This window comes from Amycolatopsis sp. NPDC006131 (genome assembly GCF_040614175.1).
GTDB classification, from domain to species: Bacteria; Actinomycetota; Actinomycetes; order Mycobacteriales; family Pseudonocardiaceae; genus Amycolatopsis_E; species Amycolatopsis_E tucumanensis.
Genome location: NZ_JBEXTX010000002.1, coordinates 1 through 57275 on the forward strand (window position 1 = coordinate 1; position 57275 = coordinate 57275).

Below are 57275 nucleotides of genomic sequence, written 5' to 3' on the forward strand. Positions count from 1 at the left end.
GCCCCCGATGCCTGATTGTGTTTCAGTCGCCGAGCAGCCGTGTCAAGGCGGGAAAGCGTGCCTTGACACGCCTGATCGGCGACTAAAGATCGGCTCTGGATCGGGGGCGGGGGAGGTCTGGTTGGGGTAGTCGGTCTTCTTGCGTTGCCGGCCGGCGGTTTTCTTGTGTTGGCTAGTTCTTTCCGGCGATTGCTTCTGCCAGTGCCAGGATTCGCTGTGCGTTCTCCACGTGCAGGTTCTCGATCATCCGCCCGTCCACGGTCACCACGCCGCGTCCCTCGGCCTTGGCCTCCTCGAACGCGACGATGATCTTCCGCGCCTGGGCGACCTCGTCCTCCGACGGCGCGAACACCCGGTTGCACGGCTCGATCTGTCCCGGGTGGATCAGTGTCTTGCCGTCGAACCCGAACTGCCGTCCCTGCAGGCACTCCGCCTCGAAACCGGCCAGGTCCTTCACGTCGTTGTAGACGCCGTCCAGGATGACCTTGCCCGTCGCACGTGCGGCGAGCAGGCACAGCGACAAGCCACCGAGCAGCGGGGCGCGGCCGGGGACGAACTCCGCGTGCAGCTCCTTGGCCAGGTCGTTGGTGCCCATCACGAGCACCGTCAAGCGCTCGCTCGCCGCCGCGATCTCCTCCGCGTGCAGCATCGCGACCGGGGTTTCGACCATCGCCCAGATCTTTGTCGCATCGGGGGCGCCGCCGAGCTCCAGCGCGCGCTCGATGTTGTGCACCTCGGCCGCCGAGTTGACCTTCGGCACGACCACCGCGGCCGGGCCCGCCTGGGCCGCCGCCCGCAGGTCCGCGTCGTGCCACTCGGTGTCCAGTCCGTTGACCCGGATGGTCACCTCGCGGCTGCCGTAGTCGCCGGACGCCGCCGCCGCGCACACCCGTTCCCGCGCCGCCTCCTTCGCGTCCGGGGCGACCGCGTCCTCCAGGTCCAGGATCAGCGCGTCCGCGGGCAGCGTCTTCGCCTTCTCCAGCGCCCGCTCGTTCGCGCCCGGCATGTACAGCACCGAACGCCGCGGCTTCACTCCACTCATGCCAGCGCTTCCTTCGTCGCCTCGTCGTACGCCTGCTTCAGCTCCGGGTCGCGCTCGGCCAGCTTGTCCGCCAGCTCCGCGACCACCCGGCACTGCTTGACCGAGGCGTCGTCCTGCATCTTCCCGTCGATCATGACCGCGCCGGTGCCGTCGCCCATCGCCGCGATCACCTTCCGCGCCCAGGCGACGTCCTTCGGCTCCGGCGAGAACACCCGCTTCGCGATGTCCACCTGCACCGGGTGCAGCGTCCAGGTGCCGACGCAGCCGAGCAGGAACGCGTTGCGGAACTGGTCCTCGCAGGCCACCACGTCCCGGATGTCCCCGAACGGCCCGTAGTACGGCAGGATCCCGTGCATCGCGCACGCGTCGACCATCCGCGCGACCGTGTAGTGCCACAGGTCCTGCTGGTAGGTCGTGCGGCCTTCGTGCAGGTCCTCGCCGACCGGGTCGGTCCGCACCAGGTAGCCGGGGTGCCCGCCGCCGACGCGCGTCGTCTTCATGCGGCGGCTCGCGGCGAGGTCCGCCGGGCCGAGCGAGATGCCCTGCATGCGCGGGCTCGCGCCGGCGATCTCCTCGACGTTCGCGACCCCGCTCGCGGTCTCCAGGATCGCGTGCACCAGCAGCGGCCTGCGCAGACCCGCCCGCGCTTCCAGCTGGGCCAGCAGCCGGTCGACGTAGTGGATGTCCTGCGCGCCCTCGACCTTCGGCACCATGATCACGTCGAGCTTGTCGCCGATCTCGGTGACCAGCGTGATCAGGTCGTCCAGCACCCACGGCGAGTCGAGGCTGTTGATCCGCGTCCACAGCTGCGTCGAGCCGAAGTCGGTTGCCTTCGCGATCTCCACCAGGCCCTGGCGCGCGGCCTCCTTGCGGTCCGCGCGCACCGCGTCCTCGAGGTTGCCGAGCAGCACGTCGACCTTCTTGGCAAGGTCGGGGACCTTCGCCGCCATCTTCGCGTTGCTGGGGTCGAAGAAGTGGATCATCCGCGACGGCAGCGCGGGGATCTCGCGGACGGGGTCGGGCGCCCCCACGGCGAGGGGCGCGAAGAAGTCCTTCGGCGAGCGCATCCGTCCTCCCTTGGCACGGCCGTTGTAACCGACGAGTAACCCTAACCACGAAACCAGGGGAACCGCTGCGGCGAAGCTCACCTCGGAGTGAGGTGCGGATGCGGAACTGGGCGGTGCCGGGGTTCACCGAGGTCGGGTTGCTGGGCGAGGGCGGGTTCGGCGAGGTGGTGCTGGCCAGGCACGACACCTCCGGAACCCCGGTGGCGATCAAGTACCTGTTCGGGAAGCACCTCGGCGACCCGGCGCGGCTGACCGCGTTCCGGCACGAGGCGCAGTTGCTGAGCCGAATCCAGTCGCCGCACGTCGCCCGGCTCTACGAGTTCCACGAGAGCCCACACGGCGCGGCGATCGTGATGGAGGCCATCCACGGCGTCTCCCTGCGCGAGGTCCTCGGCCACGACGGTGCGCTGCCGCCCGAGTCGGCGCTCGCGGTGCTGAAGGGCTCGCTGCTCGGGCTGGCCGACGCGCACCAGGCGGGTGTCGTGCACCGCGACTACAAACCGGCGAACGTGCTGGTCGGGCCAGGCCGGGAGAGCAAGCTGGTCGACTTCGGCATCGCCGTGCTGGCCGGGCGGCCCGGGGTGCCGGCGGGCACCCCGGCGTACATGGCGCCGGAGCAGTGGCGCGGCGGGCCCGCCACCCCGGCGACCGACGTGTACGCCGCGACCTGCGTGTTCTTCCAGAGCATCGCCGGGCGGCAGCCGTACGAGGGCACGACCACCGACGAGCTCCGCGACCAGCACGAGAACGCGCCGGTGCCGCTCGACGCGGTGCCGGGGCCGGTGCGCGAGCTGATCGCGCGGGGCATGGCGAAGGAGGCGGACCGGCGGCCGTCCGCGGCGGCCGAGTTCGTCGCCGAACTGGAGACCGCCGCGGTCGCCGGGTACGGCCCGGACTGGGAGCAGCGCGGCTTGGGCAGGCTGGCGCAGCGAGCGGGGGCGTTGCTGGCGTTGTCGCCGCTGGCGCTGCTCGGCGCCGGGACCGCGGCCGCGCCGGGAGCAGCGGCGGGCGGGCTGGCGGCGGTCGGCACCGGCATCGGTCTCGGCGCGAAGATCGGCGCCACGCTGGTGGCCGTCGCGGTCGGCGTCGGCGCGGTGATCGGCACGATCGCGGTGATCGGCAACGGCGAAACCCTCCCGCCGGTCGCCGCCGCGCCACCCGCCGAGCAGCAGGCGGCGGTGCAGGTGAACCTGCTGACCCGCACCGAACCGGGCGCCGGTTTCCACGTCGACGCGCAGTACGCCGCGGTGAGCGGGATGCGGGACCCCGCGCTGCAGGACCGGGTCAACGCCGCGCTCGCGAAACCGCTCGACGACTTCACCGGTTACGTCCAGTCCGGGATCCTCGACCCGACGGAGGACCCGGTGATCGAGAACAAGGTCACCATCGGGCGGCAGGACCAGCGGATCGTGTCCGTGCGTTACGACCTGGCGGTGCAGTCGAGCCAGTTCGGCAACCACGGGGGTTACGCCGTCCTGTGGCTCAACGTCGACCTGTCGACCGGGCAGGTGATCACCGCGGGGGACGTCTTCGACGGCATCGCGACCGACCAGAACGCGATGAGCGCACTGGAGGCGCAGATCCTCGCCCGCTCACCCGGCGGCTACTGCGACGGGAGCGAGCCGTTCGGCGAGCGCACCCCGCTCGCGCCGGGGGACCTGCGGCCGTGGGGGATCCTCGACGCGCCCGCGCTCCAGCTGGGATTCCGGCCCGACGGAGTGGTGTTCTGGCTCGCCACGGACGCGCGGAACTACCCGATGGCATGCGGGTACCACGAGGTCGTGGTTCCCTACTCGGAGGTCGCCGACCTGATGACCCCGCTGGGCCGGGAACTCCTGCCCTGATCCGTTCGTTGTCCACAGTGGAACGCGAATGGAATTGCTCCGTTCGGCGGTACGGAGACGCTGGGCGTCGGGTCGTTCAGCGGTCCGTCACCCATTCGGAAGCAGTGTCGGGCTGAAGTCCCGATACCGCTCATCGACCGGTCACCGACCGTTGAGCGCCGCCGATCGCAGGCGCTCCCGTTGTCCACAGATCAACCGGCCCACCCCTGGTACCTCTTTCCATGTGCCTCTTTTCACGAGGTGCGGGTAGGGAATCAGCGGTAAGAGGAGGCGGATCGTGGCGGTTACACCAGGGCACACCGGAAACTCGGTGGTGGCCGGCGGACGATCGTTCCCCACCCGCGTGGTGCCGCCCGTCGAGTTGCCCGCCAGCGTCAGCGTGCTGGCCCGCGACGCCGCCGCCCAGCTGGGCTGGCACGGCGTCGTCCTCCCCGAGGTCACGATGCTCGGCCGCCGCGTGTGCGTCGTGGCCAAGCTGCGCACGGACACCCACGCCGAGCGGATCGCGATGGGCGTCGCCCCGGTGACCGACCGCGCGACCGTCGCCACCTGGACGTGGCCGGAGTTCGCGCCGACCGCCCCGGCCCCGGCGGCCGAGATCGTCGGCGTCCTCGCCGTCGCCCGCCACTGGCGCACCGCGATGGCCTCCGCCGTGCCGTTCAGCCGCTACGGCGAGGCGGCCGTGGTGCTGCCCACGTCGGCCGTGCTGAGCCGCGATTACCTGGACAACTGCCTGCCGCGCGCCCGTTCCTACGGCGTGGGCGTGGTCACCGCCGACGAGGACGCCCGGGTCGACCTGGACATCGACGTGCGCCGCGAGCGCATCCTCCTCCCCGAGGACGCGGTGTCCCGCTGGATCAACGAGATGGTCTACGAGCAGCTGCTCGCCTCCTACGACCTGCCGGTGGCCTGACCCCGGCCTAGAGTCGGTCCCATGCGAGTCGTCATCGCCGGAGGGCACGGGAAGATCGCGCGTCACCTGGAGCGGCTGCTGGCCGGCACCGGGGACGAGGCCGTTGGCATCATCCGCAACGTCGAGCAGGCCCCCGCCCTGCGCGACCTCAGCGCCGAGCCGGTCGTGCTCGACCTGGAGTCCGCCGCGGTCGACGAGGTCGCCGACGTGCTGAAGGGCGCGGACGTCGCGGTGTTCGCCGCGGGCGCGGGCTCCGGCAGCGGCGCGGCGCGCAAGGAGACGGTGGACCTCGGCGCCGCGCGGCTGTTCGCCGACGCCGCCGAGCGCGCCGGCGTCCGGCGGCACATCCAGATCGGCTCGATCGGCGTCGACCGCCCGGCCCGCCCCGGCACCGACGAAGTGTTCGCGGCGTACCTGCGCGCGAAGAAGGCCGCCGAGGACGACCTGCGTGCCCGTGACCTGGACTGGACCATCCTGCGCCCCGGACGCCTCACCGACGAGCCCGCGATCGGCGAGGTCCACCTGGCCGAAAAGGTCGACTACGGCGAGATCCCACGCGAGGACGTCGCCGCGGTGCTGATCGCGCTCTTCGAGGAGCCCCGCTCGTTCCGCCGCACGCTGGAACTGGTGACCGGCAACACACCCGTCGACGAGGCGATCACCCGCTTGTAGACGGTGGATTCGCCCAACTCGCCCGAACGGCCGAACGTGATGCGTTACCGTGCTGTCCGGGAGGTGGTTGCGGATGTCCCAGGGCTACACGGTCGACACAGACGCGGTGCGGGGGGTCGTCAGCAAGTTCGGCGAACCGGCGGACAAGCTCGAGGACGCCAAGAAGGCGCTCGAGGCCGCGCTGCAGAGCGCCGGTGAGTGCTGGGGCAACGACGAGGCCGGTCAGGCGTTCGCCAAGGACTACCTGCCGTGCGTGCCGGACACGGTGAAGTTCTTCACCGAGCTCGCCAAGGGGATCCGCGACCTCAAGAAGAGCGTCGAAACGGCCATGGACAGCTATGACAAGTACGAGGCCGACATGCGTGACAACATGCCGGGCACGGAGCTGACCTAGTGGCGATCGAGATCCCCGACTGGCTCAAGCCGCTGGCCTCGATCGTGGCCGGGCAGGAGTGGCCGGAGGGCGACGAGGACCTGCTGCGCGTGATGCGCGACGGCTGGGCCGCGGCGGCGCAGGGCTCCGCCGACGTGCAGAGCCTCTTCACCACGTTGATGCAGCAGACGCCCAACCCGCCGACCGCGAAAGTCCTGTGGACCGGCGACGGCGCCACCGCGTTCATGGAGAACGCCAAGAAGTTCGTCGAGGGCGACAAGGCCTACTTCCCCTCGCTGCAGAAGGTGTGCCAGGCGCTCAGCGACGCCTGCGGCAACGCGGCCAACGAGGTCGAGTACGGCAAGTTGATGATCATCGCGACGCTGATCATCACCGCTGCCTTCATCGCGTACGCCCTCGCGATGGCCGCGGTCACCTTGGGCGGCTCGACGGCCGCCATCCCCGTCGCGCAGGCCGGCGCGCGCGTCGCGATCCAGCAGATCTTCCGGATGCTGATCCAGAAGCTGCTGGCGATGGGCGTCAAGGGCGTCGCGATGGCGGTGCTCAAGCAGATCGCCATCAGCCTGGGCATCTCGCTGGCGCTCGACGCGGGCATCCAGGGCTACCAGATGGCGGCGGGCAACCGGAAGGACTGGGACCTCAGCAAGACCAAGGACGCGGCCATCGGCGGTGTGGTCGACGGTGTGGTGAGCGCCGCCAGCCTCGGCATCGCGAAGGGCGCCACCAGGGGAGTGACCAGCACCGCGGGGCAGCTGCTCGACGCGTCCGTCCGCGGTGGGGTCCGCGGCGCCCTCGAAGGTGTGGCGAGCACGGTCGGGCAGGCAGCGGTCACCGGCGACCTCGACAAACTGTCCGCAAAGGACATCGCATACGGCGCGTCCGGCGGTGTGTTCGGTGGCGCCTCCGACCTGGAGACCGGCGGTGTCCAGGGTGGCATCCGAGCGCGGGTCGACGACATGCGCACGCTGGGCGTCGACGCGCCGGACGGCATCCCGGACAGCAGCCCGCGCGTGGACGGTTCCGACGGCGGTGGCACACCCTCCACACCGGAACCCACCGGTCCGCGTGGGGGAGGTGATCCCGGCGGCTCCGGTGGTCCGAGCACGGGTTCTCCCGGTGCGAGCGGCAACTTCGGTGGCGACGGCGGTTCGTCCCAGCCGCGGCAGCCCGCGCCCAACGACTCGGTGTCCCGCCAGTCGACCTCGACGATCGACGACCTGGCCGCGCGGACCGCGCAGGCCCCGCCAGAGCCGAGCCGGGTGCAGGGCCCGCCGGCGCAGGCCGCGCCGCAGTCCTTCGGCCCGATCGGCAGTGGTGGCCCGGTGAACTCGCCGCCTCCGCCCGCCGCTTCGGCCGGTGCCCCGGCTCCCGCCGCACAGCCAAGGGCGCCGCTCGGCGCGACCGGTCCGGTGGCCGGTCCGCCCCCCGGTGGGGTCGCGAACCCGGCGTCCCCCGCGCCAGGCCGCGGTCCGTCGATGCCGGAGGGTGGCGCACCTGCCCGGACGCCGGATGGTGGCGTCCGCGCCCCAGAGGTGCCGGGGCGCACTCCGTCCACACCGGACGCGGGCCCGAACCGGGCCACCGGTGCGGCGGCGGACACCGGCGCACCGCGTCAGGCCGGCGCTCCGGACCCGGGCCGCACACCGGGCACGAACACCCCGCCGCCGCAACACCCGGTCGCCGCGGCCGGAGGCACCCACGCGCCGCCGCGGACGGACGCGGGTCCGGTGCCGCCACGTCCGCACGGCGCCCCGCCGTCGCGCCCCGACGCTCCGCCGGCTCAGCGCCCGGACGGTGCGCCGCCCCGCCAGCAGGGCGCTCCGCCGCTGCGAGCTGACGGCCCGGCGGCACCGCGGCCCGATGCCCCGCCCCGCCAGCCCGGCGCTTCGCCGTCGCGTCCGGATGCTCCACCGGCTCAGCGCCCGGACGGTGCGCCGTCGCGTGCCGACGCACCGCCGCAGCGCCCGAACCAGCTGCCGCCGCACACGGATGTCCCAGCGGACGCTCGTCCGGACGGGTCCCCGAACCGCGCGCCCGAGAACGCGGCGCCGCCCCGGGTGGACGCGACTCCGGACCTCGCGGCCCCACGGCCGGACGCCGCACCGCCCGCACATCGTCCGGCGGACCGCGCGACGGTCATCGCCGATCACGGCCCCGCCGCCGTGCCGCACGCCGGCACGCCGGTCACGCCGACCCAGCGGCGGCACGCGGGCTGGGGGCTCGGCGGCCCGTCGCAGCCGCCCGCACCACCCCGGACGGGCGACTCCGGTCCACATCGGACACCCGATCGCGAGGTTTCGTACAAGCGGGGCGCCTGGCACTCCATCCAGCTGCCCGCCGAGCTCAAGGCGCGACTGGCCAACGATCCGCGGACCGTCATGGGCCGCAACATCCACGCCGACGACCGGCCGCACATCCGGCCGACGGACGCCGGGCTGTCGCTGATCCGCACCGGTCCGCTGCCCGACCGCACCGTCGGAGTCGCGGTGCCGGACCCGGACCGGTTCACCGTGGAGGTGCACGGCGACCGGAACGGTGTCTGGATCGGGGACACCCCGTTGTCCCCGAAGGACCTGGCCGACATCCTTCGCGGCGCGCCCGGCTACGTGCCTGGCACGCCGGTGCGTCTGCTGGGTTGCGACGGCAGCGCCCTGCCCAACGACGGCACCAGCTTCGCCAGCCGGCTCGCCCAAGAGCTGGGCGTACCGGTGCTGGCTCCGACCACGAGGGTGTGGGTCGACAACTTCGGCAACATCTATGCGGCCGGCGACCGGGCCCGGCTCGAGGGCGACCCGAGCGCGCCGCGTCCCAGCTTCGACGACCCGGGGCAGTGGGTCACCAACAACCCCGACGGCTCCACGGTGGTGCACGACAGCCCGTTCCCACCCGGTCACCAGCCCGAGTGGGTGCGCACCGACCCCCAGACCGGGCACCAGTACAACCCGGAGGTGGCCACGTCCCGCGGGGCCTGGACCCCTTGGGACAGCGGCGCGCCACCCGAGTTCCGCAACCCCGGCGGGCCCGGACAGAACAACTGGCACGTCCGCTACGACGCCTACGGCGATCCGGTGTACGGCCACATGGCGAACGGCCAGTTCGTCCCGCACACCTTCCGCGACGCCTACAACAACCTCATCCGGCTGGGCGAGGTCGACCAGCTCGGCCGGTGGATCCCGAACCACGTCGACCCGGACGGCTGGCGCCGCCCCAACGGACATTACGACGACCAGGGCCGCTGGATCCCGCACGGCCGGGCGGACCACGCGGGCCGCTGGATCCCGGTCGTCTCCGACGGGCACCGGTTCTTCGACACCGGCCGCTGGGTCGACCAGCCAGGACGCCCGCCGCGCTGGGAGCCGTTCTTCCCGCCGGCGCAGCCGACGCACACCCCAGGCCCGCCGCACACCCAGCAGCACACCCCGCCGCGGCCGACGGCGACGCCGCCTCCACCGCACAACCCGCCACCGCCGCCGCACAACCCGGCGCCGCCACGCAACACCGCACAACCACCGGCGCCATGGCGCCAGCCACCGCCGGCCACCCCGCCGCGCACGCCGGAGCCGCCGCGTCAGCCCGCCGCGCCGTGGACCGCGCCGGCGACCCGGCCGGACCCCGCGCCGCGCGCCGACGCGCCCGTGACGCGCACCGATCAGCCGGCGGCGCCGTGGACCGCCCCGGCGACGCGCCCGGACACCACGCCCCGGGTCGACCAGGCCGCGGACCCGCGCACCCAGCCGGACCCGGCCACGAACCGGCCGGCCGATCCGCCGGACGTGCCGCGGCACTACTTCCCGGACAACTCGGCGACGCCCGACCCGGAGCCCGAGGCGCCGGTCACCAACGAGCACGGCGAGGCGCGGGAACCCGATTCCCCGCCGGACTACGACAACATGCCGCGGCTCGAGGAGATCTTCCCGGACGAGGGCGTCCCGCTGGACGAGGACGCGGCTCGCGCTGCCTTCGGCGAGGTCTACAACCGGCAGTACGGTGACTACCGGATCGAGGTCACGGAGGTCAGCGGCGGCGCCGCGCACCTCACCGTTCAGGGCGCCATCTTCGACGTCAACGGCAGGGAGGTGGGCGGGTTCCGCCGTACCTTCAGCCGCCTCGGCGACGACGGGTTCGCGGTCGAGCACTCCTCGCTGCACCTCCGGCGCGCCATCCAGGGTCAAGGGCTCGCGGCGATGTTCAACCGGGACATGGAGGGCTACTACCGGCACAACGGCGTCGAGTTCATCTACCTCAAGGCGAACAGCGACGTCGGCAGTTACACCTGGGCCCGCGCGGACTACGAGTTCTCCCACCACCGGGACGTCCAGCAGACGATCATGCCGCGTCTCCGCGCCGGCATCGCGGAGGCGAAGGCCGTGCTCGCGCAGATGGAGGCGGAGCACCAGCGGCTGAAGGAGAGCCAGGACATCGCCGACCAGCGGCGAGCGGGTGAGCTGGAGCGCCAGATCCGGTGGCACAACGGCGAACTCCTCCAGGCGCAGGAGATCATGAGGACACTCGACGAGGCCAACGACCCCAGCCACCCCGGCTACCCCCGGCCCCGTGAGATCGCCGACCTCTTCCGCCCCCGGGATCTCGACCCGGCGCAGAGCAGGAACGTCTTCTGGATGGGCAAGATCGTGCTGATGGAGCCCGGTGCCGGGATCAAGAACCCGGTCGAATGGCACGGCAGGAAGTACCTGAAATGACGCAGGAGAGCATCGAGATCGCGGGCTGGCCCGCGGACGAGGCCCGCCGCCGGTCGCGCAAGATGTCGGACTGGCACTACGAGTGGACGATGCGGCACGTGGACCGCGCCCCGTTCGGCATGGAGCAGCGGCCGGAGGGGTCCGACTACAACCTGCACCACCTCGAGGTCGACCCGCCCGCGGACGCGGAGGCGGAGTACCTGCAGCGCCAGCGGGAGATCATGCTGGCCGACCACGGGACGGGCCAGCGGCTCCGCGGGCAGCTGGGCATCGAGAGCCGGTTCCTCGGCGCGGTCTTCTCGGCCGCGCTCGGGGACGCCATGGGGTACCGGGTCGCGGCGGTGGGCGCCGAAGCGTTGCGGCGCCAGAACGAGCGGTGGTTCACCGAGCCCGCGTTCCCCAACGGCGTCGCGCCGGTCTCGCCGAACACCCAGCTCATGCTGTTCAGCGCCGAGTCGATGATCGGACCGCACGCGGCGGACCGGGCCATCCCCGGACCACCGTTGACGACCAACCCGGCGATGCACGTGACGTTCGGGTACCGGCGCTGGGCGGTCACGCAGGGATTCCCGCCCGACGACGTGTTCGGCCCGCTGCCGCAGGAGTACCGCAACACCGGCTGGCTCGTGCGGCACCGGGACATGTTCGACCGGCGCTCCGCCGACGACACCCTCGCCACGTTGCTCATCCGGCACGCGCGCGAGGAGCGGGACTTCGGGCGCTGCGAGGGGCCCGGATGCGTCGCGCGCGCCGTGCCGCTGGCACTGTGGACGGACGACCCCGCGCTCGGCTTCAAGATCGGCGTCGACAGCGCCCGCCTCACCCACCCCCGGCCGGAGGACCACTTGGCCGCGGGCGCGTTCGTCGTTCTGCTGCAACAACTCCTGCGCGGGCAACCGCTGCCGGCGGCGATCGCCGCGGCCCGGCTGCTGAACCAGCCGGAAGCCGCCCCTGTGGTCCAGGCCATCGACGCCGCGGTCGAACTCGCCCGCACAGTCGAGGCGCCGGCTTCACCGCAGCAGCTGACCGCCACCTTCGGCGGCATCACCACCGGTGCGCAGGCGCTGGGAGCCGCCGTCTACGCGGTCGTCGTCACCGACTACGTGCGGGAAACCCTGTCCCTCGCGACGAACCACGACGGCGACACCGCAGCGACCGGCATGCTGGCCGGCGCGCTCGCCGGTGCCCGGTGGGGCATCGAGACCGTGCCGCGCGGTCTGCTCGCGCCGCTGGACCTGTACCAGGTCATCGAGGTGCTCACCCGCGACCTGCTCGCCGAGTTCGGGCCGCAACCGCCGACTGATCCACTGTGGATCCGCCGTTACTGGCACGACTGAGGAATCGAAGCGATGTACATCGGAAACCTGCTGGCCGACCCCCGCCACCGCACGTTGTGCTGGATCGACGGGCAACTGTGCCGCGTGTTCGCCGACCACGGTGACGGCACGGTGCGCGTCGAGTGGCTCGCTGACCACGACGGCGCCGACCGCGATCGTGCTCTGGCAAGCGGCTTGGTCCAGGAGAACCCGAACGTGCTCGGGGTGACGGTTCCGGCCGACCGCGTCGAAGCGCCGTTCGTGCACGCCGACGAGCTGCCCGGTCCGGTGTGGACGGCCTTCCCCGCGCCGGCCGCGTTCGGCGAGCCGTCAGCCCCCGCGGTGGCGCCGGACGCCGTCGCCGGCCTCACGGCGGCCCTCCGCGACGCGATGCCCGAAGGCTGGCAGGAGGTCCTGCTCGATTGCCAGGCCTTGGGGCGGCGGCTCGAGGTGCACGTCAACGTCACCACCGCGGACGGGGAACTGCCGTTCCTGCCGCCGGCCGACGTCGTCGAGTGGCTCCGCCGGGCGCGGGTCACCGCCTACGAACCCGGCCGCGGCGCCTGGACCACCGCCCGGTTGCGGCTGGCCGTCTCGGGTGAGGCCGGGGTCGATCTCGGCTACGAGGAACCGGACTGGGCCTACTTGCGCACCCGGGAGGACGACCGGTTCCGCGAGTACTACGAGGAACTGCGCTTCCTGCCGCGTGACCGCGACGTGCCCGCCTGGCTGCTGGAGCCCGCGCTCGACTTCCACCGCACGCAGGTGGAGCTCAACCGCGCCCACCCGGAGCGGTTGCGGCTGCTCGAGATCGAGGGCGGCCTGAAGGTGGCCGAACCGTTCGACGCCACCGGTCCGGACGGGCGGCCGGTCGCGTACCGGCCCGCCCTGCCGTCGGCGGAGAAGGCCCAGGTCCTCGACTACCTCACGGCCGGGCACACGTTCCTCTCCTCCTACGGCACCGGGCCGGACGTGCTGGACCCGGAGCGGCCCGCCGGCGTGCCGGAGGCGTGGCTCACCGACGGAGTGTGGGTGTGGCCGGGTTCGATGGCGTACTACCTGGAGCACCACGACATAACCCCGCCGCTGCGGTTCCTGGACCACATGCGCGGGCATGGGCACCACGTGCCGGAGGTCGTCGCCGACGACGTGCTCGACCGGGCACGTGCATTGGTGATGGGCACGAACGCGCAGGACCAGGCTGCGTCCGAGGTGATCGAGATGGTCCTCGGGGTCGTCGCCGGGCTCCGCATCAGCCGGAACCACTACAGCTTCCACTCGCCCATCGAGGACGGCTGGACCATGATGCTCGACGCGGACGGCTGGTGGTCGGTCTTTTGCACGGTGGACCAGCAGCGCAAGAACGAGGCGCGCTTCCCGACGGCGATGGACGCGGCGGCGCACATGATCGGGTGCCTGACCCTGTCGCAGGAGCGGATCCGGCGCGATCCGGACGACGTGCTCGACGACTACGAGTGCACGATCCAGCCGTTGCCGGTGGACCCGCCGCTGAGCGCCTACGACAAGAAGCGCCACGTCGTCCTCAACCCCGGCCGCGAACTCGACCGCTACGGCGGGCCCGACGGCAACACCCTGTTCGACCTGGGCACACCGCCGAACTGGCGGGCCCAGCCGGAGGACCTGGACACGGCGCCGATGCACCGGTACCGGGTGCAGGCGGCCTTCCAGGCGCTGGAGGGCGAGGCGAAACCGGCCAACGGCAGGGACGGCGGTGGGCTCGCCTACATCCTCCCGCAGTCGATCGACGAGATGCTCGCGAACGGCTGGCTCGTGGAGTTCACCGGACAGCGGTCCCAGCGCGCGGAAAGCGCGGCGGGCACGTCCTAGTGTCCTGAGTGGTCGGTTCGTCGGCAGTAGGCGGCAAGGGAGTCGAGGATCTGGTCGGCGGTGCGGGTCCAGACGCAGGGCCTGGGGTTGGTGTTCCATTGCTGGATGCAGCCGCGGATGTCGCGTTCGAGTCACCGTGTGACGGTCCAGGCTCAATCGCCCGGCCACTTCGGTGTTCGATCCACTCTCGGCGTAGGCCGGCACGATCCAGGCCCGCGACGCCAGGACCCTAGGGCAACGGGCCAAGCACACGGTCCACATAGGAGTTCCGGAACACCCCATCCGGGTCGCAGCGTCGTGCCACCTTCACGAAGTCGTCGAAGTGCGGGTAGCGCTCGCGCAGCGCGGTGGCGTCCAGGGTGTGCATCTTGCCCCAGTGCGGGCGTCCGCCGACGGCTCCGAGGATCGACTCGAAGCCGGCGAAGTACTCGCGGTAGGGCATGCCCACGAACTGGTGGATGGCGATGTAGGCGGAGTCGCGGCCGTGCGCCGTGGACAGCCAGATGTCGTCCGCCGCCGCCACGCGGACCTCCACCGGGAACGCCACCGGGTTCTCCAGCCGCGGCACCAGCGCCCGCAACTCGCGCAGGACCTCGTGCAGTGATTCACGTGGAACGGCGTACTCCGACTCCACGAACCGCACCCCGCGGTGGGTCACGAAGACCCGGTGCGAGGTGTCCGAGTACGCCCGCGCCGACAGCGCCGCCGACGCGAACCGGCCGAGCGGCTGGACCAGTCGTGGCACCGCGCGGCCGATGCGGCACAACGTGCCGAACGCGACGTTCTCCATGATCTCGTAGTCGAGGAACTCACGGGCCCGGCTCAACGGGCGCGGCACCTCACCCGCAGGCAGCCGGTTGTTGCGCTTGACCAGCGCGTTCTTCCCGTACGGGAACCAGTAGAACTCGAAGTGGTCGTTCTCGGCGGCGAAGGTGTCGAACCCCTCCAGCACCTGCTCGAGCGGCTCCGGCCGTTCCTGCGCGGCGAGCGCGAACGCCGGCTCGCACTGCAGCGTCACGTGCGTGATCACGCCGAGCGCGCCGAGCCCGACGCGGGCGGCGGCGAACAGGTCCGGCTGCCGGTCGGCCGAGCACGTGACCACCGAACCGTCGGCGAGGACCAGTTCCAGCTGCACGATCTGCGTGGCCAGCCCGCCGAGCCGCGCGCCGGTGCCGTGCGTGCCGGTCGACACCGCGCCCGCGATCGTCTGCGCGTCGATGTCCCCGAGGTTGGTCAGCGCCAGGCCGAGCCTGTCCAGCTCGGCGTTGAGCTGCCGGATCGTGGTGCCCGACCGCACGGTGACGCGGTGGTCCCCGGCGTCGACCGCGGCGATCCCGGTCCAGCCGCGCAGGTCGATCGCGTCGGAGTCGGCCACCGCGATCGGCGTGAACGAGTGCCCGCTGCCCCACGCGCGGACGCGGCGGCCGTTCACCGCGACGCCGGTGACGACCTCGGCGATCTCGGCCGCGCTGCGCGGGGTGTGGATGCGCTGCGGGTCCGCGCTCGCGGTTCCCGCCCAGTTCTGCCACCGGCTCATGAAGTGCTCACCCGTCCGTGTCGAGTGACGAAACCGTAAGTGAAAGGTATTCGCGTTTCAAGTCGTTCTGACGTACGGTCCTAGCATGACGACCTCCGCGACCACGTACGACACGGCGACGAAGGATCTCGATCCGCCGCTCGCCGTCGTCGACCTGGCCGCGTTCGACGCCAACGCCGCCGATCTGGTCGAGCGCGCCGCCGGCCTGCCGATCCGCCTGGTCAGCAAGTCCGTACGCTGCCGCTACCTGATCGAGCGCGCGCTCGCGACGCCCGGGTTCGCCGGGCTGATGTGCTACTCGCTGGCCGAGGCGCTCTGGCACGCCGGCCTCGGCACGAGCGACGACATCCTGGTCGCCTACCCGACAGCCGATTTCGGCGCCCTGCGCGCACTCGCGGCCGACGAGCGAGCCCGCGCCGCGATCACGATCGTGGTCGACTCGGCCGAGCACCTGGACCTCGTGGACGCCGCGCTGGGCCACGACCACCCGGAGATCCGGGTGTGCCTGGAACTCGACGCGTCCTGGCGCCCGCTGCCGTTCCTGCACGTCGGAACCCGCCGCTCACCGGTCTTCACCGCGAAGCAGGCCGCGGCGCTGGCGCGGAAGATCGTGGCGCGTCAAGGCTTCCGCCTGACCGGGGTGATGGCCTACGAGGGCCAGATCGCCGGGCTGGGCGACGCCACCGGCAGTCGCCTCAACGACCTCGCCGTGCGCTGGATGCAGCGCCGGTCGTCGGCCGAGCTGTCCCGCCGCCGGACGGCCGCGGTGCACGCGGTGCGGGAGGTCGCCGACCTGGAGTTCGTCAACGGCGGCGGCAGCGGCAGCATCGAGCTGACCCGGGCCGACCGGGTGGTCACCGAGGTCGCGGCCGGGTCCGGGCTGATCGGCTCGACCCTGTTCGACGGCTACGCCCGCTTCCACCCGCAGCCCGCGGTGTTGTTCGCGCTCCCGGTCGTCCACAAGCCGGCGCGTCACATCGCCACGCTCTACTCCGGCGGTTTCGTCGCCTCCGGGCCGGCTTCGGCGAGCCGGCTGCCGTCCCCGCACTTGCCTGCGGGGCTGCGGCTGCTGCCGTTCGAGGGCGCCGGTGAGGTGCAGACGCCCGTGACCGGCAAGGCGGCACGCGACCTGCGGGTCGGCGACCGGGTGTGGATGCGGCACGCCAAGGCGGGCGAACTCGCCGAGCGGTTCGACGCGTACCACATCGTGGTGGACGGCCGGGTGGAGCGCACGGTGCCCACCTACCGGGGCGAACACCAGAACTTCGGCTGAGTTGTCCACATGTCCACAACCCTGTGGACAACTCAGGCCAGCGTCGCCGCCGCCTCGCGCAGTTCGTCGAGCGTCCGCCGGGTCAGTTCGGCGAAGTCCAGCTGGTTGGCCGGGTCGATCCAGCGGGTGAATGCGAGCCGGAAGGCGAGGTTCCCGATCTCGGCCGTGAGGCTCGCGTCGGGTTCCGGCGTGCCGCGTTCGCGCAGGGCGTCCCGGAACGCGGTGGTGAGCGTGGCGAGCTTGAGCAGCTCACGCTCCTGCAGCTCGGGGTTGGCGTCGATGACGGCCTGGCGCTGCTGCGCCCACTGCAGCCGCTCCGGCCCGAAGAACACCGCGGTGGCTTCGAGAGCCGTGCCGATCGCCGCCAACGGCGTGGCCGTGGCGGGTGCGCCGGTGATCGCTTCGGTGAGGACCTCGCCCAGCGCGTCCTGACCGCCGAACAGCACCTCACGCTTGTCGGCGAAGTGCCGGAAGAAGGTCCGCTTCGTCAGCCCGGTCCGCTCCGCGATCTCCGCGACCGTGGTGTTGTCGTACCCCCGCTCGGTGAACAGCTCTAGCGCGGCGCGCGACAGCCGCTCAGGCGCGTTGGGCTCCCACCGGACCATTCGCGCAGTCTAGGTGATGACACCAGGTGTCATGCGGTGCTACCGTTGTTGATGTCACCAAGTGACATCACTGAGGAGGATTCCATGCGTGTTTTCGTCACGGGCGCGTCCGGGCACATCGGTTCGGCGGTCGTCCCGGAGCTGCTGTCGGCCGGTCACGAGGTGGTCGGCCTGGCGCGGTCGGAGGCCTCGGCCGCGAAGCTGGCCGCCGCCGGCGCGCAGGTGCGGCGGGGCGACCTGCGGGACCTGGACGGCCTGCGGGAGGCGGCAGCCGAAGCGGATGGCGTCATCCACCTCGCCTTCGACCACGAAGCCATGACCGCCGGGGACTTCGCGGGCGCGGGCGACACCGACCTGGCCGTCGTGCGGGCGTTCGGCGAGGTGCTGGCCGGCACGGGCAAGCCGCTGGTCGGGACCTCGGGCACCGCGATGGTCGCGGGGCTCGGGCTGGACCGCGCCGCCACCGAGGAGGACGTGATGCCGGGCGGCTACCGGGTCGACTCGGAGAACGAGCTCACCGGGTTCGCCGACCGCGGGATCCGGAGCTCGGTCGTCCGGCTCCCGCCGATCGTGCACAGCTCACTCGACAAGCACGGCTTCGTCCCGGTCCTGATCGCGGCCGCGCGCAAGGCGGGCCGGTCCGGCTACCTCGGCGACGGCGCCAACCGCTGGCCCGCCGGGCACACGCTGGACGCCGCGCGGCTCTACCGCCTGGCGCTGGAGAAGGCGCCGGCCGGTTCGCGGCTGCACGCCGTGGGGGACGAGGGCGTCCCGCTCCGGCAGATCGCCGAGGCCATCGGCCGCCACCTGGGGTTGCCGACGGAGAGCATCCCCGCCGAGCAGGCCGAGGCGCACTTCGGCTTCCTGGCCCGCTTCGCGGCGATGGACAACCTGACGTCCAGCGAGCGCACGCAGCGGCTGCTGGACTGGAAGCCGGAGCACCCCGGCCTGCTCGCCGACCTCGACGCGGGCCACTACTTCGAGAAGGATTGAGCTATTCCCCGAGGCGCGAGGCCAGGTACTGCTTGATGAGGTGCTTGGTCTCGCCCACGATTTCCGCGTCGCCCTGCGGGTCGCGGTGGAAGGCCAGCTTCAGCAGCCCGTCCGCGGCCTCGATCGCGACCGTCATCGCCAGCGACAGGCGCGGCGTGTTCAGGTCGATGTACTTCCCGACGAGGTCGGCGAGCGAGTCCGCGATTACCCGGTTGTTGTCCCGGCTGTCGTCGAGCAGCTGCCGGTCCACGACGTCGCCGAAGTGGACCTTCGAAAAGCCCGGCACGGTCCGGTGCATCTCCAGGTAGATGTCCAGCACCGAGTCGACGACGTCCCACCAGTGCCGCGGGTCCTCGCGGCTCAGCCGCTCGCTCACCGCCTGCACGAACCGGTCCAGGTTGCGTTGGGTCAGCGCCCGCACGACCGCCCGCTTGTCGGGGAAGAACTGGTACAGCGAACCGACGGCGACCCCGGCGCGCTTCGCGATCAGGGTGGTGGTCAACGCGTCATAACCGACCTCGTCGATGAGCTCGGCGCTCGCGTCCAGCATCTGCTCGACCCGCTTCGCGCTGCGCTGCTGGACGGGCTGCCGGCGAAGCGGGGTCGTCGTCGCCTGGGTCTCCGACACGTTGTGCTCCTTCTGGTGCTCTGAACAGGGACTTTAGCGCGCCGGACCGCTTCCCCCCGGTCGAGGGAAGGGCTAGCATTTGAGAACTTTTCACGTTAGCCCCGATGAAGGGACGTCGCTCGTGGAGAACCTCGCCTTCCCGCCCGGCTTCCTGTGGGGCGTGTCCACTTCGGCCTTCCAGATCGAGGGCGCGACCAGCGAAGACGGGCGCGGGCCGTCGGTGTGGGACACCTTCGCCCCCGGGCAGGCCGACGTCGCGTGCGACCACTACCACCGCTGGCCGGAGGACGTCGCGCTGCTGACCGAGCTGGGTGTCGGCGCCTACCGCTTCTCCTTCGCCTGGCCGCGGATCCAGCCGACGGGGTCCGGCGCGCCGAACGAAGCGGGCCTGGCCTTCTACGACCGGTTGATCGACGCGCTGTGCGAAGCGGACATCGCGCCGGTGGCGACGGTCTACCACTGGGACACCCCGCAACCGCTGGAGGACGCGGGCGGCTGGCTGAACCGGGAGACGGCGTACCGGTTCGCCGAGTACGCCTCGGTCCTCGGCGAGCGCTTCGCTGATCGCGTGCGGATGTGGATCCCCCTCAACGAGCCGATGGTGACGACGGTGTTCGGGTACGCGATCGGCGAGTACGCGCCCGGACGGACACTGCTGCTGGACGCCCTCCCCACCGCACACCACCAACACCTCGCCCATGGCCTCGCGGTCCAGGCTCTGCGGGCCGCGGGTGCGTCGAACATCGGCACCGCCAACCATCATTGTCCAGTTTGGCCTACTTCAAACTCCCGAGCTGATCATGATGCCGCGCACTGGCTGGACGCGTTGCTCAACCGGACCTTTTCGGACCCGGTGCTACTCGGCAGTTATCCCGCGGAAATCGAACCGCACCTTCCCGCCGGATACGCCGATGACCTGGTGAACATCGCTCAACCGCTGGATTTCTACGGCGTCAACTATTACGAGCCGCACGGCGCGGCGGCGCCCGGCGAGGGCAATCCGCTGCCGTTCGAACTTCGCCCGATCGAGGGTTTTCCGCGCACCACCAACGACTCCCCGATCGTGCCGGCCGCGCTGCTCGAGCTGCTGGCCGGCCTGCGCGACCGGTACGGGGAGAAGCTGCCGCCGGTCTACCTGACCGAGAACGGCGCGAGCTTCGACGGCGTTCACGATCAGGAGCGCATCGACTTCCTGGACGCGCACCTGCGGTCCGTCGCCGCCGCGATAACAGCGGGAGTTGAAGTCCGCGGGTATTTCGTTTGGTCGCTGCTCGACAATTTCGAATGGTCGAAGGGGTACGCGCCGCGGTTCGGACTGGTGCACGTCGACTACGAAACGCAGCGCCGGACTCCCAAGGACTCCTTCTCCTGGTACCGGAAGCTGGTGCGCGCATGACCGGAACGCGGACGCCCGACGCGCTCGCCGAACCCGAAGTCCCGGTCCGGGCCGGCTGGATCGGCCTGCTCTTCGGCGCGAACATCGGGCTGTGGATGGGCATCTACGCCCCGATCCAGCTGCTGCTGCCGGAGCAGGCCGAACACCTGGACGCCGCGGACAAGGAGCTGGTGTTCGGCATCGTCACCGGTATCGGCGCGGTGGTCGCGCTGCTTACCAACCCGCTGGTCGGGCTGGCCTCGGACCGCACGCGCTCCCGGTTCGGGCGGCGGCACCCGTGGACGCTCGCGGGCGCGCTGTGCGGCGCGCTCGGCCTGGTGGTGCTGGCGGTCGCGCCGAACGTGGCGGTCATGGTCGTCGGCTGGTGCCTGGTGCAGGCCGGGCTCGGCGGCATGCTCGCGACGCTCACCTCGGCGGTGCCGGACCGGGTCCCGGTCGGCCAGCGGGCGCGGATCGGCGGCCTCGTCGGCATCAGCCAGATGCTCGGCACGGTCCTCGGCGCCGTGCTGGTGACGGTCCTGGTCACCAGCCTGCCCGGCGGCTACCTCGCCTGCGCCGCGGTCGTGGTGCTCGGCGCGGCCGCGTTCGTGCTGCGCACGCGGGACATCGCCCTGCCGCGGGACTGGCGCCCGGCGACCGGGTTCCGCGCGGTCCTGCGGGAGCTGTGGGTTTCGCCGCGGCGGCACCCGGACTTCGCGTGGGCCTGGGGCTGCCACTTCCTGATCAACCTGGGCAACTCGCTGGGCACGTTCTTCCTGCTGTTCTTCCTGAAGGACGCGGTGCACCACCCGGACCCGGACACCGGGCTGCTGATCATGATGGGCCTCTACGGTGTCGCGCTGGTGATCGGCGGCCTCGTGGTCGGCCCGCTGTCCGACCGGACCGGCCGCCGCAAGCCGTTCGTGCTGGGCGCGGTGGTGGTGATGGCCGCGGCGGCGATCGTGCTGGTGCTGTGGCAGACCTGGCCCGCGGCACTGGCGGCGTCCCCGCTGCTCGGGATCGGGTTCGGCGCGTACTGGGCGGTGGCGCTGGCCATCCTCACCGAGGTGCTGCCCGCCGCGCAGGACCGCGCCAAGGACCTGGGCGTGATCAACATCGCCAACGCGCTGCCGCAGGTGATCGCGCCGGTCGCCGCGACCGTCATCCTGGCCGAACTCGGCGGCTACCCGGGACTGTTCGCCGCGTCGGCGGTCGCGACGATGGCGGCCGGGGCGTTCGTCCTCGGTGTCCGCTCGGTGCGCTGAAATCACCGAAGGGCTCCTCCGGGGTTCGGAGGAGCCCTTCAGCTCCGTACCTTTGGGCCCGCGGGCCGGTGCCGGTCGGGGGAGGGGAGTGCAACGGCACCGGTCCGCGGAGTTCTCGGGGCCACGAGGGCGGGGCGGTCAAGGTGCGATCTGCAACTTCGAGTCCTCGACCATGATCGACAACATAGCGGTGACGGGGGTGTTCCGCTAGAGGTTGTTACCGAGTTTTTTCGATTAATCGCCGAGTGGTCAGCGGTTCGCGACCTGCGGTATCAGCGCGTGACGACCGGTTGTCTCACCCGGCGTCGTACCGCGCGTCTGTGCCGGGACCTTCGGCTTGCGGCGCGACGGGCGGCGCAGGTCCTGCTGGGGGGCGAGACCGCCGGCGACGAGGTGCTCGTGCGCGACCTGCCACACCGAGCACGGCGCCTTGCAGCGGTGCCACCGGGTGGAGCAGGTGGGGCAGTCGCCCCGCTCGTCGGGCTCGTGAGCGGTCAGCATCGCGCGCCAGCCCTCGGTCAGCCGCGGCAGTTCCGACCGGGCCACTGAGACGAGGGACTGCGCGTCCGCCCTGGTGGCGAGATCGGCGAGCATGTCGAGGCGCTCCCAAACCGCGTTGCGGAGGACCTGCCCAAGGATCTGATCCACGGAATTCTCACCGTCACCTTTCCGCCAGTTTGGCGGCTTCGTTCAGCGCCGCCTGGAGCTGGCCGAGCTGACCCGCGGTGAGGCGGGCCGTTTCCCCGGGCGGTCCGACGAGGACCACCTGGTCGTCCTGGACGAGCACGGTGACGCAGCGGTCGCGGTTGATCATGTCGCCGCACTGCACCCGCCACACCAGCTGACCACCCTCGTAGCGGCGCAGCTGCGCGGCACGCGGGTCCGGCGCGGGCATCGCCGACCGGCTCGCGACCGGCGCACCGGCCGGGGCGAAGGACCGCCGGTGGACCTGGGCGCGTGGTGCCGAGATCGAGTTCATGAACTCCACCGTGTCTCCGCTCTGCTTCGGGCTTGCTGTCCGTGTTCGTCGTAGCTCTGCGTGATCGCGGGGCGTATCCGCTCGGTCACGCCGAACCCGAGAACTAGATTGCGATGAACCGCAGCCGAAGAGAAGGCGAACCGCGGTCACAGCGGCGACCGGCGCGGGCGAGCCGGTGAACGGTCGCCGGAGTTCACCCCGACCGATCAGGGCTCCCGCAACGACGTTTCCCAGGGTTCAATGGGTGTGCCTACGCTGCGAATCGACGCCCGACAGGACGGTGAGGGGGCGCAATGGACGCCGGTGACAACACTGATGCCCGCCAGGGACACCCGATCAGCTCGGATGCCTGGGAGAAGCGGGAGATGAGGGAGGCCCTGGCCGCCCGCAACATCAGTGCCGTGTACCGGAACCTGCGCAAGGAGGGCATCTCCCAGCGCCAGATCGCCGCACTCACCGGCCAGTCCCAGTCGGAGGTCTCGGAGATCCTCAAGGGCCGCCAGGTGATGGCCTACGACGTGCTCGCCCGGATCGCCGACGGCTTGGGTGTCCCCCGTGGATACATGGGCCTCGCCTACGACGAGGCCACCGAGATTCAGGTCGTCGGCGCAGCCGACGAGCAGCAGGCTGAGGAGGACGAGTCCGTGAAGCGGCGGAACTTCCTCGCGCACGCCGCCCAGGTCACGATGGGGGCGGCCATCCTGGGATCGTCGCCGAGGGCATGGGCGGCGAGCCCCGCGAGGACGCCGGCACCCGGCCACATCGGGATGACCGACGTGCGCCAGGTCGAGGCTGCGACCAGAGCGCTGCGCGCGCTCGACTACCAGTACGGCGGCGGCTTCTGCCGCGACGCCGTGGTCGCGCAGCTGTCCTGGGGGCAGCAGATGCTCGACTCCTCCGCGGCCACCCCGGTCCGCTCGCGCCTGTTCGTGGCGCTGGCCGACCTGCACAGCCTGGCTGGTTGGACGTCGTTCGACAGTGGACTGATGGACTCCGCGCGCGGGCACTTCGCCAACGCGCTGGAGCTGGCCAAGCAGGGCAACAACGACCACCTGGTGGCCAACATCCTGTACCGGATGGGCCGGGTCTACCTGCACCAGGAAGCGCCCAACGACGCGCTCAAGCTGTTCCAGCTGGGGCAGATCGCGGCGCAGGAATCCGGCTCCGAGCTGGCGATCTCCGTGCTCGCGGCGAACCAGGCGTGGGCCTACGCGATGATGGGCAACGAGGACCAGTCGCTGAAGCTGCTCGGCCTGGCCAAGGACGAGTTCGCCCGCGCGAACGTGGCCGAGGCCGAGGACTGGGTGAAGTTCTTCAACGAGACCGACGTCTACGCGATGATCGGGACCGTCCACACGGTACTGGCGCGCGGTGTCGACACGAAGCACACGCAGTACGCGATCCCGGCGCTGACCAGGGCGATCGAGGCCTACGGCGAGGACATGCAGCGCAGCAAGGTGTTCAACCAGGCCGCGCTGGCCACCAACCACCTCATCGACGGCGACATCGACCACGGCGCCCGCATCGGCCGCCTGGCGCTGGAGTCGGCGGACGGCCTCAAGTCGGCCCGCGTGAAGGACCGCATGATGCCGATGCAGGAGGAAGCGGCCAAGCGCCGCAACAACCCCGACGCCCGCGACCTGGACGAACGCATCAGTTCGTTCTTCGCCGCCTAGGAAGATGCGCACCGTCGCGGACGAGCTGGACGGCCGGTTCACCAAGGAGAAACTGGCCGCCGTGCTGGCCGAGGCGTGCGCCCTCCTGGGTCTGGACCACCGCGGCGCCCGGCTGCTGCGGTTCACCAACAACGCCGTCTACGAGCTGGCCGGCGCGCCGGTCGTGATGCGCATCGTCGGGTCGCGTGCGCTGCGGCACCGGGTCGCCAAGGTCGTCGAGGTCGCGCGGCACTTCGAGGCCAACGACGTGCCGGCGATCCGGCTGCTGCCCGGCGTCGGCCAGCCGATCCACGTCGGCGAGCACGTCGTCACCGCGTGGGTCCGGGTGCCGCCGGGCGAGCGCCGCGCGAACGCCGCCGACCTGGGCAGACTGCTGCGCCGGGTGCACGCCCTGCCCGCCCCGGACGGCGTCGGCGAGTGGGCGCCGCTGGCGGACGTGCGCGCCCGCGTGGCCGACGCCGAGGAGCTCGACCCGGACGACCGCCGGTTCCTGCTGCGCCGCAGCGCCGAAGTCGAAGCCGCGCTCGGCGAGCTGGAGTTCCCCCTGGACCGGAGCCTGATCCACGGCGACGCGCACCCGGGCAACGTGATCGTCGGCCCGGACGGCCCGGTGCTGTGCGACTTCGACTCCGCGTGCTTCGGCCCGCCGGAGTGGGACCTCACGCCGCTGGCCGTCGGCCGCGAGCGGTTCGGGGACCCGGCGGGCCGGTACCGCATGCTCGCCGACGTGTACGGCTTCGACGTCACCACCTGGGACGGGTTCGCCGTGCTGCGGGCCGCCCGCGAGCTCAAGCTCGTGACCAGCGTGCTGCCGATCCTGCGCAGCCACCCGCACGTGCGCGGTGAGCTGCGGCGACGGCTGGGCGACCTGCGCGCGGGCCGCGCCGGTACGGAGTGGGCCCGCTACCGCTAGTCCACATCGTGGGAAAAACGGGGACATTTACCGACCGCAGGAGACCGCTCGTCGTATGTCCGGATCCCTGTGCGCGCGGTGGGAAATTCGGTCCGGCTAGTCACCCTGGGTGGATTAATCCGTCCCCCACGCGTGCAACTTGCAGCTACTGACGGTTAGCTGACCGGGGCCCGGGTGAGCACCACCGCGAACCCGAACGCGAGCCCCATGATGGTCAGCTCCAGCGTCGCCCACGTCGCGAGCGCGGTCCGCTCGTGCCGGACGATCCGCGGCATCAGCTTCCACCGGACCATCGCCCCGAGCACCGCGATCCCGGCCGCGCACACCAGCTTGAGCACCACGAGCTGCCCGTACGGCGTGGTGAACAACGCGGTGAACAGGCCGATCGTCGGGTTGAGCAGGATCTCCACGACCGCGTTGAACAGCCCGGTCGCCGACACCAGGACCAGGCACAACGTCGCCAGCTTGGAAAACCGCGGCAGCGCGTGCGCGAGCAGCGTCCGGTTGGCGGCGAGCAGCACGACCATCGCGCCGAGGCCGCCGGTCCACGCGACCGCGCCCATGACGTGCAGCTCCATCGAGATCATCGTGTAGTCGTGGTAGTCCCAGTTCGCCGCGTGCCCGGTCACCGGCAGCGGCAGCAGGGCGAACAGGCCGAGCCCGACGCGCACCTCGGCGGGCACCTTCTCGCCGTGCCGCAGCGTCAGCACCCCGAGCCCGACCTGGACCAGCGCCAGCACGGCGACGACGAGCAGCGCCTTGCCCGCCCCAACCTGCACGACGTAGTCCCAGATGTCGGCGAAGCTCACCGTCGGCACCTGCGGCCGGTACTCGGCGGTCTGCAGCACGAGCGTGACCAGCGCGGTCGTCGTCCAGACCAGCGACGCGGCCAGCGCGATCGGACGGGCGCGGCGCATGATCGGCTCGGTGAGCTTCGGCCGGTCGTACCCGACCAGCACGGACAGCAGGGCGATCCCGATCGTCGTCACCGCGGCCAGGTCGAGCAGCACGCGGACGATCGGGATGGCGACCGAGACCACCTCGCTGACCTCCGCCACCCCGGGCACCGGCGCGGTCGCCGTCAGCGCGACGCCGATCAGCGCGCCGGCCAGCGCGGCGGTGACGATCGCGACGATCGCCTGGTAACGGACTTGCGAGGTGGCCCCGGCCGCCGTGGTCACGCCTTCTCCCTGCCCATCCGGAGAGCCAGCGTCAGCCCGATGGCCAGCAGGACCACCGCGCCGACGATCCACACCCACACCGGAACCCCGCCGCCGGACTGGGCGGCGGGTGCGGCCGTGTCGGCCCCGGTCGCGGCACTGGCCGTGGCCGGGGTGCCGTTGCCGGCCGTGGTGAGGGTGAACGGCACCTCGCCGGTCACCGGGTGCCCGTCGGCGGACAGGATCCGGAACCCGACGGTGTACTGCCCGGCCGGGCCGAGCGGCCGCACGCCGACGGTGACGACGTTGCTGTTGATCTGCACGTCGCCCTCCGCCCACTGCGTGCCGCCGGGGCCGGTGACCGAGACCTGGTTGACGTTGCCGCCCTGCACCGGCGCGTCGAAGGTCAGCGTGATCTTCGACGGCCCGGTCGCGAGCGTGGCGTCCTTGGCCGGGTCGGACGAGACGAGCACGTTGTGCGCCAGCGCCGGGGTGGCGGTGACGACCAGCGCGACCAGTGCGGTGGCGACCGTGACGAGCAGGCGGCGCATTACTTCGACGCCTTCCGGGACCGCAGGACCGCGCCGGCGCCGACACCGAGGCCGAGCGCGCCGACGACCAGTCCGGCGCCGCCGAGCCAGCGGGCCGTGTCGTCGGTGGAGGCGGACTCCTCCGCGGCGGCCTGTGCGGCGGCGGTCTTCGCGTGGTGCGAGTCGCCCGAGGCCGAAGCCGCGGCCAGCGACACGGTGGGCGCCGGGTGCTCCGGCTCCTCCGCGCCGGCTGCCTGGACCTGGTCCCACGCGACGACCGTGCCGTTGTCGTAGGTCTGGATCGCGGGCAGGACCAGTTCGTCGACCGCGGGCAGCGAGCCCGCGGTGATGCCGAAGTCCTGGTACTGGGTCTCGCCGGGGCCGATCTTGGTGCCCGGCTGAGCGGTGAAGACGACCTTCGTGACCGCCTCGGTGACGTCGAGGCCCTTGCCGTTCTTGACCGGCGCCGGCAGCGGGGTCTTGGTGACCTCCGCGGTCCAGCCGGGGATCGGCTGGTACCGCACCGAGCTGATCGCGTACTCCGGCTTGAAGTCGATCTCCACCTTGACGGTGGCGGCGTTCTCCTCCTCGTTCGGCACGCGGAACGTGATCGCCCCGTACCCGCCCTGCTGCGGCTCCGAGCCGAGGACGTTGGCGGTGACGTGCGCGGACGCGACGCCCGCGCCCAGCAGGCCCGCGATCCCGACGGTGCCGGCCAGCACGAGCCCGCGCCGGATGACGGCGTTGTTCGTCATGATGCTCCTGAAAGAAGTGAGTGGGTCAGCGCGCTGCGCTGAGGTGAAGGGTGTGGTGCGCCGGGCGCGCGGGCGGGCCGCGCCTCGCGTGCATCCGGCTCAACAGCACCCGCACCTGCGGCACGCCCGGCGCCGGAGCGGGCGCGACGGGCAGCGGGACCGGCGGCGGGAGCGGTCCGAACAGGACCGGGAGCAGCAGCGACAACCGCGCGGCGGCGACGTCCAGCAGCGCTTCGGCGTGCGCCAGCAGCAGTCCGGTCACGACGGTCGCGCCCGCGTGGGCGGCGAACATCGCGCCGGGCATGTCGCCGGCGTGCGGCATCAGCTCGTCGAGCACGACGTGCATCAGCAGCTGGGCCGCGCCGAGGACGGTCAGCACGCCGACCGGGCCGCGGGTGCGGTCGGCCAGCGCGGTGCCGGTCCAGCCGACGAGCAGGACGAGCAGCAGCGTCAGCGCGGTGTCCGGCAGGCCGCCGTGGGCGAGCGCGTGCGCGCTGACGGCCAGGCCGCCGGAGGTGAGCGCGAGCAGGACGCCGCGCACGGTGCGTGACGCTCCGTGTCGCTGGGGTCGCTTGCTCACCGATCCAGGGTAGGAGACCGGGAATGATCATGCGACGGCGTCCCGGGTGGTGAACGCTGGGAGCGGTCCGGAAATCGGTGCTCAATAGACCTTCACCCGGTGTCGGTAGTTGAGACTTTCACGTTTTTCGGCAACGGTGGGTAGGCCGGACGAGTGAACGACGAACCGGGAGGAGGCGGCCACCGGGGATGAACCTGTTCGAATACGTGGCCGATCGGTGGAGCAGGCTCGGGCTGCAGGCCTGGCTCCACGTGAGCGCCGTGGTGCAGTGCACGATCATCGCCGCCGTCATCGGGGTGCTGATCGGCGTCGCGGTCTACCGCAGCCCCATCGGATCGGCCCTGGCCACCGCGCTGGCCAGCACGGTCCTCACCATCCCGTCGTTCGCGCTGATCGGGCTGCTGATCCCGGTCGTCGGGCTCGGCGTCGCGCCCAGCGTGATCCCGCTCGTGCTGTACGCGCTGCTGCCGATCGTGCGCAACACCATCGTCGGGCTGAGCGGGGTCGACCCCGCGGTCACCGACGCGGCCAAGGGCATCGGGATGAGCCGGTTCGGCGTGCTCACGCGCGTCGAGCTGCGCCTGGCCTGGCCCGCGATCCTGGCCGGCATGCGCGTGGCGACCCAGATGCTGATGGGCATCGCGGTGATCGCCGCCTACGCCAAGGGGCCGGGGCTGGGGTCCGAGGTGTTCGCCGGCCTGACCAACGCCGGCAGCACCAACTCCATGAGCCAGGCCCTCACCGGCACGATCGGCGTGGTGGTCCTCGCGCTGATCCTCGACGGCATCTACGTCCTGATCTCCCGCTTCACCGTTCCCAGGGGTGTCCGTGTCTGAAACCATCGAATCTCCCGCACAGGCCGAATCCGGCGCGGTGTCCGGCGTCGAGATCCAGCTGGAGCACGTCACCAAGCGCTACCCCGGCTCGCGCCAGCCCGCGGTCGACGACGTCACCATGACGATCCCGGCGGGGAAGATCGTGATCCTGGTCGGCCCGTCCGGCTGCGGCAAGACGACCACGATGCGGATGATCAACCGGCTGATCGAGCCGACGTCCGGCCGGATCACCATCGGCGGTGAGGACGCGCTGAGCCTCAACCCGGACCGCCTGCGCCGCAAGGTCGGCTACGCGATCCAGCAGGCCGGGCTGTTCCCGCACTTCACGGTGGCGGAGAACGTCGCGGTCGTGCCCGGGCTGCTCGGCTGGGACAAGAAGAAGATCGCCGACCGCGTCGACGAGATGCTCGACCTGGTCGGGCTCGACCCGGCCCAGTTCCACGACCGGTTCCCGCGCCAGCTCTCCGGCGGCCAGCAGCAGCGCGTCGGCGTGGCCCGCGCGCTCGCCGCCGACCCGCCGGTGCTGCTGATGGACGAGCCGTTCGGCGCGGTCGACCCCATCACCCGCGGCAACCTGCAAGACGAGCTGCTGCGGCTGCAGTCCGAACTGGGCAAGACGATCGTGTTCGTGACCCACGACTTCGACGAGGCCGTGAAGCTCGGCGACAAGATCGCGGTGCTCGGCAACCAGTCGAAGATCCTGCAGTACGACACCCCGGACGCGATCCTGGCCAACCCGGCCGACGACACGGTCGCCGGGTTCGTCGGCGCGGGCGCCTCGCTCAAGCAGCTCACCCTGCTGCGGGTGCGCGACGTCGAGCTGAAGCAGGACACAGTGACCGCGACGATCGGCGATTCGCCCGCCGAGCTGCGGCGGCAGATGACCGAGCAGCGCCGCACCTATGCGCTGGTGCTGGACCACCGCCGCCGCCCGGTCCGCTGGGTGCACGTCCGCGACCTGGGCAGCGCGACCTCGCTGGAGGGGGTCGGCAAGCCGATCGGCGACTACGTGAGCCTGCAGTCGACGCTGCAGGACGCGCTGGAGGCGATGCTCGTCGAGGGTGGCGGCGTGCCGGTCACCGGGGCGCGTGGCGAGTACGCCGGGATGATCGAGCTGGACACCGTGATGGGCACGATCCAGCGGCTGCGCGAGGAGCACTCGGACGACGGGGGACCGGCGTGACCACAGCCGTCGACAAGGGGTTCACCACCGAATCCGGTTCTCGCCGCGCGGAACGGGCGCGGCTGCTGGTGCAGCCCGCGGTGGTCGTGGTGGTCGTCGCCGCGGTCGTGGCGTGGGCGCTGCTGCGGGACAACGACGCCATCGAGGCGCAGAACCTGAACGCCGCCCGGCTGCTGGAGGCGACGTGGCAGCACCTGCTGATCACGGTCGCGGTCGCGGTCATCGTGGTCGGCGTCGCGGTGCCGCTCGGCGCGGTGCTCACCCGCTCCTGGGCGCGGCCGGTCGCGCCGGTGTTCCTGACGATCGCGAACATCGGGCAGGCCGCGCCCGCGCTCGGCGTGATCGTGTTGTTCTTCCTGTGGACGCAGTGGGACGGGTTCTGGGTCGCGGTGCTGCCGATCGCGTTCTACTCGCTGCTCCCGGTGCTGCGGAACACGATCGTCGGCATCAACTCGGTCGACCCGGCGCTGATCGACGCCGGCCGCGGCATCGGCATGTCCGGCCGCGCGGTGCTGTTCCGGATCGAGCTGCCGCTGGCGGTGCCGCTGATCCTGGCCGGGCTGCGGACGTCGCTGGTGCTCGCGGTCGGCACGGCGACGCTGGCGTTCTTCGTGAACGGCGGCGGGCTCGGCGAGCTGATCGACACCGGGTACAAGCTCAACCGCGTTCCCGTGCTGGTCACCGGCGCGATCCTGGCGGTCGGCCTCGCGCTGCTGATCGACTGGCTGGGCGCGGTCATGGAACGCGTCTTCGGACCGAGGGGGCTGGCGTGAAGCGGTTCAAGGCGATTCTCGGCGCGGCGCTGCTGACGACCTCGCTCACCGCGTGCGGCTTGGACGTCAACGCGGCGCTGCCATACGACGTGAAGCCCGGGTCGATCCGGCCGGTGCCGAGCCTGGACGGCGTGGACATCGCGGTGGGGTCGAAGGACTTCACCGAGAACATCATCCTGGGCTACATGGCCGAGCTGGCGTTGTCGGCGGCCGGTGCGGACATCACCGACCTGACGAACATCAGCGGGTCGAACTCCGCGCGGCAGGCGCTGATCAACGGGCAGATCGACATCTCGTGGGAGTACACCGGCACCGCGTGGATCTCCTACCAGGGCAACACCGAGCCGATCCCGGACGAGAAGGCCCAGTTCGACGCGGCGAAGGCGGCCGACGAGGCGCAGTTCGGCATCACCTGGCTGGACTACTCGCCGGTGAACGACACCTACGCGTTCGCCACCACGGAGGCCTACGCGCGGCAGCACAACCTGCGGTCCAATTCGGACATGACGGAGTTCCTGAAGCAGCACCCGGAACAGGCGATCTTCTGCGTGGAGACGGAGTTCGCGAGCCGCCAGGACGGGATGCCGGGCGTGCAGCGGACCTACGGCTTCCCGACCACGGAGGTGAAGACGTTCGGCACCGGCGCGATCTACTCCGCGGTGGCCAGCGGCACCTGCAACTTCGGCGAGATCTTCACGACCGACGGCCGCATCGCCGGCCTGAACCTCCGCGTCCTGGCCGATGACAAGCGGTTCTTCCCGCAGTACAACGCGGCGGTCACGATGAAGAAGGAGTTCCTGGACGCGCACCCGGCGGTGCGCGGGGTGCTCGAACCGGTCGCGAAGGCGCTGGACAACCAGCAGATGATCGAGTTGTGCAAGCAGGTCGACGTCGACGGCCGCGACGCCGGTGAGGTCGCCCGCGACTGGATGGTCGCGAAGGGCTTCATCCAGTAGCTAGACGCCGAGGCGCTTGAGCAGCTGGCCCTCGATCCGCTCCAGCTCGGCCGTCACCGCCTGGTGCGCGGCCTTGCGGCGCGTGCCGGGCATCCGCTCGGCGGCCCGTACCGCGGCGGTCAGCTGTTCGAGCGTCGCCTGCGAGTCCTTCGCGAAGCGGACGTCGTCGTCGCTCGCGCGTTCGGCCTTGCGCACCTCGGCCAGCGCCTCGGACGTGCCGGCGATGCGCGCCAGCAGGTGCGCGCCGCGGCCGGTGAACTCCGACAGCCGGTCGATCGGCACGCCGAGGCGCCGCGCCTGGTAGTGGTCGTAGGCGTCGCGGACCGCGCTCGCCGCCTTGACCGCGAGCGGTGCCAGCGCGGGTGCCACCGCGGGGACCACGATCTTCGCCACGGCGACCGCGTTCTTGGCCTTCTTCGGCGTGATGCCCGTCTCGGCCGGCGTCTTGGTCTTCTTGCGAGCCATGGGCTGAATGTAGCGGCACGCACAAGCCGGAGCATGTCCGACACGTAATGCGCCGGTCACACTCGGCGCGGAACTGTCGGTGGCCCTCTCTAAAGTAGGTGTCATGGAACCTGAGGTGCTGCTCGAGGCCGGCGCGGTGAGCCGCTGCCGTCGTCGCGTGCACCTCGAACACGACCCGGCGATGCGCGAGGTGCCGCTGGCCCCGCCGGACCCGTCGGCCGAGCAGCGCATCGCCGACGCGGCCGCGCACCGCGCCGAGATCCGCGACCGGCTGATCGCGGCCAACCAGGGCGCGAGCTGGGTGGTCGTCGACCGTGAGCTGCCGCCGCCGGAGCGGGCCGCCGCGACCCAGCAGGCGATGGCGCAGGGCGCCGACTACATCTGGGGCGCGCTGCTGCCCGCCGACCGGGCCGGCCACCGCCGCGGCGGGTCCGAGCTGCTGGTCCGCGCCGAGGGCGGGTACCTGCCGGTGCTGGTGGTGCGCCACCGCATCACCGACCCGGGCGCGGGCGCGGTCACCACGCCGCCGCACGACCTCGACCCGCGGCACGCGATCCCCGACCCGGCGCGCCGGGTCCGCTCGCACCCGCGCGACCAGATGCGGCTGGCCCACCTGCGCCGCATGCTGGAGGCGCACGGCGTGGCGTCCGCCCGGCTGGTCGGCGGTGTCATCGGCCTGGACGCCGACGTGGTGCTGTGGCACGACCTGTCCGCCGCCACCTGGCCGAACGGCCGCACGGCGCTGACCGAGTACGACACGCGCTTCGCCGACCGGCTGGCGATCGCCGAGGCCGCCCGCAGCGGTGGCCCCGCGCTGGCCGAGCCGTCCCGCGTGCTGGAGTGCCGCACGTGCCCGTGGTGGCCGACGTGCGAGGCGGAGCTGACCGCGATGCGGGACGTGAGCCTGGTCGTGCGCGGTGAGGACGCGATGGAGCTGCGCCGCGCCGGGGTTTCCACAGTGGACAAGCTCGCCGCGCTGGACCCGGACGACGAGCCGCCGATCATCTGGACGTCCGGGCCGTTCGCCGACGCGGTCGCGCTGGCGAGGGCGTGGCTGGCGGACCTGACGATGGTGCGCCGCGTCCGCGAGGTCGAGGTGGCGCGGGCGGACGTCGAGGTCGACATCGACATGGAGTCCTTCGGCGAGTCCGGCGCCTACCTGTGGGGCTGCCTGCTCAGCGGCGCGGACATCGGGATCGAGCAGGGCTACCGCGCGTTCGTGACCTGGCAGCCGCTGCCGACCGGGGACGAGGCGCGGTCGTTCACGGAGTTCTGGACCTGGCTGCGGGAGGTCCGGGAACGGACCCTCGCCGCGGGCCTGACCTTCCGGGCCTACTGCTACAACGCGATGGCCGAGAACCGCTGGCTCTTCGGATCGGTCGAGCGGTTCGGCGACCACCCCGGCATGCCTGCCAAGGCGGAGATCCAGTCCTTTGTGGACTCGGACGAGTGGGTGGACCTGTTCCGCAGCGTGTCCGACCAGTTCCTGTGCTCCCGGGGCAAGGGGCTGAAGGTGGTCGCCCCGGTGGCCGGCTTCACCTGGCGCGACCCGGAAGCAGGCGGCGAGGCGTCGATGCGCTGGTACCGCCAGGCGGTAGGCATGGACGGCGGCGAGCCGGACCTGACCCAGCGCGACCGACTGCTGCGCTACAACGAGGACGACGTACGAGCCACGCACGCCCTGCGCGAGTGGATGACCACGACAGCGAACGGCATCCCGTTCATGGGCGACCTGTAGGTCATTGGGCGGTAGGCGCCGCCTGGTGGCGCTTCCCCTGGTGGTGGCCCGCCTGCGGACGCTGGGGCGCCACTGACCGCGCACTGCCGGGAGGCCGTTGGCTCGGCATGGCGGCCCTGCCTGCCCCGGCTGCGCCATCCCCACCGTGCGATCCCGGTCTCGGCTCGCGGGCCCGGTCTGGGCTGTGCTGCCCGGGTCTCGGCTCGCGGGTCTGTTTGCCTGGGCTGCGCCGTCCCCGCCGTGCGATCCGGGTTTCGGCTCGTGGGCCCGGTCTGGGCTGTGCTGCCTGGGTTTCGGTTCGCGGGTCTGTTTGCCTGGGCTGTGCCGTCCGCGCCGTGCGATCCGGGTTTCGGCTCGCGGGCCCGGTCTGGGCCGCCGGGTCTCGGCTCGCAGGTCTGCCTGGCCGGGCTGCGCCGTCCCGGTCTCCGTTCGCAGGCCTGCGGGGCCGCGCCGTCCCGGCCTCCGCTACGGGGCTTGCCTGCCAGGCCGCGCCATCCTGGCCTTCGCCTACGGGCCTTCCCCGCGGCCGTCGGCTGGGCTTGCGGCGTCCTACCTACCCGCGCTTCGCCATCCCCACCGCGCGATCCCGGCCTCGGCTCGCGGGCCCTGTCCGGGCTGGGCCGCCGGGTCTCGGCTCACGGGCCTGCGGGGCCGCGCCATCCTGACCTTCGCCTACGGGCCTGCCCCCGGGCGGCGGCCTGCCTACCCACGCTGCCCATCCCCACCGCGCGCCCGTCAGCCGGAAGCCTCGGCCACGCGGAGGTAGGCGCTCAGCTGCGTGGCAGCCTCCAACATCGCCACTCCCTGCGCGGTCAGCTTCCCCTGCCACGCCGTCAAAGTGCCGGCCAGCGCCTCCGTCCCACCCGCGGCCCGGATCTGCCGCACCACCTCCGCGATGTGCTCCAGCAGGTAGCCGCCGCGGCGGAGCAGGTGCGCGAGTTCCGCGTCGCGGACGTCGGTGGGCTGGTAGAGGCGGTAGCCGGTCGCCGGGTCGCGGGTGGGCACGACGATGCCCGCCTCCTCCCACTTGCGCAGCGTCGCGGGCGTGACGCGCAGCCTCCGCGCGAGTTCGCCGATCGTCCGCGTCGGCCCTTCCGGCACGGGCGGGGCTTCGGTCAGGTGGCCGACCGCCTTGCGCACCGAGTCCAGCGTCTCGCGGTCGCGCAACAGCTGGGCGTGCCCGCGGTCCACGAGCGTCAGCGCGTGGTCGAGCCTGCCCTCGTTCAGCGCGTTCATGATCTGCCCGGCGATCGCGTGCCCGTAAGCCCGGACGAGAGCGAGGAACGCCCGCAGCGCCGCGGCGTGCACCTCCGTGTAGACCCGGTACCCGCTGGGCGTGCGGTCGGCGCGCGGGAGGAAGCCGTCGCGCTCGTAGTTGCGCACCGCCTGCGTCGAGATGCCGTGCTCGCGTGCGAGATCCGCCGGTTTCAGGGTGACCACCGGTTGGAGACTTTAGCGCACTTCCACCAAGACCAAGCTAACAAAAGTCTCAACTGTTCTTTCAACGATACGATTGAGGCTCATGGACATTCGAGAACTACTCGCCCCGGACGTCGACTTCCTGGCCTTCGGCGAGCCCGCCCACCTGGAATCGGCCTTCGCCCTGATCCGCAACGGACTGTTCGCCGAGCTGGCCGGTGACGTCACCGCGATCGCACTGGAGACCGACCGCGTCGCCGCGCTCGAGGTGAACGACTACGTCCAGCACGGCGTCGGCAACCTGGACACGGTGATGCGCGAGGGCTTCTCGCACCGCTTCGGCGAGCTCGACAACAACCGGCGGCTGATCACCTGGATGCGTGAGTACAACGAGACCGCCGAGCGGCCGCTCGCCTTCCACGGCTTCGACGTCTCCACCGAGATGATGAACGCGCCCAGCCCGCGCACCTACCTGGAGCACGCGCGGGACTACCTTGGCCTCGACCACGACATCGCGGCCCTCACCGGCGACGACGAGCGGTGGAACCGCACGGAAGCGGTGCTGAAGGCGGCCGAATCACCCGGCGCCACGCCCGAGGCGGACCGGCTCCGCGTGATCGCCGACGACATGCTGGTCACCCTTTACGCCAGCGCGCCGATGCTGATCGCGGCGACCTCTCGCGCGCAGTGGGACCGGGCGCGGATCCACCTCACCGCGGGCCTCGGCCTGCTGCGGTACCACCGCCAGGCCGCGGAACCGGTCGACGACAGCGCCCGCTGGACCCGGATGAGCGCGTTCCGCGACGCGATGATGGCCCAGAACCTGCTCGACATCCGGGACGCCGAGCGCGGCCCGGTCCTGGTGTTCGGCCAGAACCGGCACCTGCAGCGCAACGAGAGCCACATGCGGCTGGGCCCGATGGACATGAACTGGTCCAGCGCGGGCGCCATCGTCTCGTCGCTGGTGGGCGAGCGGTACCGGCTGATCGTCGGCAGCCTGGGCAGCAGCAAGGCGATCGACCTCGGCGAGCCCGCGCCGGAGACGTTCGAGGGCCGGTTGCAGAGCCGCGTCGACGAGTGGGGCCTGGTGCCGGCGCGCGAACTCGCTGCCGCGGAGGCGCGCACCGACACCAACCCCATGCAGGGCTACTTCCCGCTGGACCAGGCCACGGTCGACGGCGCCGACGCGATCCTGCACGTCAGCGCCGGGACCGACACCCAGGCCCTGGTGCTGCGTGCCTAGCGCGGCGCCATCCGCAGCGAGCCGTCCATGCGGATGACCTCGCCGTTGAGGTAGTCGTGCTCCACGATGTTCACCGCGAGCTGGGCGTACTCGTCGGGCCGGCCGAGGCGCTTCGGGAACGGCACTCCCGCCGCCAGGCCGGCCCGGAACTCGTCGGAGACCGTGGCCAGCATCGGGGTGTCGATGATGCCCGGCGCGATCGTCATGACCCGGATGCCGTGCGAGGCCAGGTCGCGCGCCGCGGGCAGCGTCATCCCGGCCACACCGCCCTTCGACGCCGAGTAGGCGACCTGCCCGATCTGCCCGTCGAAGGCGGCGACCGACGCGGTGTTGATGACGACGCCGCGGGCGCCGTCCTCGACGGGCTCGGTCTTGGCGATCGCCTCGGCGGCCAGCGTCGTCACGTTGAAGGTGCCGATCAGGTTGACCTCGACGACCTTGCGGAACAGGTTCAGGTCGTGCCTGCCCTTCTTGGACAGGATCCGCGCGGACGGCCCGATGCCGGCGCAGTTCACCACGACCCGCAGCGGCACCGACCCGCCCGCGGCCTGCTCCACCGCGGCCGCGACCTGGTCACCGTCGGTGACATCGGCCTCGACGTAGGTGATGCCCTCGACCTTCTCCGCCTTCTCGATCCCGGCGGCGAGGTCCAGCGCGAACACGTGCGCGCCCCGCTCGGCGAGCGCCTTCGCCGTCGCGCCACCGAGTCCCGACGCACCACCTGTGACGATCGCGGCGGTGTCCTTGATCTGCATGAACGGTTCCTTCCGTGGCCGGCCACTCTGCTCTGCACACGAGGTTAACGCTCGTTTTCCCCGGCCTGGCGTGGCCCTCCTCACCCGTCGCGCGACGTACCCGGCGCGGACGACTTCCGTTAGGACTGCGGTCAACTGCGGCTGTCACCGTCGGCAGCATGAGCGGAGCTCGCATCGTCGTGATCGGCACCGGATACGTCGGACTGACCACCGGGGCCTGCCTCGCCGCCCTCGGACACCAGGTGACCTGCGTGGACGTGGACGACGTCAAGGTGGCCCGGCTCGCCGCGGGACGGGTGGACATCCTGGAGCCCGGCCTGGAGGAACTGGTCACGCGCGGGCTCGCCGCGAGAAGGCTGCGGTTCGTGGTCGGGTCGCGCGCCGCGGTCGCCGGAGCGGACGCGGTCTACCTGTGCGTGCCGACCCCGATGGGCGCGGGCGGCGCCGCCGACCTCCGCGCCGTCGAAGCGGTGATCGCGGAGATCGCCGACGTCCTGCCGGCCGGGTGCGCGGTGGTCACCAAGTCGACCGTCCCGGTCGGCACCGCCCAGCGCATCCGCGCCCTGCTCGGCCGCGACGACGTGCCGGTGGTGGCGAACCCCGAGTTCCTGCGCGAGGGCACCGCGGTCGCCGACTTCATGCACCCGGACCGGATCGTCGTCGGCTCCGACGACGAGGCCGCCGCGCGCCGCATCGCCGACCTCTACCGCGACCTGTCCGCGCCGAACGTCATCACCGACGCCGCCAGCGCGGAGCTGGTCAAGTACGCGGCCAACTGCTTCCTCGCGATGAAGCTGTCTTACGTCAACGCGATCGCCGAACTGTGCGAGCGGCTCGGCGCGGACATCGTGTCGGTGACCGAGGGGATGGGCCACGACCGCCGCATCGGCCGGTCGTTCCTCAAGCCCGGCCCCGGCTGGGGCGGCTCCTGCCTGCCCAAGGACACGCACGCGCTGGTGCAGGTCGCCGAGTCCGTCGGGTTCGACTTCTCGCTGCTCACCGCGGCGATCGTGGAGAACATCGCGCAGCGGGACCGGATCGTCGCGAAGATCGCCGGCGCGGTGGGCGGCAGCCTGGCCGCCGCCCGGATCGGCGTGCTGGGCCTGGCGTTCAAGGCGGGCACCAACGACCTGCGCGACTCGCCCGCCCTGTCGGTCACCTCGATGCTCGCCGCGCACGGCGCCGAGGTGACGGCCTACGACCCGGCGGTGCGCGAAGCGCTGCCCGGCATGACCGTGGTCGACGACCCGTACCAGGTGGCCAAGGACGCGGACGCGATCGTCGTGCTCACCGAGTGGGCCGAGTTCACCAAGCTGGACTGGGGCTACGTGGCGGACCTGATGCAGGGCGACGGGGTGGTGGACACGCGGAACCTGCTGGAGCCGCGGACCATCACGGACGCCGGACTGTCGTATGTGAGCCTCGGCCGCCCCCGCCCGGCCCGCGTCGCCCTGCCGGGGTGACTCAAGGCTGCCAGAGCCAGAACTCGATGCCCTGGTTGTCGATGCAGTCGGCGGTGAGGCCGTAGGGCTTGCGGTCCACTTCGGTCACCTGACCGCCCGCCGCACGCACGCGCTCCACCGCGGCGTGCACGTCGTCGACCGCGTACATCAGCTTCCAGCCGACCTGCCGCGGCCCGCCCCACAGGCCGCCTTCCAGACCTGGGCCCTCGAAACCCCAGGCGTGTTCGACGGATCCGCGGGAGAACTGCCACCCGAGGACGCTGCCGTAGAACGCCTTCGCGGCCTCGTCGTCGGGGACCTGGAAGGTGAAGTACATGGCCTGGCCGTGCCGCGCGGTGTCCTGGCCGCTCGCGCGGACCGGCGCCTGGGACAGCAGCCACCGCTGGCCGAAGGGGTCGCGAATCGAGCCGGACCGGCCGTGCCCGCGGTCGGACACCGGGTCGAGCACCTGCGCGCCCAGCTCGACGGCGCGCGCCACCGCGGCGTCCACATCGGACAGATCGATCCGGATGCTCGCCCCGCCCGCGGCCGTGACGTGCCCGATCTCCGGGAACTCCTCGGCAAGCATCAGGACGCTGTCGCCGATCGCCAGTTCGGCGTGCCCGATGCGGCCGTCCGGCATCATGATGGGGTCGCCGCGGCGTTGCGCGCCGAAGGCTTCGACGTAGAAGTCCAGCGCCCGCCGCGCGTCGGACACGGCGAGGTACGGGGTCAGCGAGTGCAGTTCCGCCCGTGCGGGTGCTTCCGTGCTGGTCATCTCTCCTCCGTTCAACACAGCGCGACGCAGGCGCTCGCGCAGCTCGGCGGTGAACCGCGGATCGGGGGCGACCGGCTGGACCGGGGCGCGGAGTGCGTCGAATGGGTCAGTCATCACGCACCTCCTTCTCCCGGTAGGCGGCCCGGAACGCGGATCGCGCCCGGACCAGCAGTGCTTCGGTGGCGTGCACGGTCCGGCCCAGCAGGCGGGCGACCTCCGGCACCGGCAGACCGTCCAGGTATCGCAGCGTCAGCGCGGCCCGGTGGTGCGCGCCCAGCGACTCCAGCACCTCGCGGGCCAGCAGGGCGTCCAGTTCGGCGTCCCACGGGTCCACCGAATCGGCCTCGGACTCGTGCACCACGCGCAGCCCGCGTTCCTCGCGCTCCCGCCGCCGCCAGTGGTCGATCAGCTTGTGCCGGGCCACCCCGATGAGCCACGGCGTGCTCACCGGGGGCGCTCCCGGGTTCCGGCACGCGCTGACGGCGCCGAGGAACGTCTCGGAGGTCAGCTCCTCGGCCACGCCCCGGTCACCGCAGCGCGCGAGCAGGTAGCCGTACACCTCCGGCAGCGCCGTCTCGTAGAGGTCGAGCAGCGCGAAGGCCGGGTCCGGTCGTACCCGCGGTTCGCTCACACCCCCATCGTCGCCCGGGGGAGCGGTTCTCCGACGCCCTTCGCGCGGATTTTCAGCCGCGCGGGTCCGGCAACCGCCGCGCGGCGACCGCGGCGACGGCCATCACGGTCGCCTGCAGGCCGGTGACCAGCAGCAACGCGTCCTGCGCGCCCCACGTCCCGGCCAGCGCGACGTAGAGCGTGCCCATGGTCGCGACGCCCAGCGCGAGCGCGCTCTGCTGGGTCGTGGTGAGCATCCCGCTGCCGGCGCCCGCGCTGTCCGCCGGGACCCGCGACAGGACGACCCGGAAGAGCGTCGGCCCGGCCAGTCCCTGCCCGGCGCCGGTCACCAGCATGCCGGGGACGAGGGCGAGGACGGTGACGTCCGGCCAGGCCAGCAGCACGGTGCCGATCAGGGTGAGCAGCCCGAGCACCTGCACGGCCGTGCCGAGCACGATGACGTGCCGCCCGAGCCGGGCCACGAACCGGCTGCTGAGCAGCGAGAACACCAGGAACGCGACGGCCATCGGGGTGAGCGCGAGACCCGACGCGAGCGGGCCGAGGTGCAGGCCGTCCTGCAGCACGAGCGCGTAGACGAACAGGAACCCGCCGAACCCGGCGAAGAACGGCACGCCGACCGCGAGCCCGCGGCGCATGCTCGGCATCCGCGCCAGCGACGGCGGCAGCAGCGGCGTCGCGCCCCGCGCTTCGAGCCGGCGTTCCACGGTGACGAACGCGGCCGCGCCGAACGGGACCGCGACGAGCAGCGCCCAGCACCACGCCGGCCAGCCGAGCGCCTGGCCCTCCAGCAGCGGCACGAGCAGCGCAAGCAGGGTCAGGCCGAGCAGGGCGGTGCCCCGCAGGTCCACGCCCAGCGGGTGGTTCGCCCTGGTGTCCGGCAGCAGACGGCGCGCCAGCACCAGGCCGAGCAGCCCGATCGGCACGTTGACCAGGAAGATCGGCCGCCAGCCGCCGCCGGCGAGGTCGACCGACACCAGGACCCCGCCGAGCAGCTGGCCGACGACCATCGAGATGCCGCCGGTGGCGCCGTAGTAGCCGATGGTGCGGGAGCGTCGCTCGCCGGAGGTCGTGGCCTGGATGATCGAGAGCACCTGCGGCACCACCAGCGCGGCCGCCGCGCCCTGGGCGACACGGGCCGCGACCAGCACGCCCGCGTTCGGGGCGAGCCCGCAGACCAGCGAGGTCAGGGTGAACGCGGCCAGGCCGAGGGAGAACACGCGGCGGTGGCCGAACGCGTCGCCCAGCCGCCCGCCGACGACCAGCAGGAGCGCGAACGCGAGGCCGTAACCGGCGACGATCCACTCCAGCGTGGCGGCGGTCGTGTGCAGGTCGGCATTGATCGTGGGCAGTGCGACGTTGACGATGTACAGGTCGATGGGCGCCAGCGCCGCCCCCAGGAGCACGGTGGCGAGCCCACCGCGGGTGAGTGCCTGCCGGGTCTCGGCCGGCGCCAGGGTTGTCGTCATGGTTCCACCGTGGGCTCTCGCGGAGCCTGGTACCAGATAGCGTTGATCCAGGTATCAGGACTACCTGGTAACAGGATCGGTGGCGTGTCAGGCTGGCAGCATGACCACCGCCGTGCGCATGTCCGCCGACGAGATCCGCCGCGCCGAGCTGGCCGCGTTCCTGCGCAGCCGACGGGAACGGATCTCGCCCGAGCAGGTCGGCCTGCCCGCGGGCGGCCGCCGCCGCACGCCTGGGCTGCGGCGCGAGGAGGTCGCGCAGCTCGCCGGGGTGGGGGTCACCTGGTACACGTGGCTGGAGCAGGGCCGCGACATCCACGCGTCCGAGCAGGTGCTCACCGCGGTCGCGCGGACCCTGCAGCTCGACCAGCACGAGCGCAGCCACCTGTTCACGCTCGCCGGCGCGCCCGAGCCGCCGATGGAGAAGGACTGCAAGGTCGTCACGCCGCAGATCCGGGCGATCCTCGACCAGCTGGAGCCCTTCCCCGCGGCGGTGCAGAACGCGCGCACCGACATCCTCGCCTACAACCGCACCTACGACTGGCTGATGGACGTCGGGAGCGTGCCGGTCGAGGAGCGCAACTCGATGCTGCTGGCCTTCACGAACCCGCGGTGGCGGGCGAGGCTGCGGGACTGGGAGGACGGCCTGCCGCGCTCGGTGGCGCAGTTCCGCGCGTCGATGGCCGAGCACGTCGCAGAGCCGGGCTGGAAGGCGCTGGTCAAACGCCTGCGACGGGAGTCCCCGGAGTTCGAGGCGATCTGGAACCAGCACGACGTCCAGCCGATGCGGAACCTGACGAAGTGCTTCGTGCACCCCGAGGCGGGTTTGTTGAGCTTCGACTACACGCACCTGTGGTTCGGCCGCCGCTCCGAGGTCCGCCTGACGACCTACACCCCCGCCGACAGCGAGACGGCCGCGAAACTCGTCGCCCGCTGATCTTGCGGAACCGGCCCAGGGGCTGGTTGCGTCGTACCCCGGGCAGATTGGGGGACGGATGACCGAGGGCAACCCGCTGGTCGCGGCGCCGGTGTCGACGACGACCGGGGTGACGGGGATCGGGATCCTGGAGTCGGCGCAGGACCTGTCCAACGGGATCAAGGACGGGTCGTGGGTCGAGGGCGGGCTGGGGGCGCTGGGCACCGGTCTCGAAGTCCTGTCCATGGTGATCGATCCGCTGGGCACGTTGGCGCAGTACGGGGTGGCGTGGCTGATCGAGCATGTGCGGCCGTTGAAGGAGGCGCTGGATTGGCTGGCGGGGGATCCGCCGGTGATCCAGTCGTTTTCCGACACGTGGGCGAACGTGGCCAGGGAGGTCGGCGCGGTCGCGGGTGATTTGAAGAATGAGGTCGACGGTGGCACGGCGGGGTGGACCGGTCAGGGGGCGGACACCTATCGGGAGAACGGGGCGGCGCAGGCGGAGGCGCTGGCGGGGGCGGCGTCACTGGCGGAGGGGATTTCCTCCGGTGTGATGATCATGGGCACGGTGGTGGGGTTCGTGCGCGAGATGGTGCGCGACATCGTGGCCGAGCTGGTTGGGAAGCTGATCACGTGGGCGCTGGAGGCGGCGTGCACGTTGGGTTTCGCGACGCCGTTGATCGCCGCGCAGGCCACGGCGGCGATCTCGTCGGCGGTGACGCGGATCGCGGATTTCATCCGGAAGCTGGTCAAGACCATCGGGAACGTGTCGCCGCGGATCAGCCGGGTGATCGGCAAGCTGGACGAGATCATTCAGCAGTTGAGCAAGCTGGGCCGCAAGCTGGGCGGTGAGGGCACCACCCCGTCGGCCGCGCACGGCGGCGGCGGGAAGGTCGACACGCCGGACCTGAACAGCCCGGACACCCCCAACAGCCCCGACACCCCCGACGGCGTGGACGGCACCCCGGGCACGCCAGGCGCCAGCCGCCCCGGCGACGGGAGCCCGCTCCGGCGGGACGCCGAAGATCCCGACCTCCGTTCCCAGGAACCGGTCGGGCGGTGCGGCCGCCGCGAGCCGATCGACATGGCGACCGGCGAGATGTACCTGGTGCAGAAGGACGTCCAGCTCCCCGGCCTGCTCCCGCTGGTGCTGCAGCGCGTCCACGTGTCGTCCTACCGCTCCGGCCGCCTCTTCGGCCCGTCCTGGGCGTCCACATTGGACCAGCGATTGGAGCTGGACGAGCGCGGTGTGTGCTACGCCGGTCCCGACGGGGTGATCCTCGTGTATCCGCACCCGCCCGCGGAGGGCGAGGTCTTCGCGGAGGCCGGCGCCCGATGGCCGTTGGCGCGGGCGGCCGATGGCGGGTACACCATCCGCCAGCCGCAGAGCGGCCGCGTGCTGCGGTTCGCGCCCGCTCGGGGCGGTACCGCGGAACTCACCGCGATCGAGGAACGCACCGACCGGATCGACTTCGACCGTGACCCCTCCGGGATGCCCGTCGCGGTCCGGCACTCCGGTGGGTATCGGGTCGACGTCCGGACCTCCGATGGGCGCGTCACGGAACTCAGCCTGCACGATCCGCCGTCCGGCGGGATTTCCCTGGTGCGGTACGGCTACGACGGTGGCAACCTCGTAGAGGTCGTCAACTCGTCCGGCCGTCCGCTGCGCTTCGCCTACGACCAGGCCGGCCGGATCACCCGCTGGGACGACCGCAACGGCGAGTGGTACGCCTACACCTACGACCACCGCGGTCGCTGCGTCCGCACGGAGGGCTCGGGCGACGCGCTCGCCGGCACACTCGAGTACGACCTCGAGAACCGGGTGACGACCGAGACCAACTCGCTGGGCCACGTCCGGCGGTACCACTTCAACGAGTTCAACCAGCTGGTGCGGGAGATCGACCCGCTGGGCCACGAGACGCGGTTCGACTGGGACCGTTACCACCGGCTGCTCGCGCACACCGACCAGCTGGGCCGCACCACCCGCTACCGGTACGACGACCGGGGCAGCCTCACCGAGGTGACGCGCCCGGACGGTACGCGGGCGCTGGTCGAGTACAACGCACAGGGCCTGCCCGCGACCGCGGTCGACCCCGACGGGTCGGTGTGGCGGTACGAGTACGACGATGCGGGCAACCGCACGCTCGTCGTGGATCCGACGGGCGCGGTGACCCGGTACGGCTACAACGAGTCGGGGCACCTTGCGACGATCACCGACCACTTCGGCAACGTGGTCCGCCGTGAGACCGACTCCGCAGGCCTGCTCACGGCCCTGACGGACCCCGACGGCGGCGTCACGCGTTACCGGCGGGACCAGTTCGGCCGGGTGATCCTCGTCCAGGACCCGGTCGGCGGCGAGACGCACCTCCGCTGGACGGTCGAGGGCAAGCTGTTGTCCCGCACCTTGCCGGACGGCACTACCGAGCACTGGAGGTACGACGGCGAGGGCAACGAGGTCGAGCGGGTCGACGCGAACGGCAACGTGACACGCGTCGAGATGACGCACTTCGACTTCTTCGCCTCGCAGACGGGCCCGGACGGTGCCCGGTTCGACTTCGTCTACGACAGTGAGATGAAGCTCCGCGCGGTTCGCGACCCGCTCGGCGACGAATGGCGGTACGAGTACGACGCGGCCGGCCGCCTGATCGCCGAGACGGACTTCACCGGTCGCGCCGTCTCCTACGAGCGCGACGCGGCGGGGCAGCTGGTGTCCCGGACCAACGGTGCGGGCGAGACCACGGTCTTCGTGCGCGACGCCCTCGGCAACGTCGTCGAGCGCAGGTCCCGTGACGGTGTCGCGACGTTCGAATACGACCCGGCGGGGCGGCTTGTCCGCGCTCGCAACGCGGATGCCGACGTTCGTTTCGAACGGGACGCGGCGGGCCGGGTGCTCGCCGAGACGATCAACGGCCGTTCCACCGTTTTCGCCTACGACGCTCTGGGCCGCCGGACGTACCGTCGCACACCCTCGGGCACGGAGAGTTTCTGGGACTACGGCTCGGGCCACCGGCCCGCTTCACTGCGTACCGGCGGGCGGACGTTCACCTTCGGGTTCGATGCCGCGGGCCGGGAGATCGAGCGGTTGCTCGACAGTGGAACGGCGCTGGCGCAGACGTGGACGCCCACGCACCGGCTGGGTTCGCAGACCGTGGCCGGCGTCGCCGACCGGGCGAACGGAACCATGCGGCACCTCTACGAACGCCGCTACCACTACCGGCCCGATGGTGTCGTGAACGCGATCGAGGACGACATCGCCGGAGTCCGGCGCTATGAGCTCGACGCGAACGGCCGGGTGGAACAGGTCGGCAGTCCGGACGGCTACGAGCGGTACTCCTACGATCCGGCGGGCAACATCCGGACCGCGGAGTGGCCGGACACCGACACGGACGGCCAGGGACGGCGCGACTACCAGGGCGCGCTCGTGGTTTCGGCGGGTCGCGTGCGGTACGGCTACGACCGTCAGGGCCGGATCACGTTGCGGCAGAAGAAGCGGCTGTCGGCGAAACCCGACACGTGGCACTACACCTGGAACTCCGAGGACCGGCTGACCTCGGTGGTCACGCCGGACGGCACGCGGTGGCGCTACCTCTACGACGCGCTCGGGCGCCGCATCGCGAAGCTGCGCCTCGCCGCGGACGGGGTCACGGTCGCGGAACGCACGGACTTCTTCTGGGACGGGTCCGTGCTCGTCGAGCAGATCAGCAGTGATGCCACCGCGATCTCCTGGGAGCACGAGCCGAGCGGACGGCGTCCCCTGGCTCAGGTCGAGCGCGTGTTCCGCGGGGACGGTTCGCAGCAGTGGTTCGACCGCGCCTTCTACGCGATCGTCACCGACCTGGCCGGAACGCCGACCGAACTCGTCGACGGGTCCGGCGCCGTCGTGTGGCAGGGGCGCCGGACGCTGTGGGGCAAGGCACTGGCGCGCCTGGAGAACCGGGCCGGGACACCGCTGAGGTTCGCCGGTCAGTACTTCGACCCCGAAACCGGTCTGCACTACAACTTCCAGCGTTACTACGACCCGGAGTCGGGGCGCTTCGCGAGCAACGATCCACTCGGGCTCGAGGGCGGGTTCAACCCGCAGGCCTACGTCGCCAACCCGGTCAGCTGGATCGACCCGCTGGGGCTCACGGCCGCGGACGGATGCGGCCCGGACACGCCCGACGGCGAAGACGAGTACGTGCCGCTCTACAAGGCGCCGCAGCGCGGCCTCGGGCAGCAGCAGTACGAGCACGGCTACCGCGCGGACGATTACGGGGGGACGGGACCGTGGGAGGCGGGAGCGTTCTTCGCGCGTGATCGCGAGCTCGCGGACACCTACGCGGGCCACTACGGTGAGGGGGTCATCGAGATCCAGGTCCCGGCTTCGGAGTACGCGGATCGGTTCGCCCGGTTCGAACAGCCGTACCAGGGCGGGCCGCTGACCGAAGTCGAGATTCCCGCGTCTCGTGTGGAAGAACTCAACCAGTACCCGAGAAAGTGGCATCGATGATGAACGACGCGGAATGGGCGGCCGCGAAGGAACGCTTCCCGATCGGCTCGGTGGTGGAGGCCGTGGTCGCGGAGCACCTGCCGTTCGGCATGATCGTGACCCTGCCCGGGGAGGTGCCCGCGTTGATCGACGCCATCAGCTACCGGCCCGGCGGCGAAGACGTGTTCGACCATTCGAAGTGGCCTGCGGTCGGCGAACCGGTCCACGGCACGATCGCCGACCACCGGGACCGCAACCGGCAGATCCAGGTCCGGGTGGGGCCGCCCGTGTGGGAGAAGACCGGGAGTGACCGTTCCTGACGAGCTGCGGCGCCTGCCACCCGAGGAGCAGCGCGCCCGCTTGCGCGCGACCGACGGCGGCGGCAACTGGCTCGGTCTCATCCAGACCGCGACCCTCTACGCCACCACCCCCGGCGAAAGCCGGGAATCGTGGGCTCGTCTCGCGGTGGCGGCGCTCGAGGTCGCCCGGGAGACGGGCGCCCTCGCGGATCGGGAAGTCCGGCCGCGGGAAGCCAACCTCGCCCGCAACCTCGACGACCCGGTCGCCGCCGGGCTGCGGCCCGACGACGTGGCGGCCGCGTGCCTGGCCCTGGCCGGGATGACCCCGGCCGAGGCGGCGGCGGTGGAGTGGTCCCTGCGCGCCGAGGACGTCGGCAAGATGCGCACGCTGCGCCGGGTCCGCAACGTCGTCGTGCCCGCGGTCGAGCTGAGCGACCGGGTGGCGAGCGAGGAGCTGCGCCGGGAGCTGGAGGAGTGGCGCGCGGTGCTGCCGCGCCTGCCCTGACCTCGCGCGTACCGCCCGAGTCGTAATCCAAGAGCCGCTCTTCGACGGACGCGCGGGGCGGCCGTCTGCCGTAGCTTCGGGGGCGTGCGTGACCCCCGCCGGTGGCCGGCTCTCGTGGACGTGGTGCTCACCCTCGTCCCGCTGGGGTTCGTCCTCGTGACGACCACCGTGGCGGGCCGGGCGCAGCAGCATCCGCTCGACCTGTCCGGCTACCTGTGGCTCACCGCGGCCGCGTTGCCGTTGTTCGCAGTGCGGCGGGTGCCGTTGCCGGTCTTCGTCGGCACCGCCGCGCTGACCTGGGCCTACTACAGCACGGACCACCCGGGTGGCCCGGCGGTCGTGGTGCCGACCATCGCGCTGTTCGTGCTCACCCGCGCCCGCGGGCCGCTCGTCGCGGGCATCGCCGGGACGGCCGTCATCCTGGCCGGGCTGGTCGTCTACTTCGCCCGCGGCGGTGAACTCGTGCTCGACGCCCGCGCCGGGTTGTTCGTCGTCTGGCTGGTCGCCGTCCTCGGCATCGGCACCGCCGTCCGCAACCGCGTCGCGGCCAGGCTCGCCGCCGAGCAGGAGGCCGCCGAACGGCAGTCCCGGCTCGCCGAGCAGGAGCGGCTCCGCATCGCTCGCGAGGTGCACGACGTCGTCGCCCACAGCCTGGCCATGATCAACGTCCAGGCCGGCGTCGCGGTGCACGTCGCCGACCGGCGGCCGGACCAGGCCGTCGCCGCGTTGCAGGCGATCAAGGAGGCCAGCGCGACCGCGCTCGCCGACCTGCGCGCCACCGTCGCCGTGCTGCGCTCCGGCCAGGGCCTCGGGCCCGCGCCCAGCCTGAAACAGCTTGGCGAACTGCTCGACCACACCCGCGCGACCGGCCTGACCGTCCGCGTCCACGGCTCGCCCGGCGAGCTGCCCGCCCCGGTCGACGGCGCGGCCTACCGCATCCTGCAGGAGTCGCTCACCAACGTCGTCCGGCACGCCAACCAGCCCCGCACCGTCGACATCCGCTTCGCCCGCCGCGACGGACAGTTCCGGCTCGTGGTGCGGGACGACGGCCGCGGTGCGGAAACCCCCACCGTCGGCAACGGCCTGCGGGGCATGCAGGAACGCGCCGCCGCGCTCGGCGGCAAAGCCGAGGCCCACGTGGTCGACGGCGGTTTCGAGGTCCGCGCGGAACTACCCCTGGAGGAGACATGATCCGGGTCGTGCTCGCCGACGACCAGGCGCTGGTGCGCGCCGGGTTCCGCGTGCTGCTGGAGACCGAGGACGGGTTCGAGGTCTGCGGCGAGGCCGCGGACGGCGCGCAAGCGCTTGCCTTGGCGCGGGAACACCGGCCGGACGTGGTCGTCATGGACATCCGCATGCCCGGCGTCGACGGCCTCACCGCCACCCGCGAGATCACCGGCGACCCGGACCTGGCCGAGGTGAAGGTCCTGGTCCTGACCACCTTCGACGTCGACGAGTACGTGTTCCAGGCCCTGCGTTCCGGCGCCAGCGGGTTCCTGCTGAAGGACACCGACCCGGTCGAGCTGCTCCGCGCGCTGCGCGTGGTCGCCTCCGGCGAGGCCCTGCTCGCGCCGACCGTCACCCGGCGGCTGATCAGCGAGTTCGTCGGCCGCCCGGAGAACCGGCGCATCGACACGGCCGCGGTGCAGCGGATCACCGACCGCGAACGCGAGGTGCTGGCACTGGTCGCGGGCGGTCTGTCCAACGACGAGATCGCCGCCCAGCTGGTGATCTCCACGGCCACCGCGCGCACGCACGTCAGCCGCATCATGACGAAACTCGGCGCGCGGGACCGCGCCCAGCTCGTCGTGCTCGCCTACGAGTCCGGCTTGGTCACGCCGCGCGGCTCACGGTGACGCAGCACGGCCACCAGCCGCACCAGGAACACCACGGCGATCAGGCCGACGAGGCCGATCTGGATCCACATCCGCGCCTCCTTCCCGTGCCCGATGCTCTGCTCGGTAGGCGCGCGGGAGTGGGAGGAGGTTGCGTGACACGCCGAAGTCACCCGTTGGGGGTGACCGGTTCACCTGCGAGGATGCGCGTCAGCGACCAGACGCGGTGCGGATCGAGGTCCACCGGGCGGGGCGCCGGATCGGGCCGCAACCGGCTCAGCAGGACCTGCTGGACCAGCGCGGTCGGCACACCGCGGGTGGCCAGCCGCCGCCAGAAGACGTGGTCCTCCAGGCCGTCGGCCAGCGGGTCCTCGGTCCAGCCGCCGAACGACTCGGCCAGTTCGCGGCGCACCAGGTACCCGCTGCCGAGGTAGGGCAGCTCCGCCAGCCGCCGCTCCTCCGGGGGCAGCGCGGCGACCAGTCCTTCGACCGGGTCGGCGACCGGGCAGTGCACCACGTCGACGTCGGCGGACGCGGCGACCAGCCGTTCCAGCAGCCGGCGCGAGGCCCGCAGCCCGCCGTCGAGCACCAGCAGCCACGGCGCGGCCGAGCGCTCCAGCAGCCGGTTGCGCGTGTACCCGCGGCCCAGCGGCAGCTCGTGCCGCAGCAGGTCGGCGGGCCGGGGGCGGGGCCGCGGCGCGACACCGTCCTCGCCGACGAGGACGCGGCGCGGCAGCACGGTGCCGGCGAGCAGGTCGCGGACCAGCGGGTCCGGATCCGGCTCGCCGGGGCGGCGGACCAACAGCACGTCCACCTCGGCCCGGTCGGCGTCCGGGAACACCGTCGGCACCGCCGAGGGCAGCCACTCCACGCCGGACGTGCGGCGCGCGTCGACGGTCTGCTGGCCCATGCGGGTGGCCAGCGGCGGGTTCTCGGCCGGCGCCCCCAGCGACCGGGTGCCGGCGAACCGCACGTCCCAGGAGGGGGTGTCGATAGCCAGCGGCCGCGGCTCCTCGACGGCTGTGGTCTCGGCGAGCGGGGCGCTCGCGGGCACCCCGGGCGAGGCGGTCAGCACCCGTTCCGCCAGTTCGACGAGCGTCTTCGCGGACGCCAGCGGGTCCAGCGCGGTGCGCACGAACTCGTACCCCGCCAGCCGCAGGTCGCGTTCCCGCTGCGGGTCCGCGGCCAGCGCCGCGGCCGCCGCGCCGAGCGACTCCGGCCGCGTCACGACCAGGTGCGTGCCGGACACCAGCGGCGCGAGGTCAGTGGACGGCTCGGTCAGCACCACGCAGCCGTTGCACAGCGCTTCCAGCACCCGCACCCACTCCAGCGCCCGCGACCGCTCGCGGTGCACGTTGAGCAGGAACCGCGAGTTCGCCAGGTGCGCGAACTTCGCCTCGCCGGGCAGGAAGTCGACCCGCCGCGGGCCCATCGGCTCGTGCGGCGGGGTGAGCAGCCGGACCCGCAGGTCGGCGAGGTCGCCGGCGTAGGACGCGAGCAGCTTGGACCGGCGCCGTTCCGCGGTGCCGAGGTAGGTCACGTCGATCTCGCGGGCGCTGTCCGGGTCGCCACCCCACGCGTCCCAGAGCGGCGAGTACCCCAGCTGGAAGTGTTCGACCGGGATGCCGCGGCGGCGCAGTTCGGCGGTCGAGTCGTGGTTGATGTCCACCGCGCCTGCCAGCCCCGGCAGCAGGGCCGCGCTGCGCTCGAAGGTCGCCGTGCCCGGGTGCTCGACGCAGAAGGCGATGGTGCGGCGCCGCTGCTCCTCCGTCGGCTGGTCGGCCTCCGGGGTCACCACGAAGTACTCGTGCGGCACCACGACGTAGACCGTGTCGGCGTCCGCGTCCGGGTAGCGGCCGGTCGCCGTGGTCGCGTGGAACCCGGCCCGCCGCACCGAATCGGCGACCACCTCCAGCAGCTCCGCCATGAACCCGGAGCCGCCGGTCGCGGACACGAAGCAGAGCCGCGCGGTCATGAAGTCCGCCGCCGCACGGCCCGCAGCGGCGCGGTGACCCGCCAGCTCACCGTCGCCCGCGTCGCGTCCAGTTCCCGCGCCAGCTCGGCGGCCCGCTGCTCGGCGGCGAGCGTGCCGCTCTCGGTGAGCGGCACCTCGGCGGGCGCCGCGCCGGACAGCTGCAGCTCGGCGTCCAGCAGCCGCAGCCGCAGCCGGTCGCGTTCGCCGCGGGTCTCGGCCAGCTCGGCGCGCAGCGAATCGCGTTCGGCGCGGGCGACCAGCACATCCCGCGCCAACGCGTCGGCCTGCTCGGCGCGTTCGGCGACGCCGGCCAGCTTCTCCACCTGCTTCACCAGCTGGTCGCGGTGCTTGGTCAGCTCGCGGATCTGCAGTTCCGACTCGCGCAGCTCGGTGCGCAACCGCTCGCGCTCCTCGGTGAACGCGACCCGCTCGGCCCGCAACCGGGTCAGCTCGGCGCGCACAGCACCCGGCAGCTCGTCGGTCATCCCCGCTCCTTCACCAGCTCGGTGAGCACGTCGTTGTACTCGGCGGCGTAACCCGCCGGGTCCAGCCAGCCGTGCAGCTTTTCGTAGGCGTTCGCGGCGATCGCGCGCCGCCGGTCCGCCGGGGTGTCCAGGGCACGCAGCAACGCGACGGTGAGCGCGTCCGCGTCGTTGGGCTCGAACAGCCAGCCGCTGTGCCCGTCGGCGATCATCTCCCGCGCGCCGAACACGTCGCTGGCCACGACCGGCAGGCCGCAGCACACGGCCTCCAGGATCGAGCGCGGCAGCGACTCCACGTCGGAGCTGTTCACGAACAGGTCCGCCGCCTCGAACCACGGCGCCGGGTCGCGCTGGATCGGCACCAGGTCGACCCAGTCCCGCAGCCCGGTCCGCTCGGTGAACTCGGCCAGCGCCAGCCCGTACGGCGACGGGTGGTGGCCGACGATGCTCAGCCGGATCCCCGGGTGCGCCCGCCGGACCCGGTCCATCGCGCTGATCAGCAGGCCCTGTCCCTTGCGCGGCTCCAGCACGCCGACGTTGAGCAGCAGCGTGGTGTCCTCGGGTATGCCGAGTTTCCGCCGCGCCGCTCGACGGTCGCGCTCGGACACCTGGCCGCCGTAGGCGACCATCGGCGTGCCGTAGCGGATCGTGCGGCAGCGCGCCGGGGACGAGAACGGCAGGAACATCTCGCGCGTGGCGTCGGCGACGAACAGCAGCCGGTCGGCCTCGCCCAGCGTGCTCACCCAGCGCTCGCGCACCGGCGGCAGCAGGCCGGCCGGACCCCAGTTCTGGTACGAGAAGTCGTTGAGGTCGAAGCTCTCGTGCAGCACCCACGCGGTCGGCAGCCCGGCCCGGATCGCCGCGTCCGCGCCGGGGAACGCGCCGAGCGTGTTGACCAGCGCGACCGAGGCGTCGGTGCCACGCGCGAACTGGGCGAGCTCGGCGATGTGCCCTTCGTAGGATGCGACGTCGTGCACCCGGTACGGCGAGGTGAGGTGCACGTCGATGCCGTGCGCTTCGCAGTCCGCGCGCAGTTCGCCGTCGAGCTGGGTGACGACCGTGATGCGCCAGCCGTGCCGGGTCGCGAGCCGGTCCAGCAGCTCCTGCAACCACAACTGCCCGCCGCCGACCGCGAGGCTGTGCGTGAACACCAGCACGTGCCGCGGATCCGTGCCGCCACGCGGCCGCGCCAGCGCCTTCCGCGTGCGGTCGGCGAGCCGGGCGGCCAGCGCGTCCTCGGCGGCGGGGTTGGACAGCACCACCTCGCGCGCCTCTGAGGTCCACTCGCCGGCCAGCTCGCCGCGGACGCGGACCCGCACCGACAACGCGCGGTCCTCCCCGGCGGGCAGGTCGACCGGCACCCGCGCCTCGAACCCGCTGACCCCGGCGTCCGGGAAGTCCGGCAGGTGGTCGGCCACGTCCGGCCGCGGCAGGCGCGTGCGGGCGCGGACCGGTTCACCGCCGTCCACCAGGACCTCGACCAGCGACGGCGCCCGCGAGTCGAGCAGCACCCAGCCACGCACGAACACGACATCGCCCTGCGGGTTGTCGCCGTGCTTCGGGGTGTCGATCTCGTACAGCCGCAGCGGTTCCTCGTCGCCGAAGCGACCGACCTCGACCACGGCGCCGGTGAGCGCGTCGCCGTTCGCGGCGCGGACGACGACCTCGTGCCTGCCGGTCGGCACCGGGTCTTTCGTGCGGATCAGCAGACCGGTCGTGCCCGGCGGTTCGGTGCCCGTGTCGTGGCGCCGCACCTCCGCCTCGGACCCTCCGATGTGGACGGTCACGGTCTCGCCCGCGGTGACCCACCCGCGCAGCTCGAACAGGTGCCCCACCGGCCGTCCCGGCCGCACCAACCCGGCCGTTGCGTTCATCGTCCCGCCTTCAACGTCTCTTCGGCGTCCTTGACCAGGATCAGCACGTCCTGGTGGCCGTCCCAGCCCGCCTCGACGTACCCGGCAAGGCGCAGCCGCGGGGTGAGGACGTGCCCGGTCACCCATTCCGGCGTGCTCAGCGAGATGCCGTACCCGGGCTGGCCGGGGTAGTCGGCGTAGCCGAACCCGTGGTCACGGTAGTCCGCCAGCACCCGGGCGTGGTCCGCGGCCGTCAGGCCGTATTCGCCGCCGTTGGCCATCCGCCACGCGACACGGCGGCCGTGCGTGGTGACCACCGCGACCCCGCCCGGCGCGAGCGCGCGCTCGAAGTAGCCCAGCAGCGCGTCCCACGCCGCGATGTCCAGGTGGGTCAGCACCGAGCCGGACCAGATCAGGTCGATGTCGCTGACCTGCGGGATCTCCTCGATGCGCACCGACGCGGGCAGCCCGATCGCGCCGAAGAACCGCACGCAGTGCTCGACGCCGTCGAGTTCGATGTCGGAGGCGACGAGTTCGGCGTCCGGGAACGCGGCCCGAAACGTGCGCAGCACCCGGCCGTAGCCGCAGCCGAAGTCGAGCACCCGCCGCGGCGCGGGACGGCCGGCGGCCTGCAGCCCGTGCAGGCACGCCCGCAGCGCCTGCCCGGCCACCGCGAAGTAGTGCTCGGTGTTGCCGCGGAACATCGAGTCGCCGGAGGCGATGATCCGGTCGACGCGGGCCATGGTGCGGGCGACCTGCGCGTCCAGTTCGGTCGGGGCCGGGGTGTGCCGCGTGGTCTCCTCGACGAGACGGCGGCGCCAGGCCAGTCGCATCGCGTCCCGCTCGTGGTCCAGACCGGGACCGGAGGTGACGCCGCAGCGCCGGATGGCCTGGAACTCCGCCTCCCGCTCGGCGGCCGCGTCGACGAACGCCGTCGGGCGGTCGAGCAGGACGCCGAGCCAGGCGGCCAGGTCCCGCACCGTCGTGCCGGGCGCGGCGCCCGCCCAGCCGTCGCGGGCGAGTTCGTCGGCGAGCAGCAGCAGGCCCCGGTCGATCACCTCGCCGGCGGTCGTCCCGGCGCGCTCCCACTCCAGGTCGATCGCCCGCGGCGGGTCGCTGACCAGCACGTTCGACGGGATCAGGTCCCACGACGGGTTCGCCCGCACCAGGTCCGCCCACGCGGTCAGCAGCTCCGCGGCCCGCCACGGCTGTTCCGTCAGCACCTCGGGCAGCGTCGGGGCGTCGACCACGACGTCCGTCCACTCGCGCACCGCGACCGGCCCCGGTTCCTGCGGCAGCAGGGGAGTGCGGCGGATCTCGTCGCCGACCACGTCCGCGCGGGTGCACCAGCGGGCCGCGCGGTCGGTGTTGAAGTAGGTGGCGAGCAGGTCGTCCGGCCACAGCCGGGCGGCGGGTTCGCCTGCCGAGGCGAGGAACAGCAGGCCGTCCACGGTGTCCAGGCCGAGACCGCCCTCGACCATCTCGGCCCATCGCTCGTCGCGGCCGGACAGCTCCACCGCCAGCCGTGGGTGCCGGTCGAGCAGTTCGGCGGTGATCACGGCGCGGGTGATCCGGTGACCGGGGAGGCAGCCGAGGACTTTGTGGACGGTCAGCCCGGCCTCGGCCAGCCGCTGCTCCCAGTGGCGGCGGGACTGCCCGCCCGGCCTGCCCACGCCGAGCCGGTTCGGCACCGCCAGGCACAGCACCCCGCCGGGCTTCAACCGGTCCGCGTGCTCGACATCGGACGCGACGACCAGGTCGTACCGCTCGCCGGGGACCTCGTCCAGCACGCGCACGCCGGGCAGATCGGCGGTGCGGGCCCGGACGGCCTGCGCGTGGTCGGGCTCGACGGCGTCGACCCGCACCACCCGCTCGCCGAGGTACCGCGTCACCGCGCCGTGGCCCGCGCCCACTTCGAGCACGTGCGCGTCCGGCGGCAACCGGAGCGCCCGCAACGCGTTGGCCCGGCCGTGGTCGAGCTGGTCCCGCTCGCCCGGCGCGAGCGCCGCGAAGTGCAGCTCGTCGGACAGCGCGGTGTGGTCGGCGGCGTTGCGGATGATCTCGGCGACCAGGTCGCTCACGATCAGCCCACCGGATAGGGCAGCAACATCGAGCGGACGGTCCGCTGGTAGGCGCCCGACAACGCGGCCTCGTCGGCCAGGTCGCCCTGCGTCACGTTGACGCGGATCAGGTTCTCGCCCGACACCCAGGTGGCCCGGTACACGATCGGCGAGGCGACGAGCTTGTGGAACACCACCTGCGGCGGGATGTTCGGCAGCTGGTCGCTGATCAGCACCAGGCCGTTGCGCACGTAGTACTGGCGCAGCTGGCCGGCGAGCGCGGTCGCGGTGGCCGAGCTGTCCAGCGGGATGACCGTCACCGAGATCTTCTCGTTGCCGGGACCGCTGGCGTCCGGCTGGCGCTGCGAACCGCGCCACGCGACCTCCTGCACCGAGCGGCTGCTCAGCAGCGTGGCCTCGCCCTCGTCCATGATGCCGAGGTCGACCAGCCGGTTGACCGGCAGCAGACCGCTCTGGCCGTCCGCGGTGCCCTCGGTCGGCGGGATCTTGTCCAGCAGCGCCTGGTTGGGCGAGTTGCTGGCGGCGCTCGAGGTGGGCGGTGCCTGCGTAGTCGTGGTGCCGGCCTGGGTGTCGTCACCGCCGGAGGTGGTCAGGAAGATCGTCAGGCCCGCGGCGACCAGCACCACGACGACCGCGACGGAGATCCAGACGGCCTTGCCCTTGCCCTTGGCCGGCTTGTCGTCGAAGGCCTCCGGACCCTGCGCGACCGGGCTGATCGGCGGGAAGTCGGAGCCGCCCCACGGCGGGCTCGCGTCGGACTCCGGCGCGTTCCACGGCTGCTGCACCGGCTGCGGGCCGGACTGGGGGAACCCGGCGGGCGGGGAGGCCGGGAAGCCCGCGGGCGGCGACTGCGGCGCGGGCGGGTTGGCGACGTACTGGGTGCGCTCCGGGTCCACCGGCGGCCTGGCCTGCCAGTTCGGCGAGACGGCCTGCGTCGGCTCCGCGGAGAAGTTCTGCGGCTGCTGCTGGGGCGGCTGCGGCGTGCCCTGCGGCGGGCTGATCGGCGCGATCACCTGCGTCGAATCCGCGGAGTTGTCCTGCTGCTGCGGCGCCGGCTGCTGTGGCTGGGACGCGCTGTCGCTGTAGGACACCGCGGACGAGAGCACCTGGTCCCG

Annotated in this window: 48 protein-coding genes and 1 pseudogene (1 of these 49 running past the window's edge); 26 read left to right on the forward strand and 23 right to left on the reverse strand. The window is 72.2% G+C overall.

Annotated features, from left to right (window positions below; genetic code table 11):
- Positions 1-172 precede the first annotated feature (172 nt).
- Positions 173-1042: a CoA ester lyase gene (locus ABZ215_RS01145; protein WP_354946909.1), complete on the reverse strand. Its 870-nt coding sequence runs from the start codon at positions 1040-1042 to the stop codon at positions 173-175.
- Positions 1039-2109: a CoA ester lyase gene (locus ABZ215_RS01150; RefSeq protein ID WP_017986040.1), complete on the reverse strand. Its 1071-nt coding sequence runs from the start codon at positions 2107-2109 to the stop codon at positions 1039-1041. Before ABZ215_RS01150 ends, ABZ215_RS01145 begins: the two co-directional genes overlap by 4 nt.
- Positions 2110-2207: 98 nt before the next feature.
- On the opposite strand from ABZ215_RS01150, the gene ABZ215_RS01155 reads away from it, so the two are divergent.
- The 7 genes from ABZ215_RS01155 to ABZ215_RS01185 all read left to right on the forward strand — a co-directional run bounded on the left by ABZ215_RS01155 (position 2208) and on the right by ABZ215_RS01185 (position 13796).
- Positions 2208-3953, forward strand: a complete 1746-nt coding sequence (locus tag ABZ215_RS01155; protein ID WP_354946911.1) for a serine/threonine-protein kinase — start codon at positions 2208-2210, stop codon at positions 3951-3953.
- A gap of 277 nt (positions 3954-4230) precedes the next feature.
- Complete coding sequence (locus tag ABZ215_RS01160; RefSeq protein WP_027935593.1) at positions 4231-4866, forward strand: hypothetical protein; 636 nt, start codon at positions 4231-4233, stop codon at positions 4864-4866.
- Positions 4867-4887: 21 nt separating this feature from the next.
- Positions 4888-5538: an SDR family oxidoreductase gene (locus ABZ215_RS01165; RefSeq protein ID WP_354946913.1), complete on the forward strand. Its 651-nt coding sequence runs from the start codon at positions 4888-4890 to the stop codon at positions 5536-5538.
- 73 nt (positions 5539-5611) lie between these two features.
- Entirely contained in the window at positions 5612-5932 is a 321-nt protein-coding gene (locus ABZ215_RS01170) for a hypothetical protein (RefSeq protein ID WP_354946915.1), read from the forward strand.
- Positions 5932-10632, forward strand: a complete 4701-nt coding sequence (locus ABZ215_RS01175) for a hypothetical protein (protein WP_354946917.1) — start codon at positions 5932-5934, stop codon at positions 10630-10632. Before ABZ215_RS01170 ends, ABZ215_RS01175 begins: the two co-directional genes overlap by 1 nt.
- Positions 10629-11969, forward strand: a complete 1341-nt coding sequence (locus ABZ215_RS01180; RefSeq protein ID WP_354946919.1) for an ADP-ribosylglycohydrolase family protein — start codon at positions 10629-10631, stop codon at positions 11967-11969. Before ABZ215_RS01175 ends, ABZ215_RS01180 begins: the two co-directional genes overlap by 4 nt.
- 12 nt (positions 11970-11981) lie before the next feature.
- Entirely contained in the window at positions 11982-13796 is a 1815-nt protein-coding gene (locus ABZ215_RS01185) for a TNT domain-containing protein (protein WP_354946921.1), read from the forward strand.
- Here ABZ215_RS01185 and ABZ215_RS01190 read toward each other — a convergent pair.
- Positions 13793-13918 (reverse strand): annotated as a pseudogene (locus ABZ215_RS01190) (IS630 family transposase); the annotation flags it as partial. The gene ABZ215_RS01185 and the pseudogene ABZ215_RS01190 sit on opposite strands and share 4 nt — an antisense overlap.
- 107 nt (positions 13919-14025) lie before the next feature.
- The gene (locus tag ABZ215_RS01195; protein WP_354946923.1) at positions 14026-15333 is read right to left on the reverse strand and encodes a D-arabinono-1,4-lactone oxidase; all 1308 of its coding nucleotides are present in this window, start codon (positions 15331-15333) and stop codon (positions 14026-14028) included.
- 85 nt (positions 15334-15418) lie between these two features.
- Between ABZ215_RS01195 and ABZ215_RS01200 the strand changes: the two genes are divergently transcribed.
- Positions 15419-16606, forward strand: a complete 1188-nt coding sequence (locus ABZ215_RS01200) for an amino acid deaminase/aldolase (protein ID WP_354946925.1) — start codon at positions 15419-15421, stop codon at positions 16604-16606.
- Between the two features lie 32 nt (positions 16607-16638).
- Here ABZ215_RS01200 and ABZ215_RS01205 read toward each other — a convergent pair whose 3' ends face one another.
- The gene (locus ABZ215_RS01205; RefSeq protein WP_020416302.1) at positions 16639-17211 is read right to left on the reverse strand and encodes a TetR/AcrR family transcriptional regulator; all 573 of its coding nucleotides are present in this window, start codon (positions 17209-17211) and stop codon (positions 16639-16641) included.
- An 84-nt stretch (positions 17212-17295) separates the two neighbouring features.
- Here ABZ215_RS01205 and ABZ215_RS01210 point away from each other — a divergent pair, with 84 nt between their 5' ends.
- Positions 17296-18204 carry an SDR family oxidoreductase gene (locus ABZ215_RS01210; RefSeq protein ID WP_354946928.1) on the forward strand — a complete coding sequence of 303 codons (909 nt, stop codon included), beginning with the start codon at positions 17296-17298 and terminating at the stop codon, positions 18202-18204.
- Position 18205: 1 nt separating this feature from the next.
- Here the strand turns inward: ABZ215_RS01210 and ABZ215_RS01215 are convergent, their stop codons facing one another.
- Entirely contained in the window at positions 18206-18832 is a 627-nt protein-coding gene (locus ABZ215_RS01215) for a TetR family transcriptional regulator (protein ID WP_020416304.1), read from the reverse strand.
- Between the two features lie 121 nt (positions 18833-18953).
- On the opposite strand from ABZ215_RS01215, the gene ABZ215_RS01220 reads away from it, so the two are divergent.
- Together ABZ215_RS01220 and ABZ215_RS01225 are read left to right on the forward strand one after the other, a co-directional pair.
- A complete protein-coding gene (locus tag ABZ215_RS01220; RefSeq protein WP_354946929.1) occupies positions 18954-20228 on the forward strand; it encodes a GH1 family beta-glucosidase in 1275 nt (424 codons plus the stop codon).
- Positions 20225-21472 (forward strand): MFS transporter, encoded by a 1248-nt coding sequence (locus tag ABZ215_RS01225; protein ID WP_354946930.1) that lies wholly within the window; start codon positions 20225-20227, stop codon positions 21470-21472. Before ABZ215_RS01220 ends, ABZ215_RS01225 begins: the two co-directional genes overlap by 4 nt.
- 249 nt (positions 21473-21721) lie before the next feature.
- Here ABZ215_RS01225 and ABZ215_RS01230 read toward each other — a convergent pair whose 3' ends face one another.
- Together ABZ215_RS01230 and ABZ215_RS01235 are read right to left on the reverse strand one after the other, a co-directional pair.
- On the reverse strand, positions 21722-22120 hold the full coding sequence (locus ABZ215_RS01230; protein ID WP_020416307.1) for a hypothetical protein: 399 nt from the start codon (positions 22118-22120) through the stop codon (positions 21722-21724).
- A 13-nt stretch (positions 22121-22133) separates the two neighbouring features.
- Complete coding sequence (locus ABZ215_RS01235) at positions 22134-22451, reverse strand: hypothetical protein (protein WP_235716045.1); 318 nt, start codon at positions 22449-22451, stop codon at positions 22134-22136.
- Positions 22452-22744: 293 nt separating this feature from the next.
- On the opposite strand from ABZ215_RS01235, the gene ABZ215_RS01240 reads away from it, so the two are divergent.
- Together ABZ215_RS01240 and ABZ215_RS01245 are read left to right on the forward strand one after the other, a co-directional pair.
- Entirely contained in the window at positions 22745-24127 is a 1383-nt protein-coding gene (locus ABZ215_RS01240) for a helix-turn-helix transcriptional regulator (RefSeq protein ID WP_017986057.1), read from the forward strand.
- A gap of 4 nt (positions 24128-24131) precedes the next feature.
- Positions 24132-25040, forward strand: a complete 909-nt coding sequence (locus tag ABZ215_RS01245; RefSeq protein ID WP_020416310.1) for an aminoglycoside phosphotransferase family protein — start codon at positions 24132-24134, stop codon at positions 25038-25040.
- 155 nt (positions 25041-25195) lie between these two features.
- Here the strand turns inward: ABZ215_RS01245 and ABZ215_RS01250 are convergent, their stop codons facing one another.
- The 4 genes from ABZ215_RS01250 to ABZ215_RS01265 are packed head-to-tail and all read right to left on the reverse strand — an operon-like array spanning position 25196 to position 28026.
- Positions 25196-26221, reverse strand: coding sequence for a CopD family protein (locus ABZ215_RS01250; RefSeq protein WP_354946933.1), 1026 nt, complete (start codon positions 26219-26221; stop codon positions 25196-25198).
- Complete coding sequence (locus tag ABZ215_RS01255; RefSeq protein ID WP_237339792.1) at positions 26218-26751, reverse strand: copper resistance CopC family protein; 534 nt, start codon at positions 26749-26751, stop codon at positions 26218-26220. The genes ABZ215_RS01250 and ABZ215_RS01255 overlap by 4 nt, the downstream gene beginning before the upstream one ends.
- Positions 26751-27485 (reverse strand): YcnI family protein, encoded by a 735-nt coding sequence (locus tag ABZ215_RS01260; protein ID WP_237339791.1) that lies wholly within the window; start codon positions 27483-27485, stop codon positions 26751-26753. Before ABZ215_RS01260 ends, ABZ215_RS01255 begins: the two co-directional genes overlap by 1 nt.
- A gap of 25 nt (positions 27486-27510) precedes the next feature.
- Entirely contained in the window at positions 27511-28026 is a 516-nt protein-coding gene (locus ABZ215_RS01265; protein ID WP_354712613.1) for a hypothetical protein, read from the reverse strand.
- A gap of 227 nt (positions 28027-28253) precedes the next feature.
- Between ABZ215_RS01265 and ABZ215_RS01270 the strand changes: the two genes are divergently transcribed.
- Genes ABZ215_RS01270 through ABZ215_RS01285 form a run of 4 tightly spaced genes read left to right on the forward strand, consistent with a single transcriptional unit; the run spans position 28254 to position 31813 of the window.
- Positions 28254-28901, forward strand: a complete 648-nt coding sequence (locus tag ABZ215_RS01270; RefSeq protein WP_020416315.1) for an ABC transporter permease — start codon at positions 28254-28256, stop codon at positions 28899-28901.
- A gap of 37 nt (positions 28902-28938) precedes the next feature.
- Entirely contained in the window at positions 28939-30084 is a 1146-nt protein-coding gene (locus tag ABZ215_RS01275; protein WP_237339802.1) for a betaine/proline/choline family ABC transporter ATP-binding protein, read from the forward strand.
- Positions 30081-30857, forward strand: coding sequence for an ABC transporter permease (locus tag ABZ215_RS01280; RefSeq protein ID WP_020416317.1), 777 nt, complete (start codon positions 30081-30083; stop codon positions 30855-30857). Before ABZ215_RS01275 ends, ABZ215_RS01280 begins: the two co-directional genes overlap by 4 nt.
- Complete coding sequence (locus ABZ215_RS01285) at positions 30854-31813, forward strand: glycine betaine ABC transporter substrate-binding protein (RefSeq protein ID WP_354946935.1); 960 nt, start codon at positions 30854-30856, stop codon at positions 31811-31813. Before ABZ215_RS01280 ends, ABZ215_RS01285 begins: the two co-directional genes overlap by 4 nt.
- Here ABZ215_RS01285 and ABZ215_RS01290 read toward each other — a convergent pair whose 3' ends face one another.
- A complete protein-coding gene (locus ABZ215_RS01290) occupies positions 31814-32278 on the reverse strand; it encodes a DUF6474 family protein (RefSeq protein ID WP_020416319.1) in 465 nt (154 codons plus the stop codon).
- 103 nt (positions 32279-32381) lie between these two features.
- On the opposite strand from ABZ215_RS01290, the gene ABZ215_RS01295 reads away from it, so the two are divergent.
- Entirely contained in the window at positions 32382-34016 is a 1635-nt protein-coding gene (locus ABZ215_RS01295) for a TM0106 family RecB-like putative nuclease (RefSeq protein WP_020416320.1), read from the forward strand.
- A gap of 735 nt (positions 34017-34751) precedes the next feature.
- Here the strand turns inward: ABZ215_RS01295 and ABZ215_RS01300 are convergent.
- Entirely contained in the window at positions 34752-35456 is a 705-nt protein-coding gene (locus ABZ215_RS01300) for a TioE family transcriptional regulator (protein WP_354946937.1), read from the reverse strand.
- Between the two features lie 82 nt (positions 35457-35538).
- On the opposite strand from ABZ215_RS01300, the gene ABZ215_RS01305 reads away from it, so the two are divergent.
- Positions 35539-36678: an erythromycin esterase family protein gene (locus ABZ215_RS01305; RefSeq protein ID WP_354946939.1), complete on the forward strand. Its 1140-nt coding sequence runs from the start codon at positions 35539-35541 to the stop codon at positions 36676-36678.
- Here ABZ215_RS01305 and ABZ215_RS01310 read toward each other — a convergent pair.
- On the reverse strand, positions 36675-37433 hold the full coding sequence (locus tag ABZ215_RS01310) for an SDR family NAD(P)-dependent oxidoreductase (protein ID WP_020416323.1): 759 nt from the start codon (positions 37431-37433) through the stop codon (positions 36675-36677). The two genes, ABZ215_RS01305 and ABZ215_RS01310, sit on opposite strands and share 4 nt — an antisense overlap.
- A gap of 158 nt (positions 37434-37591) precedes the next feature.
- Between ABZ215_RS01310 and ABZ215_RS01315 the strand changes: the two genes are divergently transcribed.
- The gene (locus tag ABZ215_RS01315; RefSeq protein ID WP_354946941.1) at positions 37592-38896 is read left to right on the forward strand and encodes a UDP-glucose/GDP-mannose dehydrogenase family protein; all 1305 of its coding nucleotides are present in this window, start codon (positions 37592-37594) and stop codon (positions 38894-38896) included.
- Position 38897: 1 nt separating this feature from the next.
- On the opposite strand, the gene ABZ215_RS01320 is transcribed toward ABZ215_RS01315, so the two are convergent.
- From ABZ215_RS01320 to ABZ215_RS01330, 3 genes are read right to left on the reverse strand one after another with little or no spacing between them, the layout of a single operon-like run.
- Positions 38898-39767 carry a VOC family protein gene (locus ABZ215_RS01320; protein ID WP_354946943.1) on the reverse strand — a complete coding sequence of 290 codons (870 nt, stop codon included), beginning with the start codon at positions 39765-39767 and terminating at the stop codon, positions 38898-38900.
- Positions 39760-40284: a sigma-70 family RNA polymerase sigma factor gene (locus tag ABZ215_RS01325; protein ID WP_354712593.1), complete on the reverse strand. Its 525-nt coding sequence runs from the start codon at positions 40282-40284 to the stop codon at positions 39760-39762. The genes ABZ215_RS01320 and ABZ215_RS01325 overlap by 8 nt, the downstream gene beginning before the upstream one ends.
- Positions 40285-40336: 52 nt before the next feature.
- Positions 40337-41749: an MFS transporter gene (locus ABZ215_RS01330; RefSeq protein ID WP_354946945.1), complete on the reverse strand. Its 1413-nt coding sequence runs from the start codon at positions 41747-41749 to the stop codon at positions 40337-40339.
- 100 nt (positions 41750-41849) lie between these two features.
- Between ABZ215_RS01330 and ABZ215_RS01335 the strand changes: the two genes are divergently transcribed.
- The 6 genes from ABZ215_RS01335 to ABZ215_RS01360 all read left to right on the forward strand — a co-directional run bounded on the left by ABZ215_RS01335 (position 41850) and on the right by ABZ215_RS01360 (position 49790).
- The gene (locus tag ABZ215_RS01335) at positions 41850-42683 is read left to right on the forward strand and encodes a helix-turn-helix transcriptional regulator (RefSeq protein WP_020416328.1); all 834 of its coding nucleotides are present in this window, start codon (positions 41850-41852) and stop codon (positions 42681-42683) included.
- 58 nt (positions 42684-42741) lie between these two features.
- Positions 42742-47151, forward strand: coding sequence for an RHS repeat-associated core domain-containing protein (locus tag ABZ215_RS01340; RefSeq protein WP_354946947.1), 4410 nt, complete (start codon positions 42742-42744; stop codon positions 47149-47151).
- On the forward strand, positions 47148-47450 hold the full coding sequence (locus ABZ215_RS01345) for a S1 RNA-binding domain protein (RefSeq protein WP_020416329.1): 303 nt from the start codon (positions 47148-47150) through the stop codon (positions 47448-47450). Before ABZ215_RS01340 ends, ABZ215_RS01345 begins: the two co-directional genes overlap by 4 nt.
- Positions 47437-47934: a hypothetical protein gene (locus ABZ215_RS01350; protein WP_354946949.1), complete on the forward strand. Its 498-nt coding sequence runs from the start codon at positions 47437-47439 to the stop codon at positions 47932-47934. The genes ABZ215_RS01345 and ABZ215_RS01350 overlap by 14 nt, the downstream gene beginning before the upstream one ends.
- A 114-nt stretch (positions 47935-48048) precedes the next feature.
- Positions 48049-49125, forward strand: a complete 1077-nt coding sequence (locus ABZ215_RS01355) for a sensor histidine kinase (protein WP_354947176.1) — start codon at positions 48049-48051, stop codon at positions 49123-49125.
- Positions 49122-49790 carry a response regulator transcription factor gene (locus ABZ215_RS01360; protein ID WP_020416332.1) on the forward strand — a complete coding sequence of 223 codons (669 nt, stop codon included), beginning with the start codon at positions 49122-49124 and terminating at the stop codon, positions 49788-49790. The genes ABZ215_RS01355 and ABZ215_RS01360 overlap by 4 nt, the downstream gene beginning before the upstream one ends.
- A gap of 148 nt (positions 49791-49938) precedes the next feature.
- Here ABZ215_RS01360 and ABZ215_RS01365 read toward each other — a convergent pair whose 3' ends face one another.
- The 5 genes in view from ABZ215_RS01365 to ABZ215_RS01385 are tightly spaced (at most 2 nt apart) and all read right to left on the reverse strand, a layout consistent with a single transcriptional unit that may run on beyond the window.
- Positions 49939-51744, reverse strand: a complete 1806-nt coding sequence (locus ABZ215_RS01365; RefSeq protein WP_354946951.1) for a glycosyltransferase — start codon at positions 51742-51744, stop codon at positions 49939-49941.
- On the reverse strand, positions 51741-52229 hold the full coding sequence (locus tag ABZ215_RS01370; RefSeq protein ID WP_354946953.1) for a hypothetical protein: 489 nt from the start codon (positions 52227-52229) through the stop codon (positions 51741-51743). Before ABZ215_RS01370 ends, ABZ215_RS01365 begins: the two co-directional genes overlap by 4 nt.
- Positions 52226-54100 (reverse strand): glycosyltransferase family 4 protein, encoded by a 1875-nt coding sequence (locus ABZ215_RS01375; RefSeq protein WP_354946955.1) that lies wholly within the window; start codon positions 54098-54100, stop codon positions 52226-52228. The genes ABZ215_RS01370 and ABZ215_RS01375 overlap by 4 nt, the downstream gene beginning before the upstream one ends.
- On the reverse strand, positions 54097-56160 hold the full coding sequence (locus ABZ215_RS01380; RefSeq protein ID WP_354946957.1) for a class I SAM-dependent methyltransferase: 2064 nt from the start codon (positions 56158-56160) through the stop codon (positions 54097-54099). Before ABZ215_RS01380 ends, ABZ215_RS01375 begins: the two co-directional genes overlap by 4 nt.
- 2 nt (positions 56161-56162) lie before the next feature.
- Positions 56163-57275, reverse strand: the 3' portion of a protein-coding gene (locus tag ABZ215_RS01385; RefSeq protein ID WP_039791162.1) for a hypothetical protein. 81 nt of this gene lie beyond the right edge of the window; the window shows 1113 of its 1194 coding nt (coding positions 82-1194); the start codon falls outside the window, past its right edge; the stop codon is at positions 56163-56165.

What these genes read in the sequence shown, in the direction of transcription:
- ABZ215_RS01145 (WP_354946909.1), bottom strand. Translation starts at nt 1,042, where the DNA reads ATGAGTGGAGTGAAGCCGCGGCGTTCGGTGCTGTACATGCCGGGCGCG.
- ABZ215_RS01150 (WP_017986040.1), bottom strand. Translation starts at nt 2,109, where the DNA reads ATGCGCTCGCCGAAGGACTTCTTCGCGCCCCTCGCCGTGGGGGCGCCC.
- ABZ215_RS01155 (WP_354946911.1), top strand. Translation starts at nt 2,208, where the DNA reads ATGCGGAACTGGGCGGTGCCGGGGTTCACCGAGGTCGGGTTGCTGGGC.
- ABZ215_RS01165 (WP_354946913.1), top strand. Translation starts at nt 4,888, where the DNA reads ATGCGAGTCGTCATCGCCGGAGGGCACGGGAAGATCGCGCGTCACCTG.
- ABZ215_RS01170 (WP_354946915.1), top strand. Translation starts at nt 5,612, where the DNA reads ATGTCCCAGGGCTACACGGTCGACACAGACGCGGTGCGGGGGGTCGTC.
- ABZ215_RS01180 (WP_354946919.1), top strand. Translation starts at nt 10,629, where the DNA reads ATGACGCAGGAGAGCATCGAGATCGCGGGCTGGCCCGCGGACGAGGCC.
- ABZ215_RS01185 (WP_354946921.1), top strand. Translation starts at nt 11,982, where the DNA reads ATGTACATCGGAAACCTGCTGGCCGACCCCCGCCACCGCACGTTGTGC.
- ABZ215_RS01195 (WP_354946923.1), bottom strand. Translation starts at nt 15,333, where the DNA reads ATGAGCCGGTGGCAGAACTGGGCGGGAACCGCGAGCGCGGACCCGCAG.
- ABZ215_RS01200 (WP_354946925.1), top strand. Translation starts at nt 15,419, where the DNA reads ATGACGACCTCCGCGACCACGTACGACACGGCGACGAAGGATCTCGAT.
- ABZ215_RS01205 (WP_020416302.1), bottom strand. Translation starts at nt 17,211, where the DNA reads ATGGTCCGGTGGGAGCCCAACGCGCCTGAGCGGCTGTCGCGCGCCGCG.
- ABZ215_RS01210 (WP_354946928.1), top strand. Translation starts at nt 17,296, where the DNA reads ATGCGTGTTTTCGTCACGGGCGCGTCCGGGCACATCGGTTCGGCGGTC.
- ABZ215_RS01225 (WP_354946930.1), top strand. Translation starts at nt 20,225, where the DNA reads ATGACCGGAACGCGGACGCCCGACGCGCTCGCCGAACCCGAAGTCCCG.
- ABZ215_RS01235 (WP_235716045.1), bottom strand. Translation starts at nt 22,451, where the DNA reads ATGAACTCGATCTCGGCACCACGCGCCCAGGTCCACCGGCGGTCCTTC.
- ABZ215_RS01240 (WP_017986057.1), top strand. Translation starts at nt 22,745, where the DNA reads ATGGACGCCGGTGACAACACTGATGCCCGCCAGGGACACCCGATCAGC.
- ABZ215_RS01245 (WP_020416310.1), top strand. Translation starts at nt 24,132, where the DNA reads ATGCGCACCGTCGCGGACGAGCTGGACGGCCGGTTCACCAAGGAGAAA.
- ABZ215_RS01255 (WP_237339792.1), bottom strand. Translation starts at nt 26,751, where the DNA reads ATGCGCCGCCTGCTCGTCACGGTCGCCACCGCACTGGTCGCGCTGGTC.
- ABZ215_RS01260 (WP_237339791.1), bottom strand. Translation starts at nt 27,485, where the DNA reads ATGACGAACAACGCCGTCATCCGGCGCGGGCTCGTGCTGGCCGGCACC.
- ABZ215_RS01270 (WP_020416315.1), top strand. Translation starts at nt 28,254, where the DNA reads ATGAACCTGTTCGAATACGTGGCCGATCGGTGGAGCAGGCTCGGGCTG.
- ABZ215_RS01290 (WP_020416319.1), bottom strand. Translation starts at nt 32,278, where the DNA reads ATGGCTCGCAAGAAGACCAAGACGCCGGCCGAGACGGGCATCACGCCG.
- ABZ215_RS01295 (WP_020416320.1), top strand. Translation starts at nt 32,382, where the DNA reads ATGGAACCTGAGGTGCTGCTCGAGGCCGGCGCGGTGAGCCGCTGCCGT.
- ABZ215_RS01305 (WP_354946939.1), top strand. Translation starts at nt 35,539, where the DNA reads ATGGACATTCGAGAACTACTCGCCCCGGACGTCGACTTCCTGGCCTTC.
- ABZ215_RS01310 (WP_020416323.1), bottom strand. Translation starts at nt 37,433, where the DNA reads ATGCAGATCAAGGACACCGCCGCGATCGTCACAGGTGGTGCGTCGGGA.
- ABZ215_RS01315 (WP_354946941.1), top strand. Translation starts at nt 37,592, where the DNA reads ATGAGCGGAGCTCGCATCGTCGTGATCGGCACCGGATACGTCGGACTG.
- ABZ215_RS01320 (WP_354946943.1), bottom strand. Translation starts at nt 39,767, where the DNA reads ATGACTGACCCATTCGACGCACTCCGCGCCCCGGTCCAGCCGGTCGCC.
- ABZ215_RS01330 (WP_354946945.1), bottom strand. Translation starts at nt 41,749, where the DNA reads ATGACGACAACCCTGGCGCCGGCCGAGACCCGGCAGGCACTCACCCGC.
- ABZ215_RS01335 (WP_020416328.1), top strand. Translation starts at nt 41,850, where the DNA reads ATGACCACCGCCGTGCGCATGTCCGCCGACGAGATCCGCCGCGCCGAG.
- ABZ215_RS01340 (WP_354946947.1), top strand. Translation starts at nt 42,742, where the DNA reads ATGACCGAGGGCAACCCGCTGGTCGCGGCGCCGGTGTCGACGACGACC.
- ABZ215_RS01345 (WP_020416329.1), top strand. Translation starts at nt 47,148, where the DNA reads ATGATGAACGACGCGGAATGGGCGGCCGCGAAGGAACGCTTCCCGATC.
- ABZ215_RS01360 (WP_020416332.1), top strand. Translation starts at nt 49,122, where the DNA reads ATGATCCGGGTCGTGCTCGCCGACGACCAGGCGCTGGTGCGCGCCGGG.
- ABZ215_RS01365 (WP_354946951.1), bottom strand. Translation starts at nt 51,744, where the DNA reads ATGACCGCGCGGCTCTGCTTCGTGTCCGCGACCGGCGGCTCCGGGTTC.
- ABZ215_RS01370 (WP_354946953.1), bottom strand. Translation starts at nt 52,229, where the DNA reads ATGACCGACGAGCTGCCGGGTGCTGTGCGCGCCGAGCTGACCCGGTTG.
- ABZ215_RS01375 (WP_354946955.1), bottom strand. Translation starts at nt 54,100, where the DNA reads ATGAACGCAACGGCCGGGTTGGTGCGGCCGGGACGGCCGGTGGGGCAC.